This is a genomic window from Ruegeria sp. HKCCD6119 (assembly GCF_013110585.1).
GTDB lineage: Bacteria > Pseudomonadota > Alphaproteobacteria > Rhodobacterales > Rhodobacteraceae > Ruegeria.
Map to the genome: position 1 here is coordinate 1 of NZ_WVQV01000014.1, position 55049 is coordinate 55049.

Annotated in this window: 60 protein-coding genes and 1 tRNA gene; 22 read left to right on the plus strand and 39 right to left on the minus strand. The window is 56.8% G+C overall.

Annotated features, from left to right (window positions below):
• Positions 1 to 325 precede the first annotated feature (325 nt).
• Positions 326 to 700: a hypothetical protein gene (locus GS611_RS19170; protein WP_171638109.1), complete on the minus strand. Its 375-nt coding sequence runs from the start codon at positions 698 to 700 to the stop codon at positions 326 to 328.
• A 91-nt stretch (positions 701 to 791) separates the two neighbouring features.
• Between GS611_RS19170 and GS611_RS19175 the strand changes: the two genes are divergently transcribed.
• Complete coding sequence (locus tag GS611_RS19175; RefSeq protein WP_171638111.1) at positions 792 to 1550, plus strand: alpha/beta fold hydrolase; 759 nt, start codon at positions 792 to 794, stop codon at positions 1548 to 1550.
• Here GS611_RS19175 and GS611_RS19180 read toward each other — a convergent pair whose 3' ends face one another.
• From GS611_RS19180 to GS611_RS19205, 6 genes are all read right to left on the minus strand, one after another.
• Complete coding sequence (locus tag GS611_RS19180) at positions 1551 to 1736, minus strand: hypothetical protein (RefSeq protein WP_170345109.1); 186 nt, start codon at positions 1734 to 1736, stop codon at positions 1551 to 1553.
• 93 nt (positions 1737 to 1829) lie between these two features.
• Complete coding sequence (locus tag GS611_RS19185) at positions 1830 to 2207, minus strand: rhodanese-like domain-containing protein (RefSeq protein ID WP_171638113.1); 378 nt, start codon at positions 2205 to 2207, stop codon at positions 1830 to 1832.
• Between the two features lie 79 nt (positions 2208 to 2286).
• Entirely contained in the window at positions 2287 to 3639 is a 1353-nt protein-coding gene (locus tag GS611_RS19190; RefSeq protein ID WP_171638115.1) for an HlyD family type I secretion periplasmic adaptor subunit, read from the minus strand.
• Positions 3640 to 3641: 2 nt separating this feature from the next.
• Positions 3642 to 5858 (minus strand): type I secretion system permease/ATPase, encoded by a 2217-nt coding sequence (locus GS611_RS19195; protein WP_171638117.1) that lies wholly within the window; start codon positions 5856 to 5858, stop codon positions 3642 to 3644.
• A gap of 38 nt (positions 5859 to 5896) precedes the next feature.
• Entirely contained in the window at positions 5897 to 7837 is a 1941-nt protein-coding gene (locus GS611_RS19200) for a type I secretion protein (protein WP_171638119.1), read from the minus strand.
• A 131-nt stretch (positions 7838 to 7968) separates the two neighbouring features.
• On the minus strand, positions 7969 to 10251 hold the full coding sequence (locus tag GS611_RS19205; protein WP_171638121.1) for a hypothetical protein: 2283 nt from the start codon (positions 10249 to 10251) through the stop codon (positions 7969 to 7971).
• Between the two features lie 763 nt (positions 10252 to 11014).
• Here GS611_RS19205 and GS611_RS19210 point away from each other — a divergent pair.
• Both GS611_RS19210 and GS611_RS19215 read left to right on the plus strand, forming a co-directional pair.
• Positions 11015 to 11605: a response regulator transcription factor gene (locus GS611_RS19210; RefSeq protein WP_171638123.1), complete on the plus strand. Its 591-nt coding sequence runs from the start codon at positions 11015 to 11017 to the stop codon at positions 11603 to 11605.
• Positions 11598 to 12095, plus strand: coding sequence for a hypothetical protein (locus tag GS611_RS19215; protein WP_245218139.1), 498 nt, complete (start codon positions 11598 to 11600; stop codon positions 12093 to 12095). Before GS611_RS19210 ends, GS611_RS19215 begins: the two co-directional genes overlap by 8 nt.
• Before the next feature lie 96 nt (positions 12096 to 12191).
• Here GS611_RS19215 and GS611_RS19220 read toward each other — a convergent pair.
• A tRNA-Leu gene (locus GS611_RS19220) sits at positions 12192 to 12277 on the minus strand.
• A gap of 386 nt (positions 12278 to 12663) precedes the next feature.
• On the opposite strand from GS611_RS19220, the gene GS611_RS19225 reads away from it, so the two are divergent.
• Together GS611_RS19225 and GS611_RS19230 are read left to right on the plus strand one after the other, a co-directional pair.
• Positions 12664 to 13590, plus strand: coding sequence for an MBL fold metallo-hydrolase (locus GS611_RS19225; RefSeq protein ID WP_171638125.1), 927 nt, complete (start codon positions 12664 to 12666; stop codon positions 13588 to 13590).
• Positions 13587 to 14531, plus strand: a complete 945-nt coding sequence (locus tag GS611_RS19230; RefSeq protein ID WP_171638127.1) for an MBL fold metallo-hydrolase — start codon at positions 13587 to 13589, stop codon at positions 14529 to 14531. Before GS611_RS19225 ends, GS611_RS19230 begins: the two co-directional genes overlap by 4 nt.
• Before the next feature lies 1 nt (position 14532).
• Here GS611_RS19230 and GS611_RS19235 read toward each other — a convergent pair whose 3' ends face one another.
• The 14 genes from GS611_RS19235 to GS611_RS19300 all read right to left on the minus strand — a co-directional run bounded on the left by GS611_RS19235 (position 14533) and on the right by GS611_RS19300 (position 27456).
• Entirely contained in the window at positions 14533 to 15591 is a 1059-nt protein-coding gene (locus GS611_RS19235) for a YeeE/YedE family protein (RefSeq protein WP_171638129.1), read from the minus strand.
• 58 nt (positions 15592 to 15649) lie between these two features.
• Complete coding sequence (gene hemA, locus GS611_RS19240) at positions 15650 to 16873, minus strand: 5-aminolevulinate synthase (RefSeq protein WP_171638131.1); 1224 nt, start codon at positions 16871 to 16873, stop codon at positions 15650 to 15652.
• Between the two features lies 1 nt (position 16874).
• Positions 16875 to 17309, minus strand: coding sequence for a DUF302 domain-containing protein (locus GS611_RS19245; protein WP_171638133.1), 435 nt, complete (start codon positions 17307 to 17309; stop codon positions 16875 to 16877).
• Positions 17310 to 17390: 81 nt separating this feature from the next.
• Positions 17391 to 18653: an NAD(P)/FAD-dependent oxidoreductase gene (locus tag GS611_RS19250; RefSeq protein WP_171638135.1), complete on the minus strand. Its 1263-nt coding sequence runs from the start codon at positions 18651 to 18653 to the stop codon at positions 17391 to 17393.
• A 24-nt stretch (positions 18654 to 18677) separates the two neighbouring features.
• Positions 18678 to 19385 (minus strand): c-type cytochrome, encoded by a 708-nt coding sequence (locus GS611_RS19255; RefSeq protein WP_171638137.1) that lies wholly within the window; start codon positions 19383 to 19385, stop codon positions 18678 to 18680.
• Between the two features lie 2 nt (positions 19386 to 19387).
• Complete coding sequence (locus GS611_RS19260; RefSeq protein ID WP_171638139.1) at positions 19388 to 20713, minus strand: c-type cytochrome; 1326 nt, start codon at positions 20711 to 20713, stop codon at positions 19388 to 19390.
• Positions 20697 to 21959, minus strand: a complete 1263-nt coding sequence (gene soxC, locus GS611_RS19265; protein WP_171638141.1) for a sulfite dehydrogenase — start codon at positions 21957 to 21959, stop codon at positions 20697 to 20699. Before soxC ends, GS611_RS19260 begins: the two co-directional genes overlap by 17 nt.
• 24 nt (positions 21960 to 21983) lie before the next feature.
• The gene (soxB, locus tag GS611_RS19270) at positions 21984 to 23681 is read right to left on the minus strand and encodes a thiosulfohydrolase SoxB (RefSeq protein ID WP_171638143.1); all 1698 of its coding nucleotides are present in this window, start codon (positions 23679 to 23681) and stop codon (positions 21984 to 21986) included.
• 88 nt (positions 23682 to 23769) lie between these two features.
• Positions 23770 to 24615, minus strand: coding sequence for a sulfur oxidation c-type cytochrome SoxA (gene soxA, locus GS611_RS19275; protein ID WP_171638145.1), 846 nt, complete (start codon positions 24613 to 24615; stop codon positions 23770 to 23772).
• A gap of 70 nt (positions 24616 to 24685) precedes the next feature.
• Positions 24686 to 25015 (minus strand): thiosulfate oxidation carrier complex protein SoxZ, encoded by a 330-nt coding sequence (soxZ, locus tag GS611_RS19280; RefSeq protein WP_117869618.1) that lies wholly within the window; start codon positions 25013 to 25015, stop codon positions 24686 to 24688.
• Positions 25016 to 25051: 36 nt separating this feature from the next.
• The gene (gene soxY / locus GS611_RS19285; RefSeq protein ID WP_171638147.1) at positions 25052 to 25468 is read right to left on the minus strand and encodes a thiosulfate oxidation carrier protein SoxY; all 417 of its coding nucleotides are present in this window, start codon (positions 25466 to 25468) and stop codon (positions 25052 to 25054) included.
• A gap of 46 nt (positions 25469 to 25514) precedes the next feature.
• A complete protein-coding gene (gene soxX / locus GS611_RS19290; RefSeq protein ID WP_171638149.1) occupies positions 25515 to 25991 on the minus strand; it encodes a sulfur oxidation c-type cytochrome SoxX in 477 nt (158 codons plus the stop codon).
• Positions 25992 to 26122: 131 nt separating this feature from the next.
• Entirely contained in the window at positions 26123 to 26701 is a 579-nt protein-coding gene (locus GS611_RS19295) for a thioredoxin family protein (protein WP_171638151.1), read from the minus strand.
• A gap of 14 nt (positions 26702 to 26715) precedes the next feature.
• Positions 26716 to 27456 carry a cytochrome c biogenesis CcdA family protein gene (locus GS611_RS19300; RefSeq protein WP_171638153.1) on the minus strand — a complete coding sequence of 247 codons (741 nt, stop codon included), beginning with the start codon at positions 27454 to 27456 and terminating at the stop codon, positions 26716 to 26718.
• 80 nt (positions 27457 to 27536) lie between these two features.
• On the opposite strand from GS611_RS19300, the gene GS611_RS19305 reads away from it, so the two are divergent.
• The 3 genes from GS611_RS19305 (at position 27537) to GS611_RS19315 (ending at position 29423) form a co-directional block, all read left to right on the plus strand.
• A complete protein-coding gene (locus GS611_RS19305; protein ID WP_171638155.1) occupies positions 27537 to 27911 on the plus strand; it encodes a hypothetical protein in 375 nt (124 codons plus the stop codon).
• A gap of 100 nt (positions 27912 to 28011) precedes the next feature.
• Positions 28012 to 28320: a metalloregulator ArsR/SmtB family transcription factor gene (locus GS611_RS19310; RefSeq protein WP_152459831.1), complete on the plus strand. Its 309-nt coding sequence runs from the start codon at positions 28012 to 28014 to the stop codon at positions 28318 to 28320.
• Between the two features lie 41 nt (positions 28321 to 28361).
• Positions 28362 to 29423 carry a YeeE/YedE family protein gene (locus tag GS611_RS19315; RefSeq protein ID WP_171638157.1) on the plus strand — a complete coding sequence of 354 codons (1062 nt, stop codon included), beginning with the start codon at positions 28362 to 28364 and terminating at the stop codon, positions 29421 to 29423.
• 578 nt (positions 29424 to 30001) lie between these two features.
• Here the strand turns inward: GS611_RS19315 and GS611_RS19320 are convergent.
• Both GS611_RS19320 and GS611_RS19325 read right to left on the minus strand, forming a co-directional pair.
• Positions 30002 to 30265, minus strand: a complete 264-nt coding sequence (locus GS611_RS19320; protein WP_152457363.1) for a DUF2312 domain-containing protein — start codon at positions 30263 to 30265, stop codon at positions 30002 to 30004.
• Between the two features lie 79 nt (positions 30266 to 30344).
• Complete coding sequence (locus tag GS611_RS19325) at positions 30345 to 30533, minus strand: hypothetical protein (protein WP_171638158.1); 189 nt, start codon at positions 30531 to 30533, stop codon at positions 30345 to 30347.
• Positions 30534 to 30693: 160 nt separating this feature from the next.
• Between GS611_RS19325 and GS611_RS19330 the strand changes: the two genes are divergently transcribed.
• Positions 30694 to 30912: a hypothetical protein gene (locus GS611_RS19330; protein ID WP_171117671.1), complete on the plus strand. Its 219-nt coding sequence runs from the start codon at positions 30694 to 30696 to the stop codon at positions 30910 to 30912.
• Between the two features lie 9 nt (positions 30913 to 30921).
• Here the strand turns inward: GS611_RS19330 and GS611_RS19335 are convergent, their stop codons facing one another.
• Positions 30922 to 31137 carry a hypothetical protein gene (locus tag GS611_RS19335; RefSeq protein ID WP_171638160.1) on the minus strand — a complete coding sequence of 72 codons (216 nt, stop codon included), beginning with the start codon at positions 31135 to 31137 and terminating at the stop codon, positions 30922 to 30924.
• 243 nt (positions 31138 to 31380) lie between these two features.
• Between GS611_RS19335 and GS611_RS19340 the strand changes: the two genes are divergently transcribed.
• The 4 genes from GS611_RS19340 to GS611_RS19355 are packed head-to-tail and all read left to right on the plus strand — an operon-like array spanning position 31381 to position 33580.
• Entirely contained in the window at positions 31381 to 32244 is an 864-nt protein-coding gene (locus GS611_RS19340) for an MBL fold metallo-hydrolase (RefSeq protein ID WP_171638162.1), read from the plus strand.
• A 35-nt stretch (positions 32245 to 32279) separates the two neighbouring features.
• Positions 32280 to 32708 (plus strand): YeeE/YedE family protein, encoded by a 429-nt coding sequence (locus GS611_RS19345; protein WP_171638164.1) that lies wholly within the window; start codon positions 32280 to 32282, stop codon positions 32706 to 32708.
• Positions 32708 to 33139: a DUF6691 family protein gene (locus tag GS611_RS19350; protein ID WP_152457358.1), complete on the plus strand. Its 432-nt coding sequence runs from the start codon at positions 32708 to 32710 to the stop codon at positions 33137 to 33139. The genes GS611_RS19345 and GS611_RS19350 overlap by 1 nt, the downstream gene beginning before the upstream one ends.
• Positions 33140 to 33148: 9 nt before the next feature.
• Positions 33149 to 33580 (plus strand): TIGR01244 family sulfur transferase, encoded by a 432-nt coding sequence (locus GS611_RS19355; RefSeq protein ID WP_171638166.1) that lies wholly within the window; start codon positions 33149 to 33151, stop codon positions 33578 to 33580.
• A gap of 3 nt (positions 33581 to 33583) precedes the next feature.
• Here GS611_RS19355 and GS611_RS19360 read toward each other — a convergent pair whose 3' ends face one another.
• The 5 genes from GS611_RS19360 to GS611_RS19380 all read right to left on the minus strand — a co-directional run bounded on the left by GS611_RS19360 (position 33584) and on the right by GS611_RS19380 (position 39499).
• Positions 33584 to 34687 (minus strand): FliM/FliN family flagellar motor C-terminal domain-containing protein, encoded by a 1104-nt coding sequence (locus GS611_RS19360; protein ID WP_171638168.1) that lies wholly within the window; start codon positions 34685 to 34687, stop codon positions 33584 to 33586.
• A 77-nt stretch (positions 34688 to 34764) separates the two neighbouring features.
• Positions 34765 to 37443, minus strand: a complete 2679-nt coding sequence (locus GS611_RS19365; protein WP_171638170.1) for a sensor histidine kinase — start codon at positions 37441 to 37443, stop codon at positions 34765 to 34767.
• Positions 37443 to 37751, minus strand: a complete 309-nt coding sequence (locus GS611_RS19370) for a hypothetical protein (RefSeq protein ID WP_245218138.1) — start codon at positions 37749 to 37751, stop codon at positions 37443 to 37445. The genes GS611_RS19365 and GS611_RS19370 overlap by 1 nt, the downstream gene beginning before the upstream one ends.
• The gene (locus GS611_RS19375) at positions 37748 to 38128 is read right to left on the minus strand and encodes a response regulator transcription factor (RefSeq protein WP_152457354.1); all 381 of its coding nucleotides are present in this window, start codon (positions 38126 to 38128) and stop codon (positions 37748 to 37750) included. The genes GS611_RS19370 and GS611_RS19375 overlap by 4 nt, the downstream gene beginning before the upstream one ends.
• 78 nt (positions 38129 to 38206) lie before the next feature.
• Positions 38207 to 39499 (minus strand): helix-turn-helix domain-containing protein, encoded by a 1293-nt coding sequence (locus GS611_RS19380; RefSeq protein ID WP_171638172.1) that lies wholly within the window; start codon positions 39497 to 39499, stop codon positions 38207 to 38209.
• Positions 39500 to 39688: 189 nt separating this feature from the next.
• Between GS611_RS19380 and GS611_RS19385 the strand changes: the two genes are divergently transcribed.
• From GS611_RS19385 to aat, 4 genes are all read left to right on the plus strand, one after another.
• Positions 39689 to 40225 (plus strand): LuxR C-terminal-related transcriptional regulator, encoded by a 537-nt coding sequence (locus GS611_RS19385; protein ID WP_152457352.1) that lies wholly within the window; start codon positions 39689 to 39691, stop codon positions 40223 to 40225.
• Between the two features lie 151 nt (positions 40226 to 40376).
• Complete coding sequence (gene accB / locus GS611_RS19390) at positions 40377 to 40871, plus strand: acetyl-CoA carboxylase biotin carboxyl carrier protein (protein WP_171638174.1); 495 nt, start codon at positions 40377 to 40379, stop codon at positions 40869 to 40871.
• A 9-nt stretch (positions 40872 to 40880) separates the two neighbouring features.
• Positions 40881 to 42230: an acetyl-CoA carboxylase biotin carboxylase subunit gene (gene accC / locus GS611_RS19395; protein ID WP_171638176.1), complete on the plus strand. Its 1350-nt coding sequence runs from the start codon at positions 40881 to 40883 to the stop codon at positions 42228 to 42230.
• 48 nt (positions 42231 to 42278) lie between these two features.
• Positions 42279 to 42911, plus strand: coding sequence for a leucyl/phenylalanyl-tRNA--protein transferase (gene aat / locus GS611_RS19400; RefSeq protein ID WP_216598347.1), 633 nt, complete (start codon positions 42279 to 42281; stop codon positions 42909 to 42911).
• On the opposite strand, the gene GS611_RS19405 is transcribed toward aat, so the two are convergent.
• The 6 genes from GS611_RS19405 to GS611_RS19430 all read right to left on the minus strand — a co-directional run bounded on the left by GS611_RS19405 (position 42866) and on the right by GS611_RS19430 (position 46746).
• Positions 42866 to 43234, minus strand: coding sequence for a DUF2155 domain-containing protein (locus GS611_RS19405; protein ID WP_171638178.1), 369 nt, complete (start codon positions 43232 to 43234; stop codon positions 42866 to 42868). The genes aat and GS611_RS19405 overlap by 46 nt on opposite strands.
• A complete protein-coding gene (gene mlaD / locus GS611_RS19410) occupies positions 43231 to 43683 on the minus strand; it encodes an outer membrane lipid asymmetry maintenance protein MlaD (RefSeq protein ID WP_171638180.1) in 453 nt (150 codons plus the stop codon). The genes GS611_RS19405 and mlaD overlap by 4 nt, the downstream gene beginning before the upstream one ends.
• Positions 43684 to 43694: 11 nt before the next feature.
• A complete protein-coding gene (locus tag GS611_RS19415; RefSeq protein WP_152457346.1) occupies positions 43695 to 44078 on the minus strand; it encodes an NADH:ubiquinone oxidoreductase subunit NDUFA12 in 384 nt (127 codons plus the stop codon).
• Between the two features lie 79 nt (positions 44079 to 44157).
• Positions 44158 to 44520 carry a RidA family protein gene (locus GS611_RS19420; RefSeq protein WP_171638182.1) on the minus strand — a complete coding sequence of 121 codons (363 nt, stop codon included), beginning with the start codon at positions 44518 to 44520 and terminating at the stop codon, positions 44158 to 44160.
• 193 nt (positions 44521 to 44713) lie between these two features.
• Positions 44714 to 45982, minus strand: coding sequence for an ATP-dependent Clp protease ATP-binding subunit ClpX (gene clpX, locus GS611_RS19425; protein WP_152457344.1), 1269 nt, complete (start codon positions 45980 to 45982; stop codon positions 44714 to 44716).
• 131 nt (positions 45983 to 46113) lie between these two features.
• Positions 46114 to 46746 (minus strand): ATP-dependent Clp protease proteolytic subunit, encoded by a 633-nt coding sequence (locus tag GS611_RS19430; RefSeq protein ID WP_117869644.1) that lies wholly within the window; start codon positions 46744 to 46746, stop codon positions 46114 to 46116.
• 368 nt (positions 46747 to 47114) lie between these two features.
• Between GS611_RS19430 and GS611_RS19435 the strand changes: the two genes are divergently transcribed.
• The 3 genes from GS611_RS19435 to GS611_RS19445 all read left to right on the plus strand — a co-directional run bounded on the left by GS611_RS19435 (position 47115) and on the right by GS611_RS19445 (position 48900).
• On the plus strand, positions 47115 to 47456 hold the full coding sequence (locus GS611_RS19435; protein WP_171638184.1) for a helix-turn-helix transcriptional regulator: 342 nt from the start codon (positions 47115 to 47117) through the stop codon (positions 47454 to 47456).
• A gap of 61 nt (positions 47457 to 47517) precedes the next feature.
• On the plus strand, positions 47518 to 47655 hold the full coding sequence (locus tag GS611_RS19440) for an entericidin A/B family lipoprotein (protein ID WP_152457342.1): 138 nt from the start codon (positions 47518 to 47520) through the stop codon (positions 47653 to 47655).
• Between the two features lie 828 nt (positions 47656 to 48483).
• Positions 48484 to 48900, plus strand: coding sequence for a type II toxin-antitoxin system Phd/YefM family antitoxin (locus GS611_RS19445; RefSeq protein ID WP_171638186.1), 417 nt, complete (start codon positions 48484 to 48486; stop codon positions 48898 to 48900).
• A 100-nt stretch (positions 48901 to 49000) separates the two neighbouring features.
• On the opposite strand, the gene GS611_RS19450 is transcribed toward GS611_RS19445, so the two are convergent.
• Positions 49001 to 49450 carry a hypothetical protein gene (locus tag GS611_RS19450; RefSeq protein WP_171638188.1) on the minus strand — a complete coding sequence of 150 codons (450 nt, stop codon included), beginning with the start codon at positions 49448 to 49450 and terminating at the stop codon, positions 49001 to 49003.
• Between the two features lie 106 nt (positions 49451 to 49556).
• The gene (locus GS611_RS19455; RefSeq protein WP_170345061.1) at positions 49557 to 49877 is read right to left on the minus strand and encodes a hypothetical protein; all 321 of its coding nucleotides are present in this window, start codon (positions 49875 to 49877) and stop codon (positions 49557 to 49559) included.
• Between the two features lie 422 nt (positions 49878 to 50299).
• Between GS611_RS19455 and GS611_RS19460 the strand changes: the two genes are divergently transcribed.
• Positions 50300 to 51958: a patatin-like phospholipase family protein gene (locus tag GS611_RS19460; protein ID WP_171616206.1), complete on the plus strand. Its 1659-nt coding sequence runs from the start codon at positions 50300 to 50302 to the stop codon at positions 51956 to 51958.
• Here the strand turns inward: GS611_RS19460 and lepA are convergent.
• Positions 51955 to 53754 carry a translation elongation factor 4 gene (gene lepA, locus GS611_RS19465; RefSeq protein WP_171638190.1) on the minus strand — a complete coding sequence of 600 codons (1800 nt, stop codon included), beginning with the start codon at positions 53752 to 53754 and terminating at the stop codon, positions 51955 to 51957. The two genes, GS611_RS19460 and lepA, sit on opposite strands and share 4 nt — an antisense overlap.
• A 118-nt stretch (positions 53755 to 53872) precedes the next feature.
• Here lepA and GS611_RS19470 point away from each other — a divergent pair, with 118 nt between their 5' ends.
• A complete protein-coding gene (locus GS611_RS19470) occupies positions 53873 to 55015 on the plus strand; it encodes a hypothetical protein (protein WP_171638192.1) in 1143 nt (380 codons plus the stop codon).
• The last annotated feature ends 34 nt before the right edge of the window (positions 55016 to 55049 follow it).

A 55049-nucleotide genomic window follows, 5' to 3' on the forward strand; every position in this document is an offset into this window, starting at 1 on the left:
CAAGGCCGAGGTCGCAGACCTCTGCGCCAAATTCCCGATCTATCCGAACCTGTAACTGGTCCACCCTCAAACACGGAACGGCGCCTTGAGGCGCCGTTTTTTTGCGTCAGATCCCTGAAAACGGTCTGGATCTCGCCCAGCGCAAATCCGATGTTTTGGGCAAGGTCCCGGGCCCCACGGTCGCCCAAGCCATTCTGGTCAAAACGTGCTTTTTCCGCCCCGATCAGCCTTTCGCGCTGGTCACACCGACTCCGTGCATTCGATGTTACCGCACACAGGGGTTTGCGCCATGTTCAGACCTTGGCGCGTTGTCCGGAATCCAAGCTCAGATCAAGCCGCGCCACCACAGAAAAACCAGCAACAGTGTCGTCAGTGCCAGCATGTTGAAGGCCAGCCCCCCCAACAGGCCAAGGAACCACCCCCATCTGCGATCCGCAAGATTGATGGACCCCAGATGTTCCTGCACCACGTCAGACGCCTTGATCAACCTGGGGTTATCCAGAACCAGCCTCAGTTTGGGATGAGACGCCATCGCCTCGGCCCGGGCCAGAATCAAAGCCTGTTTGTAGACGCGCCGCGGCAGTCGGCGCTTGGCCTTGCGGATCGATGCCTCGAGCGTCTTGTCGCGCACCCCGAGCTTTGCGCGCAGCAACACAACCGTTTCGGCGATCCGGGTCTGAATGTCTGGGTCCTGCGGCATTGGTGGCCTCCTGCGGAGGCAATCTAGCGGCAGCGTCTATGACCTACAATGGGGCTGGTCGTTTCCGGCGGTGGCTTGTATCACGCGGTACATGCTGAACACCATCATACATGGCGAACCGACCGCCCGACCGCCCCTTGTCATTGCCCACGGCCTGTATGGATCGGCCCGAAACTGGGGCGTGATTGCCAGACGGCTATCAGACGAGCGGCAAGTTGTGGCCGTCGACATGCGTAACCACGCCTACAGTGCGTGGGATTCTTGCCATGATTATCCTCACCTGGCGCAGGATATCGCCGAGGTCATCGAACGGATTGGCCGGACGGCGGACGTACTTGGGCATTCAATGGGCGGCAAGGCCGCGATGACACTTGCGCTGCAACACGGCGCGCTGGTGAACAAACTGGTGGTCGCAGATATTGCGCCGGTGAAATACACGCACAGCCAAATTCAGTTCATCGAGGCCATGCGTGCCGTGGATTTCTCGCGCATAGCGCGCCGCTCGGATGCTGAGCAGCAATTGGCCGAGCAAGGCGTTGAAAAAGCATTGCAAAGCTTCTTCACCCAATCGCTGGACATCAAGGGAAAGCGTTGGTTGCTGAACCTGGACGTGTTGGCGGACCAGATGCCAAATATCATGGGCTTTCCCGAGTTGGACGCCCAGTGGCAAGGCCCCGCGCTGTTCCTGTCAGGGGGCGAGTCAGATTATGTCTTGCCGGAACATCGAGCCAAAATCCGCGCACTGTTCCCCGGCGCGCGATTTGCCAAGATCCCCGGTGCCGGTCACTGGCTGCACGCCGAAAAACCGCGCGAGTTCGAAGCTGCCGTCAGGACCTTCCTGAACGCCTGATCAAGCGCCTTGATACAGCCGCTTGGCCACCATCCAAGATGCCGGGGCGGCGATTACGGCCCCCGCGGCCGCAGCGCCCACAATTGCGCTGACGGACACCATTCCAGCCGAAAGCACGGCGATTACGGCCGAACCGGACAGAGCAGTTGCAATCAGTGAATACAGCATAGCAGCAAGGCGAAACATGGCCGGGCTTTCCTTTTGATGGCTTCCGGCCAAATATTTCACAATTCGAATATGTTGCGCTTTGATTTGTGTCAGATGCAGACGGTTCCGAAGCTAGGATTTGGCGATTTCACCGCCCCCATTCACCCAGTCCGTCAATCCCCCAAGATTGTACACCCTCTGGTATCCCATATCCTTCAGAAGTTTTCCGGCCAAAGCCGCGCGCCCGCCTGATGCGCAGTACAACACGATGGGGCGATCCTTGCGCAGTGCAGGGTCATGTGATTGCAATGCATCGTCTGCTCGAAACTCCAGCATGCTCCGGGGTATATGATGCGCCCCAACGGCGCGGCCCGTGTGTTCCAGCTCATTCGCATCGCGTATGTCCAACAGCAGCGCCCCCTGTTCGGTCATCGCCTTTGCCTTGGCCGCATCGACACGCTCGACCACCGCGTTGGCCGCCTCCATCATCTCTTTCACCGTCACCGGCATGTGAGTTCTCCTTTACGTCACCGCGCAGAGGTTAACATGCGAATTTTGGAAGGTGTAGACATGGAAGGAAACGCGCGTGTTACTGCTCGCGAAACGCGCGCGACATGCTGTCTGATACCGGTTTGGCGATATACGCCGCAAAGGTGCGCTCCTCGGTCTGGATCATGATTTCAGCGGGCATCCCCGGTGTCGGAACAAAGCCGCGCACGCGCTGCAACTCATCCGGGGTCAGTGAGACTCGTGCCAGATAGACTTCCTGCGGAACACCGGTCGAATCCTCAAGCAGCGCATCGGCCGAGATATAGAAGACCTCGCCATACAAAACAGGCGTTGTGCGTTGGTTCAACGCGATCAGGCGGACTGTGGCGGTCTGCCCCGTGACGACACTGTCAATCTCGGTACGCGGAATCTGTGCCTCGATGATCAGGGGCGCATCTGCGGGCAGGATCTCGGCTATCGGTTCCCCGGTCTCAATCACACCGCCCGGCGTGTGATAGTGCAATCGCACCACCGTTCCAGTTACCGGCGCACGCACCACGGCCCGGTCAAGAACGCTGCGCGCCTGTCGGGATTTTTCACGCACGCTTTCCAGATCAGCTTCGATCACGCCCAGTTCATCCAGTGCGGCCTCACGATAGGCGGACCGCGTACGCGCGATCTGTTCGTCATATTTCAGCAGCATCTGGTTGATTTCAGCGGCTTCCGCCTGCAACCGGGCCTGCTGACCTTCGGCTTCGGCCTGCACACGACGGATGGTGTTCAGCTCTCCTTTGCGGACAAGGCCCTTTTCGAACAGTTGGCTCTTGGCCTCGAACTCCTCCTGCAAGATCTCGGCGCGCCGTGCCATGCTGTCCAGCTGCGCCTCAAATCCGCTTGATCGGATTTTCAGTGCTTCCATGTTGCGCTCCAGCAGGGCCAAGTCATTCAGCAGCGTCTTGCGCGACACATCGAAGCTGAGCTTTTGCCCATCCAGAATGGCCATTACTTCAGGATCGTCGGATGCTTTGACAAGCGCCTGCGAAAACACGAGGCGGTCGCGCTCCCCGTACTCGGCCAGCAACCGCTCGGTCATGGCCTGAAGGCGCAGCTTGCGAATATGCAATTCACGTTCATTGGCCTGGGCCGAGGTCTGGTCCAGGGTCATCAGAACCTGACCTGCCTGAACCGCCTGACCTTCCACAACCTTGATGTCTTCGATGATGCCGCCTTCAAGATGTTGGACAATCTTGTTGCGGCCCGTGGCCACAAAGCTGCCTTGCGCGATGACCGCTGCGGCCAGCGGGGCACTGAAGGACCATACCCCGAAACCGCCGAAGCACACGACAAGCAAGACCACCCCGATCACTATCAACCTGTTGATCGAGCGCGGAACCTCGGCATACCAAACTTCTGGTTCATTGTCTGAGTTGTTCACAGGTACGAGGTCATTCATGGTCAGCCCCCCTGCTGGCCTTCAATTCCAGTCTGCTTGCGCGGCCCGTTGATCTGCTGAAGAACCTGATCACGTTGACCAAACAGGGCCACACGCCCGTCCGTCAGCAGCATGATCTTGTCGACAACATTCAACAACGTTGGCTTCTGCGTAATGACGACAACGGTGATCTTGCTTTGACGCGCCTGTTCGATCGCACATGCCAGCGCCTTGTCGCCCGCGACGTCGAGATTTGAATTCGGTTCATCCAGCACAACCATTCTGGGGTTGCCGAAGAACGCCCGCGCCAGTGCGATACGCTGCTTCTGACCACCGGACAAAGGCGAGCCATCAGCGGCCACCACGGTCTCATATCCCTGCGGCAGCGTTGCAATCATGTTGTGAACATCGGCCAGAACGGCGGCATCGTGGATCTGTTCGTCAGTGGCATCCGCCCGCATCCGGCCGATATTGTCCTTGATCGTGCCCGGGAACAGCTGAACATCCTGCGGCAGGTAGCCGATGCTTTCGCCAAACTGGCGCGGGTCCCAGTTTCGGATGTCCATCAGGTCAAGCCTTACGCTGCCCGATGTGGGCAGAATGGATCCCACCAGAGTTTTCCCAAGCGTGGTTTTCCCGGCACCGGAATTACCAATGATGGCCAAAGTTTCACCGGGAACCAGCGAGAACGTGATGCCGTTCAGAACCACGCGTTTGGTTCCGCCCGGTACATAGAGCAGGCGTTCGACATCCAGCCGACCTTCGGGGCGTGGCAGACGCAGTTTTTCGTATTGCAGGGCCGAGGTCGACAACAGCGCCTTGATCCGGCCGTAAGCTCCGCGCGTCAGCAGATAGCTGTTCCACCCTTCAATCGAACCTTCGATTGGCGCAAAGGCACGTCCGGCAATGATCGAGGCCGCAATCACCATACCGCCTGTGATTTCTCCTTGCAGCGCCAGAAACGCGCCCCAACCCAGAATTCCGATCTGCGTCAAAAGGCGAACGGCGCGCGAGATTGAAGCGAAGATCACGTTGCGGTCCTGCGCCCGCACCTGCCAGGTCAGCGATTGGGCAGTGTCCCGCCCCCAGATCCGCACGGCTTCGGGGATCATTGCCAAGGCGTTGATGATCTGGCTGTTGCGAGACATCGAATCCAGATGCAGGTTCGCCATGGACTGTGCCTTGTTGGCCTCGGCAAACGGCTTGGCAGTCATTTTCTGGTTGATCAGCGCAATCGTCATCAAGATCAGCGCAGTAACCACCACGATCATGCCCAGTTGCGGATGAACCAGGAAAATCATCAGGATGAACAGCGGCGCAAACGGCACGTCCAGAAATGAAAGCAGCGTGCCCGAGACCAGAAAACCGCGAAGCTGTTGCAGATCGCCCAATGTCTGATACTCGCGCCCGTTTCCGTGCAGCGACGCATGGGCCGCCGCGCTCAGAACCGGTGCACCCAGCCGGGCCGCCACTTCGACCCCGGTCCGCATGAGCATGAACCGCCGCACCGCATCAAAAGCAGACTGGAAGATCACCGCCCCTGCCACGATGGCCGTCAGCATGATCAGCGTATCCAGCGACCGGCTGGTCAGAACACGGTCACTGATCTGGAACAGATAGATCGGGATCGCCAGGATCAGGATGTTCGTGGCGCAGGTCAGGACCAGAACAAACGCAAGATTGCGCCGGATCGCCCGCATCGAAACGCGCAACGTGCGCTGGAAATCTTCGGGCGGGGTGCGTTTGTGGAAGGTTTGGGGTGGCCCGTTCCCATCACCGCCGCCGGAATTCGTTTGCAACAGTGGCTGGTTTGCCTTGGCCTCGATCGTGGTGCCTATGCCGTTCTCACCGGATGAGCGTGCAGAGGGGGTCTTGCGCGCAGTCGAGTCCCCGGCGGATGCCGGATCCGGGCCGTCGGCGTCGGCCACCCCATTGCCGCCACCCGCCGTTTCTTCATCTTGCGCGGGTTGCGGCTGCGCACGCTGATGGGGAGGATCAGCGCGCCGTCGTTCACGTGAGTGTTTTTGGTCTTCGGATTGCTGTGGCGCTTCGGTTTTAACCGTCGAATCTGGATCTGACTCAGACACGCGCATCTCCTGCGTCAGGTGCAACCGGGCTTTGACACGTTGTTTCGCTGGATCTGCCCCACCGTCTGCGCGCTGGCGCTTCGGGCCCAAACCGCCCTGCCTGTCCAAGGGACTGGATAAGAGTGGACGGCGCGACGAAAAAACAATCGACATATACAAACCTTCTGGTCACTCGATAAAAACTTGGGGGGTCAGGCCAGCATGGATTGCAGGCCGTCATCTGGTGTCGTTGTGTCAGTGGATTGTGCGTCCAGTGCCAGGGCGGCATCCGGTTGCGGCACAGACATGTCCGCCATGATTGCGGCGATCGCCTCGTTGGTCATATCTGTGATTTCTTGGTTGTCTGGCACGTCAATCAGGCTGGCCTGATGAAGCAGCAGGTCAGAATAAGATCCGTCAGCGGCCATAACCGTCGAATCCACACCCATTTTGGTCAGATTGACAGAGTTCAACAGGGCGTTGCTGCCTGCGACGACATCGGTATCGGCGGCACTTGGACCGGACAGGTCAATTTGATCCTGATCCAGCATCATGGTGACCTGTTCAACAATGTTCACCTGCAACAAGTCTCCGTCGATCTTGAGCACGCGCAACTGTTCCATTCCTGCGAACAAGGGATCGTTGAGCAGCGCGTTCTCCAAGGCATCGATGTCCGTTTGATCAAGCGCCATGGCGTCGGACAGGTTCTGCTGCAGATCCTGATGTGTATCTGCGCCTATCGTTTTGACCGACGCGTCATTCATGATCACGTTTTCATCATCTCCGGCCATTGCGCCGGGCATACCGCCGTTGATGATATCGTCATCCATCAGGGCGTTGGTCTGGTACAACATGTCCACGGAAATCATATTCCCGTCGATCATGATCAGGTCGTAAAAGCTGCCCAGCTGCACGATGTCGGTGACATTGAACATTTCGTTGTCGCCCAGCGCGTACAGGGTCGATGCGGCCGAAATCTCGGTCTGTATGTTGTCTATATCCGTGGCGTCGATAGCTTGCTTGACGAAGTTGGCCACAACCAGATCACCTGGGACCCAATCCACAACGATGAACTCGGGCTGTCCGGTTGTTCCGGTGCCATTGTCCAGCCAGGGGGCCTCTCGGCCTTCGACTTCGATCTTCGAGGACTGAATCACATTGGTGCCGCTGCCCGTTCCCGGCGCCCCCACATCCCAATCTGACACAAGCGCGACCTGGCTGATGGCGGTCAGGCTGATCGCCTGCCCTCCGACGGCGATATAGGGGGCATCAACCCAACCTATAGATGCCGAGACAGCATTGATCGCAAGGTTCCCTCCGGTCACGACCAGGTGTCCGTCGTCAAAGTCTGGATCTTTCGACTGATCCCACTCGGCCGGAAGCATGGCCTCTGTCTCATCCTCTCCGGCTTCATCCGGCTGATGGAACGCAGGCAGGATGTCTGTCCATACCGGAGATTCGTCAACGTACTTGCCGTTTACGATCACCCCCAACGCATCATCGCCATGAAACTGATGTACCGTGACCCCGTCTATATTCGCGTTTGCCGGGGCCAACATCTGTTCGGCCAGCGCCTCGAGCATTTCGGTCGACTTGTAATCCGCGAGCGAAAGCGTAGGGGCCGCCATGGCATGAAGCGACAGCGCCATGTCCATCATCTCTTCGCCCTGGGCGATCAGCGCTTCGGTATCGCGAAAGTCCCGTTCTCCCACCGTGTCGTTGTCGCGCATGACCACCTTTTGCACGGTGAATGTCAGTGCCGAACCCAATGGCACCGTATCCGGTCGCAGAATAATCAGTTCCGGTGCAGAAGACGGGCCGGATATGCTGTCTGGAACAAATCGCGTGGATTCCGCGCTGTCACCGTTAAGGACGATGACCGACTCATGCACCGGCCCGACAGGAGCTTTTGGCAACGGAAGTTCTGGTTGAGAGGGAAGAAAATTGAATGGCAGGGCTTTGTATTCGCCCGCTGGGATATCCAGATCAGCTTTGATGTTGATCGAGGTAGGCTCGTCAAGCCCGTCTATTTCGGCTTTACGCCTCAGGGCGCTGAATTCCTCGTACTGATCCCTCAGGCGGGCTTGTTCTATCGTAAGCTCAAAAGTTCCAACAAAATGCGCTATCGTTTCCGTAATACCGTCAAGTGCCATGTCGGTTTTCCTTTTTGCCCGCGGCGGCTCGTAATTTCCGCTTTGGGTTCAGTTGGGCCGGGGCCGCGTTTTGCGGCCCCGGCATTTTCGAAGGGTAGCAAGGCCCGAAAATGCGAGCCCCGCCTTTTGACTTAAACGTCCGTGTCGTCGCTGGCGTGGGACATGGTCATCGAACCACCCACCATGGTCGTATCGACCGTGTTGCCCAGGACGTTGGCGCCCATGATGATCGACTGGTTGAACGCAGACGTATCAACGACAGCTGCCGCCGATGCATAGGACTCGCCGGTCACGATGCCATCGCCACCATTGTTCGCGCCCCAGGCACCACCATTGCCGCCGGCACCACCGTCACCTGAATAGGCGCCGCCACCGTTACCACCGGTGATCATGCCACCCATGGTATCGCCTGACGTTGCAGTGCCCATCGAAGCTCCGCTGGTTCCGCCGTTCGCGGCGGATGCGCCACCGGCACCACCGTTGCCCGAGTCGGCCGCACCAGCTGCGTCGCCCGACCCAGTCGATGTGGCATCATTGTCGGAACTGCCTTCGCCACCGTATCCGGCAATTGCTTCGGCCAAGCTGTCAGCCGCACCGTTTGTGTCGGCGTCTCCGAAGATGTCGGCAGCTCCGCCGTTGCCTGCGGTATTGGCCGCGTCGGCAGACCCGGCTCCGTTGCCGGTAGACGTCGATGTTGGCGTTGTGCTACCGCCCGCGCCGCCGTCGCCGTCGGCAGCCGATGTTCCGGTACCGGCCGCATCCGCTGCGCCATCTGCTGCGTTCGACCCGCCGTTACCGCCGCTGCCGTCGGTGTCCTGCGAGTTGCTGGCCGCGCCGTTCACGTCGCCTGGGCTCTGGTCGATATCCGGCCCGCTTGCCGACTGATCGCCAACACCCTGCGCATCGGAATCCGCATCAGCGGTCCCACCGGAGCCGTCGCCGCCCGAGCCGTCGCCACCTGAACCGTCGCCGGCCGTGCCGTCGCCACCGGTGCCGTCACCGCCGGTACCGTCGCCGCCTTCGCCTGCTTCGGCGTCAATCATGCCCAGCTCTTCCTGCAAAGCCATGATTGCAGCTTCGACCATCGCGCCGAATCCACCTTCGCCGTCGCCGCCGGTACCGTCGCCACCGGTGCCGTCACCGCCAGTGCCGTCACCGCCGGATCCGTCACCACCGGTTCCGGTTCCGCCAGAGCCGTCAGCCGAGCTGTCCGCGCCGCTGTCAGCAGAACCATCCGCAGTGTTGTCACCCGCAGTGGCATCATTTGCATCGGTGTTGCTGTCGCTGGTGTTCGAAGCCGAACCATCTGCCGCAGCATTACCGTCGCCACCATCCGCGCCGGACGCATCCGCAGCGTTGTCCGCCGTTCCGGTCCCGGTTCCTGTCGAGTCGGAATCGCTGTCGCCGCCGTTTGCGTTACCGGCTGCGTTCGAACCAGACAGACCCAGGCCCAGACCCAGACCAAACGAATCCGCGCTGCCGCCGGCTCCGCCGGTTCCGCTGCCATCGGCACTTGTGCTGCCATCATTGTCGGACGAAGCCGAACTATCCGCGGCACCGCCATCTCCACCGGCGCTGTCACCGTCGGATCCTGCGCCCGCCATACCAACACCATTGCTGGCATTGCTTGCGTCACCGGTCGATCCGCCCCGGCCGGCGCTGGAATCAGCATCTGCACTGCCGGTATCACCACCGTCAGCCCACGCGTGGCTGCCCAAGGTTGATGAATCGGCCGCTCCACCGTAACTGGTTCCACCGTCGCCCGATTTTCCACCGTTAGCATCCGAGCTAATACCTTCAGCCGCAGTTGCCGTGCCGCCATTGGCATCGCCGTTCTGGGTGAAGCCGGCGTTGTTGGATACGGTCGGTGAATCAAGCGTGTCGTCGTCGCTCAGGCTGGCGACCTGGCTGTTCACGGATGACATTGCCGTTCCGGCGTCGTCCATCGAGATATCCAGATTCATGTCATCGCCTGGATCATAGGTCAGATCGCGGCCAGCAGTGATCACGTCACCCACTGTCGCCGAGTCACCAAGATCCAGATCAACCTGATCATCGTCGCGCGGAATCCACTCACCGCCGCCGAAATCGATGTTGATTGAGTTGCTGTTGGAGTTGTCGTTGGTGTTGTCGCCGGCATTAAGCGTCTGGTCTTGATCCTGACCCTGGTCCTGATCCTGACCCTGGTCCTGATCCTGACCCTGGTCCTGACCTTGGTCTTGGCCCTGGCCCTGATCCTGGCCCTGCTCGTTGGCGTTTTCTACATTTTGGTCCTGCTGCTGTTGCTGCGCAGTCACATCGGCTTCGACAAGAGCCTCATCAACCTGAATTTCAACATCAACCGGAGCTTCCAGGTTTTCGACAACAATTTCGTCAACGGTCGTTACGTTTGTATTGTTTACATTACGTCTCATAACAAATTCCCATTTCTGGAACGCCTGACCGCCATTCATCTACAAAGCGGCAACGGGCGTGATTGAAACTAAAATACCCGCACAGCGTTCAAACACGCTGAATGCGGTCCACCGTCGTTTTCTTTAGGCCACCTCCTTTCCCGGCTAAGCCGAATACGCGACCGTTCACAATCGATGCTGAAATACGCAAGGAACGGGCGCGGCAGGGACAGACGCTTTCACAATTAAAGCCTGACCATGTTCGCAGTGACGCACGCTTGCGACTAGCTAACTGAAAGTTTTGGTGAGACTAACATATTGTTTTTATTGTTTATTTTGAGAATGCAGTGGAACTTTGGCCGAACTGGATCAAAAAGTTCTAATTTAAGAAAGCAATAAAAAATAATGCAATTGTTTCCGCTGGTTACACAATGCCACACCGAAAAACCTAAACAATAGTTCTATATCTAAGGCACTTGAACTATACCGTCTGGTTGTAGAAAATCACGTTTTCAGTTACAATAAACCTCACGTAATTCTTTGATTAGTTAACTACTTTTTCACCGGCAATTCCATTTCGATAAAGCCATTTCCGGTTAACCCCGTTTTGTGAGGGAATATAATGAGTGAGTCTTTGAACAATGAAACTGGCAATCAGAGTTTTTATTCAGAAGATTTTTCGATTGTCTTCCTCGGGAAAGAACTATTCTATTCAAATCAAACTCTAAGAAGCGTTCAAACTGAATTTGGCGTCCGCGCTTTTCGCTTCGAAACACTCGAGGCAATGCACACACATGTTCCGGACAGCGGCAAGATCGTCGTTGTGGATCAGATGTTGATCGAGGACCTTTTGACGCGCGCCGATGCATACACCAAAAGTGCAGGTTCCGGCTGTCTTGCTTTCGCCTATCGCAAAGAGGAATCCGCCCGACACCTGTTCGAAGGCTGGAACCGCGCGCAGTTTGGAGATGTCGGCTTTTTACCGATGAACGTGGCACCGGACGCGTGGCGCGCCATCCTCAGACTGCTGATGCACGAGGAACTTTATCTTCCCAGCTTTCTGGCTGACTGTGTTTCACCCCCCTGTCAGCGCGCGCCCGAGAGACCACGGCAACGGGAGGCCATTACATCCAACGGCGCAGATCGGCACGTACAGTATTCCAAGCTGACACGCCGCGAAAAACAGGTTTTGCAACTGGTTTCAGAAGGCAAAAGCAACAAACTGATTGCGGCCAAGCTGGGCATCACGGAACACACGGTCAAGCTGCACATGCATAACGTTGTCGGAAAGATTGGCGTCAGCAACCGGACGGCGGCTGCTCATTTCTATTTCGAGGTTGCGCCTCATGAGGCGCAGCAGACCGCCCTTGACTGATCCGTTCGAAGCCCGGTTCGACCGCCTGATCCTTTTGGTCGGCAGGCTGAACTATATGTGGACAAACACCGAGAGCCTGCTGATCCATCTGATCGCCGGCCTAACCGGAACGTCCAAGGACGTGGCCGTAATCATCTTTCTGACTTTGAACACCACCCGCGCGCGAATAGATCTGGTTGAAAGACTTGCAAAAATGGAAGGGCGTCCTGCCCAGGTCCGAGATCCGATCCTTGAACATACGCAAAGGCTGGCCAAGCTTTCAGGCATCCGCAACAAGTACAACCATTGCATCTATTCCTTCGACCCTGAAAGCGGAAACCCGAAAACGATCCTTATGCGGATCGCTGACCGCAAAACCGACATAAAACTAGGCCGCGAAGATACCGTCGACGACAATGCCCTGCTCCAAATCGAAGCAGTCGTTGATCAGCTGTCAGCCGCGAACAGGGACATTTGGAAACTGATCCGACAATTGGGGTTTCCGGTTTAGGCTCGGTCGCACAGCAGAGTTGAGTGGGCCCCTCGCAGCACCCGCGCGTCCCCCACGGCGCCACCTGCCACGCACGCATAAGTCACCGAGATTTTTTGGTGCGGGCGGTGGGACTCGAACCCACACGGGCATACGCCCTTCAGATTTTAAGTCTGATATGTCTACCATTCCATCACGCCCGCACGGCGCAGCCCCTGGGGCCGTGCAATTTCCTTACAAGCACAGCGGGATGAGAACAATGCGCTTTGACGCAGATGGACCGGGATTTTTCGGTGGAAAGCTGTGTCTGCCATCGCCGTCGTTCTTCGGCTGGGTCCCTTCCCTGTTTCGAGGTCACGTGACAATCGCCTTTCCGACATCATCCCTTCCTCGGCAATCCATCTTCGCGCGGATTGCGCTGTGCGTTCACTTTGCGCATGACCTTGGTGTCGCGTCCATTTGCCACCGCTGAGAACCGTTCTTCGCCCAATCGCAAAGAAGACCTGGCCGGTTTTTCAGCGTCTTGGAATGATCCTTTGTTGGTGCTTCCATCGTTTACAAATAAAAATATTCATTTTAATGATTGCGTATGAGTGAAATTCCTTTGTCCCGACGCAGCTTCCTGTTCAATGCCACGTGTCTTGCGGCACTTGGAGCTCAAGCCAGGATCGTTCAGGCAGAGCTGCGGCTCGGTCCTTCAGCCCGAATTACGACCGTGTCAGACGGATACCTGTCATTGCCACCTGATGTTGTTTTCGGAGCCATGCCCAAAGAGGCGGTCGAGCAATTCCTGACCCGCAATCAAGCGGACGCGACCAAGTACGAGCCAGAGTGCAACGTCACGCTTTATCGGGATGACGAAAACACCGTGCTGTTCGATGCTGGAGCGGGGCCGGACTTCATGCCCACATCGGGCAAACTTATGGAAACTTTTGAAGCAATTGGCTTGTCGCCCGAAAGTGTCACGCATGTGGTTTTCACCCACGCGCACCCGGATCATATCTGGGGTGTTCTGGATGATTTCGACGACCTGCTTTTCCCTAATGCGACGCACCTCATTGGACGCAAAGAATGGGATTACTGGTGGAACCCCTCAACGGTGGACACGATAGGTGACGATCGCACCGCGTTCGCGGCCGGTGCCAAGCGGCGTTTGGAAGCAATTGAGGATCAGGTCGCGTACTTCGAGGATGGGCAAGAGATACTCCCGTGCATTGCGGCACGGGCAAGCTTTGGGCACACGCCCGGTCACATGGCTTTTGAGCTTCGAAATGGGAATGAGGCCGTGATGGTCGTCGGCGACGCGCTGGGAAATCCGCACGTGGCCTTTGAACATCCCGATTGGCACAGTGGAACGGATCAGGATCCCCAGGTCGCCGCAGCTGCGCGTTACTCACTTCTGGATCAGGTTTCCGAAGAGGAAATGAGAATAATCGGCTTCCACCTGCCGAACGGTGGAATTGGCCGCGTCGAAAAGACCGGCTCGGCCTACAGGTTCATTGGAGAGGCGTCATGATACGATCATTCGTGATTGCGGTTGCTTTCGTCACACCGGCCTGGGCAAGCGAGGATATTGCAGACCAGTATCCGCAAAGCGTTCTGTATTCCAAGCCGGTCGAATTCATCCCTGGCGTCTATTCCGCCATTGGCGCAACCGCTCCGCCGACCTACGAAAACTCTGGTCACAACAACAACCTGAGCTTCATCGTAACAGGTGAGGGTGTGGTCGTTGTCAACGGCGGTGCCGCCTATGTCCTTGCCCAAGCGCTTCACAAGGAAATTCAGGCGATTACGGATCAGCCGGTCACGCTTGTCTTCAACGAGAACGGTCAGGGGCACGCGATGCTTGGCAATGCCTACTGGTCGGAAATCGGGGTTCCAATCGTCGCCCATTCGGATGCAGCAGCTGAGTTCGAGGAATATGGCCCTCAGATTCTGGAGGGAATGAAACGATACAATCAGGACAAGGCAGAGGGCACGTTTCTGGCAGGCCCAACCGAGACATTCGATGATGAATACGTGATCGAGATGGGCGACTTCCGGATCGAGGCCAAATACCTCGGACCGGCCCACAGCCCCGGCGATATCTCGATCTGGTTGCCGAACCAAAGCCTTGTCATCGCGGGTGACATGGCATTCCACGAGCGCATGCTGCCGATCTTTCAAGAGACCTATACCGCGGATTGGCTGGCAACCTGGGACAACGAGTTCGAGGCTTTGAATGCCACATATGTCATACCCGGGCACGGTCATCCCACGAATATGGATCAGGTGCGCCGTTATACGCGCGATTACCTGGTGTATCTGCGAACCAGGATTCAAGAACATATGGATGCGGGCGGCGATCTGACTGAAGCCTATTATGTCGATCAGTCCCCCTATGCCCATCTGGACGCGTTCGAGGAACTGGCAACCAAGAACGCCGGGCGCGTTTTCGAACAGATGGAGTTCGAGTAAGTCAGGAATGCTGCAATACCGGCAGCCGCATCAAAAACCTGTGCGTTCCTATCGCCCCAACCCACATGAAGAAAACTGCAAGCCAGGCTGTCAATGACAGGGCGGACCCGCCTGAAAGTCCCGCGCCCACGGCGCAACCTCCGGCCAGCATCGCCCCGAATCCCATGAGGACAGCTCCGACGAGGTACCGTTCCATCGGAGTGTCCGAGCCAAAACGCTCGATCCTCCACTCGCTGGAAATGATGGCAGATCCTGCTGCCCCAATGGCCACGCCCGGCACAAGACCGATACCGAAAGACAGCTCCACATTTCGCTCTGCAACCAACGCCATCAGCGTGTCTGTGGCCGGGCCGGTAAACGTCACCGAAGACACGGGGACGACCTCAAAAGATGCCTGCGCGATGGAAAACGTCATGAACCAGCCAAGCGCCACTGCCCCGCCAACTCCGGCGGCTGTCACGATCTTTGCAGGCGCGACTTTCCTGTGAAGGGCAAACACGATCGACAAGACAAATCCAATTGCGGCGACGGCCGAATAGACCGATGGGGGGAACCCCATTATTTCTGCAAGATCGCGCTCTGCACCTCCTGAGATGGTCCACAGACCGGAAATCGCTTCACGGGCCGGGCTGAGAACGCCTGTGTAGGCGGCCTGAGCCACCAAGGTCAAAATCAACCCTGTCACAAGTGCTCGTAGATTGCCGCACGAGGCCAACACCAGCAGGCGAGATGCGCATCCGCGCGCAAGAACCATGCCGATGCCAAACATCGCCCCACCAATAACCGCACCGCTAAGGCTGCCCGTGGACGCGATGGCGCGTGCCTCGGAAAGGTCCAGCAATTCAAGCGAGACAAGCGCCTGTACCAGCGTCAGTGCCGCGGTAAAGGCGATCAGCCAAACCGCCAAGCGGGGGCCAAACTTACCTTCGGCGACTTCCACCGTCGATGCACGCAAACAAAAATGGGACTTCTGAGCCGTCACGCCGAACAGGATACCGACCAGCACTCCGGCAAACGCCAGGGTGCCCGGGTCTCCCAGCAAATCGATGAGCCTCTCCATGGACAGAAACTCTCACTTCGTTGCGTGTGTGTCTTTGTCTTTGGTCAATTCGTCAGCGTCATTGCGCAGCCATTGGCCTGCGCGCCAATTGGCATTGCGTCCATAACTCACCCAATGCAGATACCAGTCGGTCCACGTCTTCACAGGTGTGCACCGGCGACGGCGTAATCCGCAGACGTTCCGTTCCTTTGGGGACAGTTGGATAGTTGATGGGCTGGATGTAGATCCCATAATCACGCATCAGCACATCCGAAATGAATCGACACTTGACCGGATCGCCGACCATGACCGGAATGATATGGCTTGGGTTCGGTGTATGGGGAATACCCAGATCGTCCAGCCTGTCCCGGACTTCGCGCACGCGCTTTTTGTGCTGTTGCCGCTCTGCATTGCTTTGCTTCAGGTGCTTCACCGAAGCCGCAGCTCCTGCCGCCACGGCCGGAGGCAACGCAGTGGTGAAAATAAACCCGCTGGCAAAGGACCTGACAAAGTCGACAAGCTCCTTCGACGCCGCGATGTACCCGCCGACCACGCCGAACGCCTTGCCCAAAGTCCCTTCAATCACGGTCAGGCGGTCCATCAGGCCCTCGCGCTCGGCGATGCCCCCGCCGCGCGGACCGTACAGCCCGACCGCGTGAACCTCATCCAGATAGGTCATCGCGCCATACCGGTCCGCCAGATCACAGATCCCGGCAATCGGTGCAATATCGCCGTCCATGGAATAGACGCTTTCAAACGCGATCAGCTTGGGCGCATTTGCAGGCAGGTCCGCAAGTTGCCTTTCAAGGTCTTCAAGATCGTTGTGCTTCCAGATCCGCTTTTGACAACGGCTGTGACGAATCCCCTCGATCATCGAGGCATGGTTCAATTCGTCAGACAGTACCGTGATTCCGGGGATGCGGGACGCCAAGGTTCCCAAGGCCGCCCAATTGGATACGTAGCCGGACGTGAACAGCAATGCTGCGTCCTTGCCGTGAAGGTCCGCAAGCTCCTGCTCCAACAGCACATGTTCGTGCGTGGTCCCCGAGATATTCCGCGTCCCACCGGCACCTGCACCGCATCTGTCGATCGCCTCGTGCATGGCCGCAAGAACCTTGGGATGCTGTCCCATTCCAAGATAGTCGTTCGAGCACCAGACAGTGACTTGTTCGGGACCACCCCCTGCGTAACTGCGCGCCGTTGGAAACGCTCCGCATTGACGTTCGAGGTCTGCAAAAACCCGGTAGTTTCCTTCCTGTTTCAGTAGATCAAGTTGATCTCGAAAATACTGCCGGTAGTTCATATCAATCCCCAACAGCCTCTTCAACGATTCCAGACAACAGGGTCTGGACCTTTTGCATTGGGCCGTCCGGATAGCTTCGGTATCCGACCTTCACCCCGTCATCGTCCTCGGCCACGAAAATCCCGTATGGGCAATAGCCGATATTCATCGGATCAGCTTCCATCACCTCACGCGAAATCTTTGCCGAGCAAAAAATAAAGATGTCCGCCGCCGCGAATATCTGTTTGTCGCTGCCGACATCAGCGCCCGTTCGGTTCAACATTTCGCCAACGTGGCTCACATAGTCGATGACCAGCCCCTGCCCGACAATTGCGGACTCGACCGCAAAGGTGGCATCATCAAAACTTCCGTCAAAGGGGGTCGTGATGATATCCTCGGCAAGCCCTTGACTGGCAGAGACTGCAAAGAACGCGGCCGTGATGATTGAGTGTTTCATGATCTTGATCCTCCTCCTGAGCCGCAGTTTCTCAGATTGAGCTTCGGGGGCTTTGACCCGTGTCAAAACCCCCGAAAACTTCTATCCAAACATGTCCGAGGTGATACCGGCGTACCAACCCAGCGACTCTTCATACGTTGCTTTTCTCAGATCGGCATCTTCGCCGGTCTGGCTGATGAACCCGTCCACCTTGGCGATTTTTTCCGGCGTCGCCTCGTAGGTTGCGCCAACCTTCACGCCATCATCCGTGTCGATCAGCGACCAGCATGTGTTGGAGAACTTGGCCGGGAACACCTTGGATCCGGTCAACGCGCCCCGCACGGCATTCGCGCACACTTTCGCCTGACTATTGGCCGAGAAACCCGATTTCGGCATGTCACCCTGCTGGCTGGCATCGCCCAGGACATAGATGTCCGGATCCGCCTTGGAGGACATGTCCGCGGCGTTCACCGGCGCCCAGTTGCCTTCGGTCACTCCGGCCATTTCGGCAATGCGTCCGGCTTTCATCGCCGGGATCACGTTGCAGACGTCGACTGTGGTCTCTTCTCCGTCGATGGTCACCGTCATCGCGTCCGGGTTTACCGAGACATTGCCGCCACCGAAGTCTTCACCAATCCAGTCGACCATGCCTTCGTAATGGTTTGCCCAGCCTTCCTGGAACAATGCCATCTTCGAAAACTTCGGCTTCGGATCCGCCACGATGATTTTCGCAGTGGGATTGTTTGCTTTCAGAACATGCGCAACCATCGAGACCCGTTCATAGGGTCCGGGCGGGCAGCGGTACGGGTTTGGTGGTGCAACCATCGCAAAAGTACCGCCTTCGGGCATCGCCATGATCTGAGCTTTCAGAAGCTCTGTCTGCGAGCCGGCCTTGTACGCATGCGGCATCTTGTTTTGCGCCGAGACGTCCCAGCCTTCAACAGCCCCGTCGACAAAATCGATACCCGGGCTGAGGATCAGCTTGTCATACGGAACCGAGCCACCCCCGGCCAATGATACAGTCTTGGCATCGCGGTCAACACCGATGGCCCAATCGTGGACCACGTTTATCCCATAGTCGGCGGCAAGCGTGCCATAGCTGTGCGCGATATCCGACAGTTCCTGGAACCCTCCAAGATACAGGTTCGAAAAGAAGCAGGTGTAGTAGGTCCGCGACGGCTCGATCAGCGTCACGTCGATCTCACCTTTGCTGTCCTTTGCAATATAGCGGGCAGCCGTAGCGCCGCCTGCACCGCCGCCGACAACAACGACCCGAGGCCTGCCCTGAGCCAGAACCATCGGTGCAGATAATCCGGCTGCCGCCACCCCGGCGGCTCCTAGAAATGTACGTCTATTGAGTGTCATCGCGTTTCCTCCCCTTGGGCACAATCACTCTGGGTTATTGAAATATGCGGCCAAGGCCGCGATCTCGTCATTGCTCAGCCTTCCGGCGATCATTTGCATAACCGGGTGTGGCCGCTTTTTGTCCTTGTATGCGTGCATGGCGACGACAAAATCCTCGTCGGGCCAATACACGATCGACGGGATACCCTCGTCACTTCCCTCGATCTGATGGCACGTCGTGCATTCGCTGCTGAGATATGCGCCGTATTCGGGGTCTCCCTGAATCGCCAGGATCGCTGGATCGACGGAATGGTCCGTGCCTTTCGCGGTTGGGTCCGCTTCGGGAATATCCCGAGGGTTGTCTGAAAACCCCCGCAAATAGGCAATCACATTGGCCCGGTCTTCCGGGTCTTTCAGACCGCGAAAGCTCATCCTTGTGCCCGACGCAAATGCACGTGGATTTTCGATATAGGCTGACAGAGTGTCAGCGTGCCATTCCAAACCCGAATTTCCCGCGCGCAGCAGGCTTTTGGAATAATTGAAACCGTCAAGACCCGCGGCCTTGCGCCCAAAGACACCATTCAGATGCGGGCCGATTTTGTTTTCCGCTCCTTCGCCAACCTGATGGCAGCCCTTGCATTTGGCGAACACTGTTTTCCCGGCCTCGGCATCACCAAGGTCTTCGGTTGCGTAGGTCGATGTGGCGAAAGCCGCCAAGACCGCCGTGCACGCCAGTATGTCCGGCCACCGCATGATCAGCTTCCGAACGATTTGAGGTAGACAATCACGGCCTCAACGTCGTCTGGCTTCCTGAGCCCCGCAAAAGACATTCGCGTGCCCTTCATGTAATCCTTGGGTTTCGTCAGGAAGGCCGCCATTTCCTCATCCGTCCAAACAAGGCCGGCCTCGGATGCGGCTTTCATCGCCTTGGAGTATTTGAACCCCTCGACCGATCCTGCATTGGCCCCGACAATTCCGTTCAACGCCGGCCCGGTGCCGTGCTTTGCACCTTCACCCACCTGATGGCAGGCTTTGCACTTCTTGAAGACTTTCGCTCCGGCGGCAACCAGTTCCGTTGCTTCGTCGGTCTTTTCGGCCTCTTGAACGGCTGGCTCCGCGGCGGCTTTTTCCTCGGGCTTGGGTGCCGCTGCCGGAATGAACGACGGGCCGTCCGCAGTGAATGTCGGCAACCCGTCCACGGTGGCATCATTCATCACCGAGTTCGACCCACCTTCGGGCGGCGTCTCGACCAGAAAAACGGAACGCATTGTGACAGCGGCCTCTGCCTTGCAGTTTTCCATGCAAGGCTCTTTGCGCGATTCGGCGTACTCGGTCTCGGGTCGCGTATCGACGACAAAACCGTCTTTGTTGTACATCTCGAATTCGGCGAAGTTTTCGTTGCTCAGTTCGAAATCGTCATCCACCAAATCATTTGAATACAGGATGTAGGCAACAATCGCATAGGTCTCATCCGCGGTCAAAGTGCCCGCCTCGCCAAATGGCATGGAACGGGAAATGTAATCCCAGGCAGTAGACAAATGCGGCCAGTAGGACCCGACGGTCTTCACGGGATCTTCGTTTGCAAGCGTATCGAACCCACCGGCAAGAACGGGCCAATTGTCCACACCTTCCGCGAACTCTCCGTGACAGGAGGCGCAGCGGTCGGCAAACACTTCTTCCCCGGTCCAAACGTCGCCCGATCCGACAGGCAAGCCCCGCCCGTCCGGCAAAACGTCAACGTCCCAGGCCGCGATCTCTTCCTCCAGCGCAGGCCGTCCAAGCCCATAGGTGCCCTCGCGGCTGGGCGCAGGTGCGGTCAGGTTCGCGCCATTCGTAACCCGTTCCGCTGCGGCGGCCTGAATTTCCTGGACTTTGAGCTCAAGCTGGGCTGCTCGTTCGGCTTCTGACTTCGCTTTTTCCTGTGCGGCTGCTGCGTGGGCCTCAACCTGACCAATCCGGGTTTCCAAAGTTTCGATCTTCAGTTGGCCGAAGTTTCGGTTGGCGAACACCAACGCCCCCGCAAGCAGTAACGCTGTGCCGCCGAATACGGGCAGGAAAACATGGCTAAGAGACTTCGACATTCTCGGCGATCCCTTCTGCGCTTACGTACCACGTCTGGATACAGTTGTTGTGATAGACCGAGTTCTCGCCGCGCTTTTCGCGCAGCAGGTCTTTGGTTGGCTGTACATAGCCGGTCTCATCCATTGCTCGGGCCTGTAGGAGCATGGGCGCCCCGTCCCAATTCGTGTCGAGATAGAAACGTGTCAAAGCCTTGGTGTCGCCCTGCTTGCCAAGGCGTGCCGTCTCCCACGTGATGCCGCCGTCCTTGGATACATCGACTCGGGTAATCTGTCCGTGGCCTGACCATGCAAGCCCTGAAATCACCAGCGGCCCGGGCCCATGTTTGATCGGCATTTGCGGGCTGGGCGAGGTTATGACGGATTTCGCATCCATCACCCAAGTCCATTTCTGGGCCGTGCCATCGGCATAGACATCGGTGTATTTCGAAGTTTCTTCGCGGCTTTCGACCGCCCTGTCGACGACCTCGATCCGGCGCAGCCATTTGACCCACATGTTGCCTTCCCAGCCTGGCACGACCAGGCGCACGGGATAGCCATGTTCCATCCGCAGGGCCTCGCCATTTGCCTTGAATGCCACCAACACATCATCCAGCGCTTTTTCCATCGGAATGGAGCGACCATTGGACGACGCGTCCGCGCCCTCGACATAGACCCATTTGTCGGGCGAGATATCGGCGCCGGCCTCTTGCAACAGCGTGCGCAGCGGAACACCGGTGTATTCCATGTTGTGGATCATACCATGGGTGAATTGCACGCCGTTGAGCTGCGCACCCGCCCACTCCATCCCGGTATTCGCTGCGCATTCGCAGAAATACACGTGGTTTTCGCGCGGGAAACGTTCGATGTCGTCATACGTAAAGACAAGCGGGCGATCGACCAGACCGTTTATCATCAGCCGATAGTCTTCCTTGCGCAGCTCGATTGCGCCCGAGTGGTGCCGTTCAAAGGCGCAGCCCTGGGGTGTGATTGTACCATCAAGCGCGTGGATCGGCGTGAAGTTGATCGACGAAATCGGAGAGGCGGTCAGCCACTCCACATTGCGGCGCACGACATGGGATTCATAGCTGATCGGCATGCCATAGGGTGTCTCGTCAACGCCTGCACCCGTGTACGATGCCCAATCCTGAAGCTCTGTTATCAGGGGGTCGGGCGTTTCTGCCACTGCCGCACCTGCAACTGACCCCGCGGCGACCGCAGCACTGCCTTTCAGGAAGGCCCGGCGGGACGGTTTGAACGCGTCATCCATATCTCTTAGGTCTCCATCTGTTTCTTAGACGCCGACGACATCGACGCTGGTGTTCTCTTGCACCGTTACGGTTCCAAGGTTGCGAATGTGGTTTTCGACGACATCCCAGATCGGCGGACCCTCGGTGCCTTCGTTGACGCTGGCCCAGCCGGCCACGACATAGGTTTTCGACGGATCAATCGCTTCACCCGTCTTCAGCAGGGTCATCTCGCTGATCCGCTGCCCTTGCGGCTTGGTCACATCGATGCGGTAGCCCAGCCCACCGACACGGACCATATCCCCGCCCTGCTGGTAGTAGGGATCAGGATTGAACAGGTTGTCACCAACATCCTCGAGGATCACATGGATGAACTCACCCGTCATTTCCGTGCGATAGGCATTCGGATATGACATCGAAGTGACGTTCCAGATGTCCTCGCGCGTGATCTCCTGCCCCGGCAGGATCGACGGCCCCCAACGAACACCGGGGGACATGGCAATGTCTGCCTCCCGCTCCTTAAGCAGGGCATCACAGATCAGGTCATCCCAGGTTCCGTTGAAATTGCCGCGACGATAGAGCAACGAGTCCGTTTTGCCGATCACTTCACTGAGCGTCGCCTCATAGGGCGCGCGCTGCTCATCTATCAGGGCGGTGATCGCAGGATCCGGAGCGATAACATCAGAGAAGATCGGGATCAGCTTGTGCTTCAACCCCATCAACTGCCCATCCCGCACATCCAGATCCACGCGGCTGACGAACTTGCCGTTCGAGCCGGACGCGATGATATGCGTTTTGCCCACCAGAACCGGCTCGGGCAGCGCATCATGGGTGTGGCCACTGAGGATCACGTCGACCCCCTCCACCCGGCCTGCCATTTTCTTGTCCACGTCAAAGCCGTTATGGCTGAGGACGACGACGACATCGGCACCGGCATCGCGAACCTCGTCCACCACGGCCTGCATGTTTTCGTCCCGAATGCCGAAAGAGTATTCAGGGAACATCCAACCCGGGTTCGCGATTGGCATGTAAGGGAACGCCTGTCCGATCACGGCAACCTTTGCACCTCCCCGGTCAAAGAACTTGTAGGGCTTGAACAGTTCCGCAGGTTCATCCCATTCGGCATCAAAGATGTTCTGACCCAAGGCGGCAAAGGGCAGCCCTTCGACGATTTCGTTGACTCTGTCGCTGCCCAGCGTGAACTCCCAATGGAAGGTCATTGCATCAGGTTTCAGCGCGTTCATGACATTGACCATGTCCTGACCAGCCGTCTGGTAACAGGTGTAAGACCCGTGCCAGGTATCGCCGCCATCCAAAAGCAGGGCATCGGGCCGGTCCGCACGGATGGCATTGATCACCGTCGAAACCCGGTCCAAACCACCAACCCGACCGTAGGTCTTTGCCAAGGCTGAAAAGTCGTCGTAGGTCAGCGCATAGGCCGACGAGCTGCCATCTTCGATCCCGTAGGCCTTGCGGAACGCGGCCCCCGTGACATGCGGCATCTGCCCCTTTGCCTCACCGATACCCAGGTTTATCTCGGGTTCACGGAAGTATATCGGTTTGAGTTGTGCGTGAATGTCGGTGACATGGATCAGGCTGATATTGCCAAAGGTCTCAAACTCCAGCAGCTGATCCTGCGTCAGACTTTGCTGTGCGGAAAGCCTGGCCCAATTGCCAAACCCGGATGCCCCGTACAGAGCCGATGCCGCCATTGAAACCTGCAAGAAGTCACGTCGAGAAATCATCTTTCGGCTTTCCTGTTTCACATATAAATGTGTGAATGTTAAACTAACGGAAAAACCCGCGCTGGACACTTCCTACGCGGGCCTGTTGTTACTGGCGTACGGCCGGAGTTTCGACTGAAAGCCCGTTGCCACGCGAGGCAACATAAAGCTCCAGCGCACGAAATTCGTCTGAACCTTCGGCAAAGGTTTCCGCCCGCGTATCACGAATACAACCGCGGAAACGATTGTGTCGCGAAATCAGCTTGGCCTGTTTCAAACGATACGTCGGGAACCCATTGATCATTCCCTGGCTCAGGTGATCTGCCCGGATCATATTGCCCCAATTGTCTTCATGACAGTTGGCACAGCTCAGCTCTAACTGGCCATAGCGCGTATAGTACATTTCCTTGCCCTGTTCCCAATACGGGGCGGCGTCACCGTCAATGGCAACGTTCATGGGCATCCCGCGTGACTGTAGGCCGATCAAAGCGACCATGCCCTGCATATCGCCGCCGGACCATTTCCAGGCATCGGCCTCCATGTGCTCGGTCCGGCACGCGTTGATCAGATCTTCCATGACCACCAGCTTGCCGGTTTCGGCATCAACCTTCGGCATGGAAGCCTGCAATCCCTTGAAGCTTTCCACCCCGTCGTGGCAAGAGGCACAGCTTTTGCCGGCAGCCCCATCGACTGTCTCAAAAAGGTCGGCAGCCTGGTCGACGAAGATCATCGCCGGATTATCGAAATCATCAATCTGAAGGGCCTGGGTTTCATCCGTACGGAAATGCCAACCGGAATAGATCGTGTCCAGGTTTTCCAGATGCGCCGGCGCTTCGGTGACCGAGGTCATGTCCAGCTCGTCATTGATCACAAGATTGTCTTCGTCAGGTCCGGCCAATGCTGCCACTGGGAAAACCAGAACTGCCGCGATCGCCGTTAATGCCTTTGTATTCATTACGTTCCTCCCTTGGTGGACCAGCGCCAAACGTCATGTCCGGCGCTGATCTGCCTTATTGGTCGAGCCGTCAGGCGATCTCGATCGATTTCTTCTCGTCGTAGACAGAGCCGTCGTCATCGTACCAGGTGAACACGAACTCACCTGCCTCGGGCACGGTTGCCTCAAACTGGAAATACGGGTTGGTTGAGATTGCCGGCTCCATCGTCACATCGACCACCATTTCGCCGTTAAACTCACAAGTGAAACGGTTGATGATCGACCGAGGTATGACGTTGCCTTCTTTGTCCTTGCGCTGTCCGCTTTCCATCTTGTGGCTGATCAATGTCTTGATCGTGACGGTTTCGCCAGCTGCGGCTTTCTTCGGAACCTTGACGCGGGGTTTCACACCGGATGCCATTGGTTAGTCTCCTGTTCTTCGAGGCGCGCGTGGCTATCAGCCGCCGCAGCCGCCGATTGTCACTTTCACGGTCGCGGATGCCTTGGCAAAGCTGCCATCTGCCATCTTCGCCACGGCAATGACATCCTGCGTTCCGGCAAGGCGGATACGAGTTGAGGCAGCCTGTTCAGCAGCCAGCGGGCCAAAGTTGAACGTTGCGACGCCCGGTTCGGGGTTGCCTGCTGCAACGATCAGAATCGACGCCGCACCCGGGGCGCTTACTTCGATCGGTACGGTGTTTCCGTTTTCGGCGATTTCAGGTGCCGTCAGTGTAACACCGCCGTCAGCCACATCCGCCCCACCGGTAAACGCGGCAATCGCATCCTCAGCGGCCGCATTTGCACGAAACGGCATCATTGTCAGGAACGCGGCGCCCAGCCCAAGGGCCAGAGTTTCGCGGCGAGAGAATTCCATTTTCAATCTCCTTTGAATCTTCGACAATCACGCTATCGAAGCGCGACTATTCCTCTTTCAGGGTTGCAAGAAACGCGACCACGTCTTCGATTTCCTGCGCTGTCAGGATCGACGTCAGGGGCTCGGTCGGGGCTTTGCCGGTATAGGCGTCGCCCGGACGGATATAGCCGTCATCCTTGTAGAATGCCGGCATCACCGTGCCTTCGAACGTCATTTTCGCGTTTGCAACCAATCCGCGAAGCTCGGCCTCGGACCAACGATCACCGGCGCCATCCAACGCCGGGCCAACCTCGCCATGGAACGGGATATCGGCCAAAGCCGAGACCGAGTGGCACGCCACGCAATTGCCTTTTGACTTGTCGCCAACGATCAGCGCGCCATTTGCCGCGTCACCGGCCGCGCCGGTCAACGAGACCTCTACGGCACCATATTCACCATAGGTTACGTTTTTCGGGTCGGTATCCGCGGCAAACGCGGCACCCCCTGTCATTGCGCAGACCAATGTTAAGAGTCTCAGCTTCATGATCCCTCCCATTTGCTAACACGCCGACGGCGCTTTGCGACCCAAAGCATTTGTGTACCGTAGTCGACGAGGGCGGTCTGTCGCAACATTAAATTCATTACAATGAATTTTTTTATTTATATCCCTGAACCTCAGTCTTGTGAAATATTGTTTCGCTCCTGAATGCGCCGTGCGTGGTAGCGCTGAAAATCTTCACCATTTTCAAGTTCGTACCGCTTTTCAAAGACCCAGGTGAACAGATCCAAAGTTGTTCCCTTCGAAAACGCCCCCGGCATGACTGCAACCGCTGCATCAATGGCGGTGGCGTCCTCGGGAACCTCTTCCGACAGAAATACAAGGGTCGGCGTAAACAGAATCCCCCATTTGCGCATCAACGCTCTTTGCTCGCTCTCTTCCCCGTCAAAGTCGGTGGCCGTGGTGCTTCCGTGCAGATCCAGTTGGACGACAAAGAAATTCTCTTCGATGTACGCCGCAAGGTCGGGCTGGGGGAAAACCTCTTCGTGCATTTTCTTGCAATAGATGCAGCCCTGTTGCTCGATAAACAAAACCAGGCGCTTGCCTTCATCTGACGCTTCTTCAAGATCCTCGCGAAGGTCTTTGAACGTGTCGCGCATCCACGGTGTTTTATGCAACCCGTCGTCGCCAAGCTCGGCGGCGGAAACCGCCACGCCCACTATGCATGCCATCAAAACTGACAATGTTCGCTTCATGTTTTCCTCCCGTATTATCCGATGGCCGCAAGCCAGGGCATATGGTCCAGCATCCATTGGGCCACGCGATTGATCGAGTTGGTTGCGATCAGAGCGCCGAACAGAAACAACAGACAGCCCATGGCCTTCTCGATCAGGGGTAAATGCTTTCTGAACCGCGCCATCCACTGCATGAAGGGGCACACCAAAAAGGCCGCCAGAACAAAGGGGGCAGTCATTCCCGCCCCGTAAACGAACAGAAGCATCGCACCGCGCCAAGCCGTCTCGGTTCCGGCCGCCGTAAACAGGATTGCAGCAAGCACGGGCCCGACACAGGGCGTCCAGCCAAAAGCAAATGCCAGTCCCAGAACATACGCACCAATCAGGCTCAGGTTAGATGTTTCACCGACATCCGCCTGAAACTGGCGATACAGGAATCCGATGCGAATCAGCCCCAGGAAATGCAAGCCCATCGCCATGATGATGGCCGCGGCAATCCATCGAAGGATATCGAAGTATTCGCGGATCATTTGACCGAATATCGAAGCCGTGGCTCCAAGCGCCATGAAAATCGTTATGATCCCTGCTGCAAAAGCGATTGCAGAAAGCGTTGCCCTGCGGCGAACGTTGCCGGAAATGACTGAACTTGCAGAAATCTGCTCCATCCCGACACCCGCCAGGTAACTGAGGTAAAACGGCACAATCGGCAGGATGCACGGGGACAGAAATGACAACACCCCTGCGACCAAAGCCCCTGCAAAAGTGATGTCGAGCATGGTCAAACCCGTCTTGGCACGCTATCATTCATACATTCAAAGTAATAAAGATATAACGCTGCGGTCAATCGGAGCTTGAGATGCGCCACCTTTTCCTGCTTGTGCTTGCGGTCACGTTGCTTGTTTCGCCTTTGGCTTTACGGGCTGAAATGACGCTTCTGATGGCCGAAGAAGATGGGTGCATGTGGTGTGCCCGATGGGATTCCGAAATCTCGGGGATCTACCCGAAAACACAGGAAGGAAATGCCGCCCCGCTTCGGCGTGTCGACATCCATGAAACCCTGCCGGATGGGATCACCCTAAAACGACCTCTCCACTACACTCCGACCTTTGTTTTGTTGGACAACGGCCACGAAGTTGGCCGGATCGAAGGCTACCCCGGCGAAGACTTTTTCTGGGGGTTGTTGGGCGTGATGCTACGTGACGCAGGGGTACAGGTTGAGACCTCTGGCTAATCGGCGGCAAATTACATAAACTGTTTTGAATGCGTGAAGCTGAGAAAGCGAGGCGATCCTTTTGGACAAACCATCGAAACTGCCGGTGTTCACAAAGGACATGTGTGCAGAAGATCTGGACCGAATGATGGAGAATGCCCAGACGGCATCAAACTTCCTGAAGGCCATCAGCCACGAAGGGCGTCTGATGATCTTGTGCTATCTGTCATCGGGTGAAAAGTCCGTCACCCAGATGGAAGAGATGCTGTCGGCGAGACAGGCCGCCGTATCCCAACAATTATCCCGACTGCGCTTTGAAGGCTTGGTCAAAACACGGCGCGAGGGTAAGACAATTTATTACAGATTGGCTGATGATCGTTCGACGCAAATACTGGAAGTCGTTTACGATCTTTTCTGCCGGGAGACGTAGAAGCCGGTCAAGACGCCGCCAGCTTTGGGAGGAGACTGGCAATGTTCGAAGCATTGGGAGACGCAAATGCCGTTGCTCTGATCGGTTTGATTGGGGGCATCGCTTTGGGGCTGGCTGCACGCATCGGTCGCTTTTGCACGTTGGGTGCCATCGAAGACTTCCTTTACGCAGGCGATGATCGGCGACTTCGCATGTGGGCGGTTGCGATTGGCGTCGCCATTGTTGGAAGCCATGCCGCCATGGCGTTCGGGTGGCTTGACCCTGTAGGAACACGCTACCTTGCCCAGACCTGGAACCCGATCGGTTCGATCGTGGGCGGCCTCATGTTCGGTTATGGAATGGCCATCAGCGGGAACTGCGGTTATGGGGCGCTGGCAAGGCTGGGAGGTGGCGACCTTCGATCCTTCGTCATCGTTCTGATCATGGGACTTTCGGCGTATGTCGTAATGTCCGGCCCCCTGGCATATCTGCGGGTTTGGCTGTTTCCAGTAGAAATGGATATCAGTGCCCCCCAAAGCGTCAGCTTTCTTGCCGAACGATTGACCTCAGTTCCGGCGTGGCTCGTCGGTTCTGCCGTCGGTGTTATTTTGGTGGTCTTCGCTTTGGCGAACCAGCAGTTCCGCCGTAAGCCAGCGCAGGTGTTCTGGGGATCTGTGGTTGGACTGGCGATCGTCTCGGGCTGGCTTGGCACGAACTGGGTAGCGACCCACGGCTTTGACGGTGAGCCGGTGCAAACCCATACCTTCGCTGCACCCTTGGGTGACACGATATTCTACTTGATGACAGCGTCCGGCAACACTTTGTCTTTTGCCGTCGGATCAGTCTCGGGCGTTCTGATCGGCGCGTTTTTGGGGTCTTGGTCAAAGGGTCATTTTCGCTGGGAAGCCTGCGAAGATCCACGCGAATTGAAACGGCAGATGCTGGGCGCGGCGATCATGGGCCCCGGAGCGATCATCGCAGTCGGTTGCAGCGTTGGACAAGGCATATCTGCCTTTTCACTTCTGGCATACAGCGCGCCCGTGACATTCGCCGCGATCTTTGCGGGCGCGGCGCTTGGACTGAGACAGCTCGTGTCCGGACTGTCCTTCATTACCGAGCGCTGAGTTCTTAACACCACCATGCCTTATGCCAAAAAGGTGTTGGTCGCGCTGATTAGCCCCACTTGAGTGGTCTGGCTTTGTAAGTTGGTGGATGACCGGCCTTTGGTTGACCGACAGGATGGTTTGCAGCGCTCTCACCCGCAATGCCGCAGGGTCGGTCGAGAAACCTCCACAGCCCAATCGCATGTGTCACTCCGCAAAAGGCGGAACAGGAATCTTCAACGATCTTCAATGCTAAAAGAACCCAGCCTTTGAGCCGCAAGCCTTCAGGCTATCACGAGGCAGGTCTTGCCTCGGATAAACTATCAAAAAAGGCAACAAGGTCTTCAGCAACCGCAGCTTCGGCTTTCTGACACATTGAAGATCTTCCAGCGAAAACGAGAATTCGTCGTCAGCAAAGACCCTGCAAACCCACAAGGCCACTGAGGCAGCAGACGTCACCGCACAGCCAGCCAGGTCTGCGATATTTGAAATCTCCGCCCTGTCCGGCTGCACATGTTGCAGTCTCGGCAAGTGACACGCATTTCTTCGTAAAGCTTTTGTCAGCCTGAATGAATTAGCGCTTTTGCCAAGAACCGGCCTTAGTTCATGCCCAAGGCTTCTTTGTACATCTCGATGACAGCCTCTTGCTCGGCAATATCATCCTTGTCTCTTTTTCTGAGAGAAATGATGCTGCGAAGAGCCTTCACATCGTAGCCGCGCGATTTACTCTCTGCGTACACTTCCTTTATTTGATCCGCGATGTCTTTCTTTTCCAACTCCAGGCGCTCGATACGCTCAACAAATTGGCGCAGCTCCCCAGAGGTGACCTTGTAACTTGCTTCTGCTTCTTCCGACATGCTCATCCAATTCTTCCCAATTCTGGATCATCACCGCTAAGAGAATACAGTTCATACCACCTGTATTCGCCTCAAGCTGTGGTTGCTACACACAAAACAGTTTTCTGGAGGCAAAAGCAACGACGTGCCCGGGCCTCGGCCATGGCTTCTTTCCGCTGTTCCACCAGGTTGTTTTCACCGCATCCAGACCCTCAAACCGTTCGATGAACTGGCACGGCTCATCGGCAGTCACGCGACAGTTGGCGGCAGTCTGATCTTTGATGATGCCTTCCATACGCGTCGGTCCCAAGGGCTGAAATCTGATGCAGGAAGCCGGATACAATGCCGCCGCCCGGGTCGCAAGCACCCAATCCCACCCAATCCCCAAGCGCACTTGTACGGCGTGATCCGTTCCGGTAAGCGCTGGGGTAGTTCACGAAGAGATGTAGGGCACCATGTTCGAATTCATCACTTGGGGCGGCGCAGCCCTTTCTCTGACCGGCCTCGCCGGCCTGATCTGGTGCATTCTTCGCGTGATGAAAGCGCGCAAGGCGGGTCTGTCAGACGACGAACTGCGCGCGACCGTTCAGGGCGTTTTGCCCTGGAACCTGGCGTCTTTGTTCCTATCCGTCCTTGGATTGATGCTGGTCATCCTCGGGATATCCTTTGGATGACCACTTGTTTCAAATCGGTAGGTTATCGAACTGCGCTTCCATGGCGTCTTCGCACAGGGCTGCATCCAGACGCCGCAGGCGGGACGGCACCTGCATCCCCTGCTGTCGCATACGGTCGACAACCTTGCTCACACTCGGTTGAAGCGCCAAACGCGTATCAAGGCTCGCATTTCTGAGCTCTTGTTCAAGCCGTTCTGCTTCGGAATAAAGACTTGTTGATGTCATAGTACCCTCCCAAGTGTCGCCAGTATCCCAGATATAGGTAACGGGAATAAGACCCGCTGATATTAACCTGAAATTGTGCAGGATATTGCCCAACACATTCGCGTTTTCGGCAATCCGGCGCGGATGGGCTAAAGTTTAAGCTGATTTAATCGTGAATGCCTTGACGCGCATCAAACACAGGTTCGATGTTGCGTCACATTCCATTTTACATATATGATAATGACAACCGATACGGAGGAAATCATGACACCCGCAGTGAAAGCGTTTTTTGACGATCAAACCTTCACGGTGTCCTATGTTGTTCATGAACCGCAAGGGCGTGCCTGCGCCATCATCGACAGTGTTCTGGATTTCGATCATGCTTCGGGGCGCACAGAGACAAAATCGGCTGACGCAATCATCGACTTTGTGCGCGCGCGCGATCTAAAGGTCGAATGGATTCTGGAAAGCCACGTTCACGCCGATCACCTGTCTGCGGCCCCCTACCTGCAACAGGAACTGGGCGGCAAAATTGGAATTGGCGCTCAGATCGTCACCGTGCAGGACACGTTCGGCAAAGTCTTCAATGAAGGAACCGAGTTCCAGCGCGATGGCAGCCAGTTCGACGCCTTGTTCTCGGAGGGGGACAGTTTTCACATTGGGCAGATGCGCGGCGATGTTCTCCATACCCCGGGCCATACCCCGGCCTGCCTGACCTATGTGATAGGCGACGCCGCCTTTGTGGGCGACACGCTGTTCATGCCGGATTTCGGCACGGCCCGCTGCGATTTTCCCGGAGGCTCCTCAGCCACATTGTTTGAATCGATCCAAAAAATCCTGTCGCTGCCGGACGAAACGCGCATCTTTGTCGGGCACGACTACAAAGCGCCGGGCCGCGATGAATACGCCTGGGAAACGACGGTAGGCGAACAGAAAGCGCTGAACGTCCATATCGGACAAGGACGCAGCATCGAAGAATTCGTGGAAATGCGCGACGCAAGGGACGCCACCCTTGCCATGCCGCGCCTGATCCTGCCCTCTTTGCAGGTCAACATGCGGGCGGGGCAAATGCCGCCTGCTGATGAGCAAGGCGATGTATTCCTGAAGCTGCCGGTGAACAAAATCTGACGCAAGTCAAATCAATCAAAAAAGGATAAACCCACATGAACATCGAGTGGATCTGGGGGCTGTACGGTGGCCTGCTGATTGGCCTGGGCGGAGCAGTGTACCTGCTTGGAAATGGCAGGATCATGGGTGCAAGCGGCATTTTGGGTGGCCTTGTCGATGGTGAGGCCGGCGACACCAAAGCTGAACGTCTGGCCTTCATCGCCGGGTTGATCGGAATGCCGCTTCTGCTGCGGCCACTGATCGCCCCCGAGGCCCAAACGCATCTCACCAGCAATCTGGGCCTTGTTGTTGTGGCCGGGCTTCTGGTCGGTGTGGGAACGCGTATCGCCAATGGCTGCACGTCGGGTCACGGGGTGTGTGGCATCTCGCGATTTTCTCTGCGCGGCATCGTGGCCACCGTATTCTATATTCTTGCCGGCGGAATGACCCTCGTTCTGCTGCGCCATGTTTGGGGATTGATCTGATGCGCCTTTTGATTGCTTTGCTCGCAGGATCGCTGTTCGGTGCTGGATTGTTGATTTCGGGCATGACGGACACGACCAAGGTTCAGGGATGGTTGGATGTTTTCGGAAACTGGGACCCGACCCTGGCCTTTGTGATGGGCGGCGCCATCCTGCCGATGCTTGTAGCCTGGAGGCTGACCTCTGGGCGCAAGGCCTTGACCGGAGGCGATTTTCCACCTCCTCCGAGGTCCGAGGTTGATCGCAGGCTCATCATTGGTTCCGTCCTGTTCGGAATGGGCTGGGGCTTGGCCGGGCTTTGCCCGGGACCGGCGATGGCCTCGCTGACCTATGGTGGTTTGGGTGGCCTGGTCTTCCTGATCGCGATGGTTGCAGGCATGTTCATCGCGCCAACGCTGGGGGCGCAACTGGACAGAGCCGCAAACGCGGCCTAAGGATTTGGCATGGAGATTCGACCGATCACGCCCCGCTATGCTGTCTCACCGCAGATCACGGTAGAAGACGTCCCGGAAATTGCCGAGGCAGGCTTCGTCAAGGTGATCTGCAACCGGCCCGATGTTGAGGTTCCAGCGATCATGCAATCCGACGCGATCGGTGAAGCCGTCCGTGCGGCAGGCATGGACTACGAGGTGTTGGAGCTGACCCACCAGACCATGACGCCCGAGATTGCAAAGCAGCAGCGTGACCTGGCAGAAAGCTGCGATGGCCCGGTTCTGGCTTATTGCGCCTCGGGCACTCGGTGTTCGGTGGTCTGGGCCCTTGGTCAATGCGACCGCATGAGCACGGACGACATTCTGGCCGCCACGACAAATGCCGGATATCAACTGGAAAACCTGCGCCCTGCACTAGAGCATTTTCGCAGCCAGGCAGACTAAACCCTATTCTGCGTCGGAATTTCTGTCGGCTGCGTCAAGGCCAGCCAGTTGCGAAATCTCTGCGACCATCCGCTCGGAATCGTTCAGTGACAGATCGTTGTCCGTCAGATCCAAACCCGCGCCCTCAATTTCCGGAGGCATGACATCCACCGCGCCGGAAACCGGTTCGACCAGGTCATCGTGCGGCTGCATTCTCCCTCGGCTTTCGATAAACTCCTGCGCTTCGTCCCCCGACAAGGCGGGCAGGGTCGAATGTTCGTTCAACCGAACGGCGCGCAACCCGCCACATTGACCAAGGCGACCAATACCCGTTGGCCTTCGGTCGATGGTCAATATCTCAGTTCTGTCCAGACGCGCCCCGCGCAATGGCAAAACACATCCAGGTTGAATCTCTGACAGATCGGACAGTGGCAGCGACATCCGGCACAAGACGGCGTTCAGTTCCGCCCGAACAACACCCGATGCCTGCTCAAGCCGGGGACCGGCCGGATCCGTGACCTCCTCTGCCTTTTCCGGCGTGGCAAGATGCTCTGGAAGAAAGATCGAGATCTGTCCCTGCTGCGCCCCGCCGGCCAGATCAACCGTCAGATCGAAGACGCGGTATTCATCTTCTGTCATGGCCAACGACAAGCCGCGCGAATCTTTCGTACGTGCCGCGAACTCGTATCCCGTCAGGCAGACCTGCTCGGCCGCAGCGTCTATTGAGCCGGCAGTCAAGGTCAGAGCGGTTTCGATGAATGGCACCACCATGGCGGCGTCCGTATCCGTAAAGGCCCTTGGGGCCGGATCACCGGGCAGTATTTCACCGATGGTTTGGGTTTGCACAATGGCGGACACCACATGCGGGCTCAGGCAAATCCCTGCGCGCCCCTCCGGCCCGTCAAACACCAACATAAGCCAATCCTGAGCGACTGATTCCGCCATGTCATCCTGCCTGCGACTGGCCTGTTTTGCCCCGATGACAGCCAGGGGAAGGTTCAATCGATCACTTGCTGCCTGCGCAAACCCCAAGCGCAGCGCCCGCAAAACCGAACGCGGGCGATCGCCCAGATCTTTTCGTCCAACAGACAGTTTGCGCGCCAAAGCAGCGCTGACGGTTTGTGACATGGCGCCCGATCACCAGTTGCTTCAATAACTGGTATTGATTTACCCTGCCGAGCGTTACGAAGTTCTTTATGGCCGTGTCATTGCGCGGCCTGCTGGAAAGCCAAAGGCAAGCTGACCCGGAACGCCGCACCGCCCTGCCCGGGCAAATATGTGATCTCACCGCCCAACCGTTGCATGATCTCACGGCAAATGGCCAAACCCAGACCTGCGCCCCCTGCCTTGTCGACCCCGACACGAGCAAATTTCTCGAACACCATCGAACGCGCGCCGGGTGGAATGCCGCTGCCGTTGTCGATGAAATCTATGATGACCCTGCCGCCGACGTCGTGGGCTGAAATGACCAATACCGGTTCTTCCGCGTCACAGTATTTCTGCGCGTTCGAGATCAGGTTGATGAACACCTGCCCCAACCGGTCCAGATCCGTATGCAGGGACATTCGCTCGGCCGTAAGAGTCCGGCGAACCGTGATTTTCCGCTCTGCTCCGGCCAGCGCGCTGGACACCGCCCGGTCCAGAACCGAACGCAAACTGTCATCGCTGAGGTTCAGATTGACCTGCCCGTTTTCCAGCACGCTCAGGTCCAGCAGATCGTCGAGAAGCCGGGTCAGGCGCAAGGCCTCATCGTGAATGATTGCGGCATAACGGGTCTGTTCCTCACGGCTCAGCCCCTCTGTATCCCGCATGATCTCGGAAAACGCCCGGATCGAGGTCATCGGCGTGCGCAACTCGTGACTGACCTGGCTCAGGAAGCTGTCTTTTTGTTCGGAAATCTGCGTAAGCTTGGTGTTTGCTTCGCGCAATTGGCGCGCCGTACGGGACAATTCCGACGACTTCTCTTCCAACTTCCCCGAATACTCCAGAAGCTGCGCCGATTCATCCGCCACCGCCAGCAGATCTTCTACGGAAACTGAAGACCCTCCGACGATTTGGGCAATCATCGCATGCGCCGTGGCGGTGCCAACCGACCCGCTCAACTCTCGCTCCAGCCGGTTCAGGAAACCCGGGGTCGGTTCCGGCATATGCGACCGGCCGCCCTGTTTTTCAGCCTCTGCCTGAAAGAACTCCTGCGCTGGCGCGGTGCCCAGAATACGCTGTGTCATGATCATCAGGTCTTCGCTTTGCGCAACCGAGCCGGACCAGCCACCAGGTGAAACCGAGTGGTCGAAAACATTGACGAATTGCGCACCCTGCAAACGCTCCAAAGGGCTGGGAAAGCTCAGAAGGGACGCTATGCAAAAGGCAATGGTGTTCAGGGACAGGGACCACATCACGGTATGGACCATCGGATCGATCCCTTCGATCCCGAACAGGGCATGAGGACGCAACCAAGCAAGGCCGAACAGCCCATTCTGCATGACGGCCTCCGGCATCCACGGCGCGCCCATACCTGGCAACAAAAGCGTATAAATCCAAAGTGCGAAACCGACGCTCAACCCGACCAGCGCCCCTGTCCGGGTTGCTCCGCGCCAGAACAATCCCCCGACCAAAGCAGGCAGAATCTGTGAAATTCCGGCAAAGGCAATCAATCCGATCGAGGCCAGTGCCGCACCCCCACCGGACAACCGATAGTAAAAGTAACCCAACGCCATGATCACGGCGATGGACACGCGGCGCGCAACCAGAACGATGCTGCGCACATCGCCCGAGACCGAGCCCGTACCCTCATGCGTGTTCAACCAAATGGGCATGACCACATGGTTCGAGACCATCGTAGACAAGGCCATTGCGCTGACGATGACCATCGACGTTGCGGACGAAAACCCGCCGATAAAGGACAGCATGGCCAACCAGTCATTGCCCTGCGACAGCGGCACCGTCAGCACGAACAGATCGGGATTGGCCCCTTCTGGCAACAGGTCCAGACCAACGACGGCAATTGGCACGACAAAAAGGCTCATCAAAAGCAGATAGAGCGGAAACGCCCAGGCGGCGGTTCGCAGATGGCTTTCGTCATCATTTTCGACCACCATAACCTGAAACATGCGCGGCAGGCAGATAAAGGCCGCGGCGGACAGGAATATGAAAGTCGTCCAGCGCCCGGCATCGACGTTCCACTCTCCGATTTCCGAGGCATCTATCCTATCCATCATCGGGCCAACGCCACCGGCAATGCCCCACACCACGAAAACGCCCACGGCGATAAGAGCAAACAATTTGACAACGGCCTCCACTGCAATGGCGGTGACCACACCGTGGTGGCGCTCGTTCACGTCCAGATTGCGCGTGCCGAAAAGAATTGCGAACACCGCAAGCCCCGCTGCCATCCAGAATACACTGGACCCTTCGCGGTACAGACCCGATGAATCGGCTTCGGCAAAAATCGAAAAGGACAAGGTGATTGATTGCAACTGGAGCGCGATGTAGGGTGTTCCGCCAAGCACGGCAAGAATGGTAACACACACGGCAAGCGTGTTCGACTTGCCATAGCGCGATGACAACAGGTCCGCGATAGAGGTCACCCGCTGACTGCGCCCGACCCTCACCAGTTTGCGCAGTCCCCACCACCAACTGACCATCACCAGGGTTGGGCCAAGGTAAATCGTTACAAACTCCAACCCGGACCGCGCGGCATTGCCCACCGCACCATAGAACGTCCATGCCGTGCAATAGATCGACAGCGACAAGGTATAGATCAGGGGCGAGCGCAGCCACTTGCCCCGCCCTGCCGCAGCCATCCGATCGGCGGCGAAAGCCACGGCGAACAAGAAGATGACATAGCCAAGGCAGACCAGGATCAGCGTGTTAATGGTTGCCATCACTCAGCGTCCGCGTCTTGATCCTCGCGCACGCCCAAACGGCGAGCGGCAATTCCAAAAACCAACCCAACCACGATCAGAGCGCCCCAGCAGACAAAGATGTAATACATTGCTGAAGACAAGGGGACAGCCTCGCCCTTGCCGGGCTGATCGGGCCACAATAGCGGAAGCGCCAGCAGAGCCGCCCCCAAGAACGGCAGCAGCCGCGCCGCATCCGCCAGCCTACGTCGGCGATAGCTTTGACGTTCGAGAAAAAGCGAGGGGCGTGCGCCCTGTGGTGCGCCCTTTTTGCCCTCGCCAGACATCATATTCGCGTCGCCTGCGCGTGAAGATCGCGCACAGCCGTCAGAACTTCGGCATTGGAAAACGGTTTGGTCATGAAACGGCTGACACCAGCGTTTTCCGCCATTTCCCTGTCGCGCGATTGACCGCGCGCCGTCAGCATCAAAACCGGCAAACCTGCCAGCTCTTCCATCTCTCGGATGTCCCGCAGGATATCCATGCCACTCTTGCCCGGCAGCATGACGTCCAGAATGACCAGATCGGGCTGTGCCCTCTGAATCACCTGAACCGCATCCGTGCCATCGCCATGCGTGTCTACCTGCCATCCCTCGCGGGTCAGCAGAAACCGGATTGCTTCGGCAATGTTCGGCTCGTCCTCGATTAACAGAACCTTACGGCTCATATTTTCAGTTCCTCCCCAAGACCGTTCCTCCATCCTCAGATCGGTCCCCGCCAGATTAAGCCTTCTGTCGGGAAAGTGTCAAAAGCCTTCGCTCAAAATCGACGGTTCGCGGCGGGCCTTGCAAGCATTGCTGGGACAGACGCGGCAGTTTGGCCCGACTTGCGTGACCGGAGCGGCACCTGCCGCCTCGTTGCCCGAACGGACCAGCATAACCGAGCGATAAACGGGATCCTGATCATACCCCAATACCGCATAAGGCCAAGCATAGGCGAAGCATTCGAATTCAGCCGGGGTCCGCCCCATCTGGACAACCTGCTTGCGCACCGGAACAAGTGGGCGGCTCAAAGCCGTGAACAACGGCCACAGCGGGCAAACCTCACCGTGCCGCGCCAAAGCAAAGCCCGGGATCGGCTTGATGAACAATATGCTGCCGGATGCATCGCACAGCACCATGCCAACCGGCTGCGGTAACACGTCATCAGGTATGAACGCCAATCGACGCAGAACGGTGGCGACGTCCACGGAAAAGCGATAAGCCAACGCAATGGGATCCGTGTCGCCTTTTTGCAGGCTCGATCGAAGCGCATCCAGGGGCAAAGCGATTGCATCATCGCGATACATCTTCAGAACTTCACGCGCCACAGTTCGGGCAGCCGACGTGTTGAGACTGCTCAGATCAACGGCATCCACGTCCTCGCCCTGTTCCAATTCCGGAAAACTGTACCTGCGGGATTCGAAGAACGCTTCGACCTCTTCAAGCGGAACACCGCGCGGATCAATTGACGAGTCGCTTTCGTCCAAAAAGGTTACAAGTGCCTTTGAACTCCCGGCCAGCCGCTCTGCATCCTGGTGCAGGTTTTTGTGAAACCGTTCCCGCCACTCTGCTTCGATGTCCTCTGTGTCTGCAAGAATTGCCGCTGTTGAACGAATCGCCGCCGCCGTTGACAGCACTTCGTGCATTGATGCCGCAAGATGCGGGTCATGAGTCAGCCGGTCCGACAAGATCTCGACATTCCGCTCAAGCGAAACAACCCGGCGGTGCATCTGAGCAAGAACCCCGGCCCATCCGGGAAAGCGCCCGGCAAATTCCTCCAGCCCGTCCACTTCGGCCTGCTGCCCGACGGCGTCATCCGCCGCTTCCCGCAAGGCCGACACGAGGGTTGCCTCGATCCCCTGTGTCAGGACAGAGGGTTCGACGGAAAGCGCTGACGCTATATCCACCAGCAATTTGCCACCGATCCGGCGGCGGTTATGTTCGATCAGGTTCAGGTAGGACGCGGATATCCCGGCAAGGCGGGCAAGTTCCGCCTGCCGAAGCCCGGCAATCTGCCGTCTTTCCCGAATACGGCTTCCCGTCAACATATCACGCATGATCGTATTCTCCTGACCAGGCTTCAGCCACTTTTTTCAGAACATATCATGTGTTTCGCTGGTTTACCGAGGTATTTTCAAACCATATTTACAACCTTAACAAAAGCGGCAGCCGCCAATGCGCATCAATGGCCACAAGAAACCGCATCTCCCCTTCAATTCCGCGTGGTTTCCCGGCACGATAAGCGGATGAGTGACCCCGCCTTTGAATATGCACCGATCGGGCTTGTTGAACTGGAAAACCGGATCATCAGACGCTGCAATCTGCAATTTGCCCGCACTTTCGGCGGGGAAGAGGCCGATTACCGCAATATGCCGCTGTTGCATCTCTATCCCTCGGTCGCGGATTGGGAGAGGATCGGGGAACGCAGCCTGCAAGTGATGCGAGACACCGGGTACTACACGGATGAACGCGTCATGCGGCGCCGCAATGGTGATCTGTTCTGGTGCCGCGCCCGTGGCCGCTCTTTGACGCCCGATGACCCGTTCCGCCATGGAATCTGGAGCTTTTCCGACATCTCGGAAGAACGTCCCCTTGTCGAATTGACCGTTCGAGAACGCGAAGTGGCGATCCTGTCCTGCCGTGGCCTGTCCGCCAAGGAAATCGGTGCTGAACTGGGCCTGAGTTACCGCACAATCGAAGCCTATCGCGCCCGTCTGCTTGAGAAATTCGGCGCCCGCAAACTGTCCGAGCTTGTCGCCAAATTGTCAGGGATGCCTCTGTAACCTGTCCGCCCCTTTAAATTATGCGGGATTCCCGCCTGTGATGGTGCGAGTCGGCGCTTTTCATGCACCGCCGCTTAGCCTATAACCCTGCGTAATTTGATCAGAGCCCGCAAGAAACAGACGGGCCAAAGGGGAACCGTCGAGGACACTCATGACAGACACCAAACACGAAGCGGATGTGGCATTCATCAAGGCTCTGGCCGAGTTGCTGCGTGACAATGACCTGACCGAATTGCAGGTCAAGCGCGAATATGGCGAGGAAGACAGCCTGAACGTGCGCGTAAGCCGCATGACACAGGCCGCAGCTGCACCAGTTCAGGTTGCCGTGCCTGCGGCAGCACCAGCTCCTGCCGCTGCGGCTGCGCCTGCCGTGGCCGAAGCCCCTGCCGCTCAGGAAGATCCGGCCAGCCACCCTGGTGCTGTGACCTCTCCCATGGTTGGAACCGTCTACATGCAGCCCGAGCCCGGCGCGCCCGCATTTATCTCGGTCGGCGCTTCCGTTTCCGAAGGCGACACGCTGCTGATCGTCGAAGCGATGAAGACCATGAACCACATCCACGCGCCCAAGTCGGGCACGATCAAGCGTGTTCTGGTCGGCGATGGCGACGCTGTGGAGTTTGGCACACCTCTGGTCATCATCGAGTAAGGCGGGCCCATGTTCGACAAGATCCTGATTGCCAACCGAGGCGAGATCGCCCTGCGCGTCATCCGCGCTGCCCGCGAGATGGGGATTAAGACGGTTGCCGTCCACTCCACCGCGGATAGCGACGCAATGCATGTGCGCATGGCGGACGAATCGGTCTGCATCGGCCCCCCGCCCAGCCCCCAGAGTTACCTGTCCGTGCCCGCGATCATATCGGCCTGTGAAATCACCGGTGCGCAGGCGATCCACCCTGGCTATGGCTTCCTGTCCGAGAATGCCGAGTTCGTGCAGATCGTCGAAGATCACGACATCACGTTCATCGGCCCCACCGCAGAACACATCCGCGTCATGGGCGACAAGATCACTGCCAAGGACACGATGAAGGCGCTGGGAGTGCCTTGCGTGCCGGGATCAGACGGCGGCGTGCCTGATCTTGCGACGGCCAAGAAGATCGGTGAGGAATTCGGCTATCCGGTCATCATCAAGGCTACCGCAGGCGGCGGCGGTCGCGGTATGAAAGTTGCGATGAACGCTGACGAAATGGAAAGCGCCTTCATGACTGCGCGGGCCGAGGGCAAGGCCGCCTTTGGCAATGACGAAGTCTATATCGAGAAATACCTGACCACGCCGCGCCACATCGAAATTCAGGTGTTTGGCGACGGGAAAGGCAAGGCTGTTCATCTGGGCGAACGGGATTGTTCGCTTCAGCGGCGCCACCAGAAGGTGTTCGAAGAGGCCCCGGGCCCCTGCATCACACCCGAAGAACGCGCCAGGATCGGCAAGATCTGCGCGGATGCGGTCGCGAAAATCAATTATATCGGCGCCGGCACCATCGAGTTCCTCTACGAAAATGGCGAGTTCTATTTCATCGAAATGAACACCCGCCTTCAGGTGGAACATCCGGTCACCGAAGGTATCTTTGGCGTCGATCTGGTGCGCGAACAAATCCTTGTCGCAGCGGGTGAACCGATGTCGTTCGGTCAGGACGATCTGGAAATCAACGGCCACGCCATCGAGGTTCGGATCAACGCTGAAAAGCTTCCGAAATTTTCACCCTGCCCCGGCAAGATCACGGCCTATCACGCGCCGGGGGGCCTTGGTGTTCGAATGGACTCGGCTCTCTATGACGGGTATTCGATTCCACCCTATTATGACTCTCTGATCGCCAAGCTGATCGTGCAGGGTCGTGACCGGGCCGAAGCGCTGGCCCGACTGGAACGCGCACTGGGGGAATTGATTGTCGACGGTATCGATACCACGGTCCCTCTGTTCCACGCACTGCTGCAGGAACCCGATCTGCACAGCGGCGACTACAACATCCACTGGCTGGAGCGCTGGCTTGCGGAGAACATGGAACAATAGTCACCAAGGACCGGAGGGCGCCTGCCCTCCGGTTGCCTCATACCTGACATGAGCCTGTCCCCCGAACTTTTGTTGCATGGCTATTCCATCGGTATCTTTCCGATGGCCGAGCATCGCGATGACCCCGACCTGTTTTGGGTGGATCCCAAGTTTCGCGGCGTCTTTCCATTGGACAGTTTCCACATTTCTCGAAGCCTGGCGCGCCGTATCCGAAACTGCGGGTTCGATATCTCGATCGACCAGGACTTTTCCGGCGTCGTCGACGGGTGCGCCGACAGAGCAGATACCTGGATCAACGCCGAACTTCATGACCTGTACCGCCAGCTGCACCAAACAGGGTATGCGCATTCACTGGAAGTCTGGGAAAACAACACGCTGGTGGGCGGCGTCTATGGTGTGACCCTGGGCACAGCATTCTTCGGCGAAAGCATGTTTTCAAGACGCAAAGACGCCTCGAAGATCGCCCTCGCCTATCTTGTGGACCGCCTGAGGCAAACCGGGTTCCGTCTGTTTGACACGCAGTTTCTGACAGCGCACCTGGCCTCTTTGGGCGCAATCGAAATTCCGCGCGGCGCCTACAAGAAAGAGCTGGAAAAGGCCTTGAACCACAGCGCCGATTTCTCGGCACCGCTGAATCAGTCGGCGGCGGGTGTGATACACCGTATGACCCAAACGTCATAACGCGCGTGATCCAGCGCATTCAATGCAGGGGAGGTTGCGATCATCCAACCGTCAAACAGCTGATCGGCCTTCCCACTCTCCCAGATGGTCAGATATGCGAATGCGTCACCCGTTGGATTGTCAACGGGAAAACGGCAATCTCCCAAGGCAACATCCAGCCCAAAAATCGCTGCCGTCGCGCCGGTCTGCAATTCAACATCGACAGTCTGGCCGTTCACCTTGTCCAGGCCCCGCAGCATTGCCCCGGGCCCAGATTGAACTTTCTGCTGCGCGGCCGCACCTGTGGCGGCCAGCAACAAGGCAAGAATCGTGGCGCGTATCATTCGCTGCCGTCTCCGGCTACGAACTTGACCAGCAGCGAAATCAGGCTGACCGCGCCCTGCGTATCCTCGATCTCGTCGCCGGGATCAAAGTAGAATGGCGACCCACCTGGCATCACCTCGACAAAATTGCCCCCCAGCAAACCTTCTGAGGAAATGACAATGGCACTGTCGTCAGGCACCAGAATGCCGTCTGCAATCGTGAAAGTCGTGTCAGCGCGGTAGGTATCCGGGTTCAGGGTGACGCCCGTCACGGTCCCGATCTTGACGCCCGCAAGGCGCACATCCGTACCGACACCCACCCCCTCCAGAGATCTGAAAGACGCGCCCAGTTCATATCCAGCGGCACCTTGCGACAAGCCCGTCGATTGGCTGGCATAGACACCAAATGCAACGGCACCGGCCAATACGACGCCGCCGACAAGAACTTCGGTCCAGTTATGGGTCGACATTATCGCCTCGTTTATTCCGGGCTCCAGGCCTCATAGTCCTTACGTTCAACCGGTTCCGCGCGACGCAGAGATCCGGCAGGAGCATAGGCCAGCGCGGTGCCGGTCAGGTTTTCCTGATGTGGTTTTTCCCAGGATTTATGCGGCAGCGGTTTATCTGTCGGAGGCTCGTCCCAAGTGCGATGCAACCAACCATGCCATTCAGGATCAACCCGGCTGGCTTCGGCCTCGCCATTGAAGATAACCCAACGCTTGCTGTCATCAGCATTGCGGTAAAACACGTTGCCTTCATTGTCTTCGCCCACTTTCACGCCCTTGCGTGCAGTGTAGATCTGAGTGTTCAAAGTTGACCCATTCCACCAGGTCACGGCTCGCAAAAGACTGTTCAGGATTCCCATCGGGTGCCTCCGGCATTTCGTCGAAGAAAGGTATGGACCAAAGGCCCGCCAAGGTCCAGTGCCCCTGATACCACCTGCGTCACTCCGGCAAAAAGGCGGTCACTTCGATCTCAATCCTGTATTTCGGATCAATCAAACCGCATTCGATCATCGTCGCAGCCGGTGGATTGGCGCCAAAAGTCTCGGCCAGGATCGGCCAGCACGGCTCAAACTCGTTGCGGTCCGGCAACATGTAGGTGACCCGAACCACATCGTCAAAGCCTGCGCCTGCCTCAGCCAGCGCCTTGCCGATGATGTCCAGCGCAGACCGGCATTGCGCCACCACGTCCTCGCCCTGCCCGACGGTCCCGGCGACATGAACCCAGCCGCCCGCAACCACTGCGCGGCAGTACCCGACCATGGCTTCGAACTCACCACCCGAAGAAATGCGCTGCACTGCCATAATCCGTCACCTTTGATGTTCGAAAACTTGCTTAAGCTTCCGCCGCCTGACCACGCATGACTTCGCGTGCGAGCGACGGATCCACAGCTTCATCTGGCTAAAAATATCCCGGGGGGATGCCCGAAGGGCAGCGGGGGCAGAGCCCCCTGAACCGGTTCAAGTGAAGTCCCACCGTCGCGGTAAAAGCCCGGCCTCAGCCCGCCGAGGCCGATTCCTTGGCCGCATCGGCATAGATGAACAGCGGCTGCGCGTCGGACATCACCGCCTCTTCGTTCACCACAACCTCGCTGACATTTTTCATGCCCGGCAGTTCGAACATGGTGTCCAGCAGAATATCCTCGAGAATAGACCGCAGGCCGCGCGCGCCGGTTTTGCGCTCGATGGCCTTTTTGGCAATTGCCTTCAAGGCATCATCCGTAAAGGCCAGTTCAACATCTTCCAGTTCGAACAAACGCTGGTATTGCTTGACCAATGCGTTCTTGGGTTTGGTCAGGATGGTCACCAGCGCGTCTTCATCCAGATCCTCAAGCGTCGCCAGAACCGGCAGCCGACCGACGAATTCCGGGATCAGTCCGAATTTCAGCAGATCCTCGGGTTCCAGATCCTTGAATATCTCACCCACACCGCGGTCGTCATTGTCGCGCACATCGGCACCAAAGCCCATGGCCGAGCCTTTGCCACGTTGCGCAATGATCTTGTCCAGACCCGCAAATGCGCCGCCACAGATGAACAGAATGTTCGTCGTGTCCACTTGCAGGAATTCCTGCTGAGGATGCTTGCGGCCACCCTGTGGGGGGACGCTGGCCACTGTCCCTTCCATCAGTTTCAGCAATGCCTGCTGCACGCCCTCACCCGACACGTCACGCGTGATCGAGGGGTTTTCGGATTTGCGGGTAATCTTGTCGACCTCATCGATATAGACGATGCCGCGCTGCGCGCGTTCGACATTGTACTCACTCGCCTGCAACAACTTGAGAATGATGTTTTCGACATCCTCACCCACATAGCCGGCTTCGGTCAGGGTCGTCGCGTCAGCCATGGTAAACGGCACGTCCAGAATACGCGCCAGCGTTTGCGCCAGCAGCGTCTTACCGCAACCGGTCGGGCCGATCAGCAGGATATTCGACTTTGCCAGCTCGATATCACTGCCCGCTTTCTGAGCGTGGTTCAAACGCTTGTAATGGTTGTGAACGGCCACCGACAGAACCCGCTTTGCCGTGGCCTGACCAATTACATAATCGTCCAGTACTTCGCAGATATCCTTGGGCGTCGGAACACCGTCAGATGACTTCAGCCCGCTGGCCTTGGTCTCTTCGCGGATGATGTCCATGCACAGCTCAACACATTCATCACAGATGAAAACCGTGGGGCCTGCGATCAGCTTACGGACCTCATGCTGGCTTTTGCCGCAGAAGCTGCAGTAGAGCGTGTTTTTCCCATCGCCGCCTGAATTCGTCGCCATGATCTACCTTTCGGGCTTCGTCCCTGCGCCCCTTTTCGGGGGCGCTTACACCTGTGTGTGCAGCTTAGGCCAGCACTCTGGCGGCTACAATCTCAAAATGACCCCCGCGCCGGTGACGCGGGGTATCGGCCTCAGGCCTCTTCCGTGTCCATTTTCGCTCGATTTTCAACGATCTCATCGATGTGACCCCATTCCTTGGCCTCTTCCGGGCTCATGAAATTGTCACGATCCAGCGCTTTTTCGACCGCCTTTTTCGTCTGCCCCGTATGACGTACGTAGATGTCATACAGGCGATCCTTCAGCTTTTGGGTTTCGGCCGCGTGAATCATGATGTCACTGGCCTGGCCCTGGTACCCGCCACTGGGCTGGTGCACCATGATGCGGCTGTTGGGCAGTGAAAAGCGCATTCCCTTCTCGCCCCCGGCGAGCAGGACCGAGCCCATCGAGGCCGCCTGACCGATCACCAATGTGGAACATTTCGGCTTGATATATTGCATTGTGTCGTAAATCGACAAACCGCTGGTTACCACTCCGCCGGGCGAGTTTATGTAGATCGAGATTTCCTTGTTGGGGTTTTCAGCTTCGAGGTGCAGCAATTGCGCCACAACAAGATGGCTCATCCCATCATGAATCGGTCCGTTGATGAATATGATCCGCTCTTTCAGCAGGCGGGAGAAAATATCATAGGCGCGCTCGCCCCGGCTGGTCTGCTCAACGACCATGGGAACAAGTGTATTCATGTAGGTTTCTACGGGATCGAACATTCGTAACCTGCCTGTTTAGCTATGGATCGGGACAATATCCCAACAAGTGTTACCTGAGTCTTAGTGTCGGCTAAGGGGGGCTGCAAGGGGGGCAAGTGAGAACGCTGACCGAATGTGGATCATCATCAATCGTCAAGGCGAACCATCTGTTGTTTCCGGCAACGATCAGCAGATCGCCTTAAAGTGAATCATCTGCCCCCTCGCGTTGCGGGAACGTTCAATCCGAATTCCCCTTTCATACATCACGCTATTTTGATTCATACATATAGAAATGAATGTACGAAACATGTACTGAAGGGTCTCACACTCACGTCTCTTTACGTAACGGAAACAACGCCCGGCCAACGGGTTTGCAAGGAACTCAATCGATGGCACTTCCTCAGCTGTCCCAGGACATGTCAAAAGAAGATTTTGACCGCATGGTCACCAACGCGACACGCGCCTCTAATTTTCTCAAAGCGATAAGCCACGAAGGCAGATTGATGATCCTCTGCCATCTGGTGTCCGGTGAAAAATCCGTCACCGAACTGGAAGAATTGCTGTCCGCCAGGCAAGCCGCTGTATCACAGCAACTTTCCCGTCTGCGACTTGAAGGGTTGGTGATACCTCGCAGGGAAGGTAAAGCCATCTACTATCGTCTGGCGGATGATCGTCCCCGCCGCATGCTCGAAGTCGTTTACGAGCTCTTCTGCAGCGACGGCCCGGCCTAGGAACTGGCTCCGGTTGAAAAAAGGTGCTACCGAAAAACAATCGAGCACCAAGGAGACGAACATGATCCGCGTAATTCTGATGGGCCTGAGCCTGTTTGCACTGACTGCCTGCGAAACCGCCAAAGGCGCCGGCAAGGATATCGAAAAAGCCGGAGATGCCATCCAAGGCGCAGCAACCGACGTGCAGGAAAGCCTGTAATACACTTTATTTTGCGCCGCGCGCGGGCCTTCTCTCAATATGTAGTTGAAAGACATGGCATGCCGCGGTAGCTTTCCCTTACAGGTGCATAGACGCGGCATTGCATCATCTGACGCTAAATCGGGGCTCTTTCGCACACGCAGAAGAGCCCCGGTCCCTTTCGGCAGGGGTGAGTGGTAGCCTGTATGAAACCGAAATCCGGCAAAGGAAAAGGCGCCAGGTGCGCAGACGCGGTCTTTGCATGCGTCCTTTCGGACACTCCTGACGCCTTACCGGGTCGATGCGCTCCGAAGAGCACCCGATCCAGTTGCTACAGCCCCCTGGGAGACTGCAGCGGCTGCATTGTCCCCGAAGAGACATCACAGCGTGCATCGGCCCTCTGAGAAGGTAACCATCCGACTTGGGCACGAAACCCTCGTTCGGCTGATCACCCACCGGTAAGCCATTGCAGTTCAACGCAAATCCTAAGATCCAGTCTCTCTGCCAAGACCCCCGGGCCTTTGCGTCCCACCTTCGGTTCCGAAGAACCTGTGTGGTGTTCAGACTGTTGCAGCATGCCTTGTATCTGACAAGAAAATAGCACTGCAGCATGAAAATTAGACGGGGATAAATTGTTGGTATCTGCCAGGAAATCTTTGTGGATAATCCGAGAAGTTTCGACTCCACGCATGTTTGTCCCGGGACATTTTCAGGCCTGAACCTGAGCCCGGCTTTTGGCCCAATGCTGCGGGCGCAAAGGCCACCGCACGCGCCATTAGTTGAGAATTGCGGGGTTTGTACAACTCTCGGACCACCAATCTTTCGAATCGTACATACGGAGATTCGCCGATGCGTTGCACCATTTCCCATGCGCGCGCCAATTTGGGCGCTTTGGTCACCCGCGCACAGGACCCGCGCGAAGTGATCATACTGACCCGGCACGGCAAACCGCTGGCCGCTCTGGTCTCGGTCGCAGAAGCGAAGCGGATCTGGCATTTGCAGGATGATGACGAGATCGGGTGGAAACACCCGCTGTCGGGCATTCGCGGAATGTGGTCGCGGGGACGCAACATCCCCGGAATGGAACCGGGACCGGACGGCAGCTATGTCACCGCGCGCGAAGCCGCGCTGAAGGTTCGCGAGATCCAGATGACCCGCGCCGAGGAACGCCACATTCTTGCGCGGGGTGGTCTGGTTCCTATCGCAGGCGGTGAACTGGCCGCCCGGCCCGTCTCCGCGCTGTGGAGACGATTGTTCCGTTTTTGAGAAGCGGTCCGACCCGCACGTGGCAACCTACTAACCTCCGCCGCAGTCAAAATTGCAGCAGCGATACTTACCCCCTACAATCGTCCGGGCCGGACACGCTTCAGTTCACCTGACGTTCCAGAACGGTGCTGTAGGTCGTTCCGTTCCGCAGGCTACGGAAATCGGCAAAGATCTTGCCATCTTCGTACCGCGCATCGATCAACGCATTCGCGCCGATCAGCAGAGGTGAGGTTTCGACGATGCCGATGCTGCCCGTCCCATCGAGGCTGATGGTGCCGGTGGCCTCGTATTCATTCCAGTCGGAATCGCCATCGCGACGCCATTTGCTGTGCCCCCAGAAAACGTTGCCGTCCTGAAGCTGCACATCCAGCATCCATTCGGCCTGATTGAACCGGGGCTGATCGCCTTTGTAGTAATGGCTGGGCTGAACGGTCGTGTAAGACCCCAGCCAGGTGCCGCGCAGGTCGGGCGTGGTATCGGCCAGCGCGGCCGTTCCAAGGGCGAGGGTCGTGGCCAAAGCGGCTGCTCCGACAGTCATGTATCTGGTCATGGGCTCTCTCCTTCTGTCTGGTCAACAGATTGGGACCGCCCGAACCGGTTACAACTTACTTGAGGGAAACTTCATGATTGGTTCAGCGGGGGCTTAGAATGGAGTTTCAGGCCCAGGCCAAAGCTGTCCCGACAATGACCAGCGCGATGCCAATCCCCTCGCGATAGGAAAAGTTCTCGCCAAACAGGAAATACGAGGCGATGGCGATCAGCACGACCTCGGCCCCCAGAATGCCGGTATAGATGATGCCCAACCGTTCGTTGCGAAGCGCGGCAAGTTCCAGCGTCGCGGCGGCCAGCAGCGTGGCAACAATCAGAAGGGTCAGGCCAACACCGGGAATTTTCCACCAGAACTTCATCGAGATCATGGCAACGGAATAAAGACCCGCCGACCCGAGGGCGATGAGAGGGATGAGCGATGTGGACATAGGGGCCTCCTGCAGAGGTTGCCGTCGCGTCAACATTAGCAGGGGGGCGGTGTCGGGGCTGTGAGGTGGGTCACAGTGGCAAATGGTTGGAGTGAAGCCCGACTTAGTTGGGGCGTATGTTCACATCGGCCAATCGGCGTGACCATGCAGGAGCATTGGGTTTTGTGACGACAGAAGTCACGTTGAGGCCCGCCCGATGCTTGCGGGCTTTCCATTTACCTTTCCCGTCAAACTTCTCCCGTCAAACTTCAAACGATTTTAGAGATACCATTCAATTTAGCCGCATTCGTCTGGGATGCGATAATATTCAACAACTTAACAAGCATTTTTTTCTCCATGATTGTCATTGACTTAGCATAGATGGTGCAGCAACGATACTAAGGCAAGGTATATTACAAAAGGTTTATTTTAGCATGATTGAGATGAAAATCGTACTGCAAGGTGGCGGCGCTAAACTGTTGACACTTTTGTCTGCGGTTCACGGAGTTCAAAAACTGACTGACGACGGTCAATTAAGTTTCTCGGAGGTTTCCGGGTCATCGGCAGGCTCAATTGCAGGATTGGTACTCGCTTTGGGGCTTCCTGCAGACAGAGTCAGGGAGCACTTCAAACAAGAAAACATGCGCCGACGGCTCGCGCAACTAAAGCCCCCCTCAAAGGCAGATGTTTTCTGGAAGACAATCTCTGGATCAACCGTCTTGCGGGACAGCGTGATAAAAGAGGTAGTTTATGAAATTTTCAGCCTCGCTGGTATCAAGGATGACAAAGAAACGATTTCACTCAAATATCCACTAAAGGTAACCGTAACTGACATACATAACCAAGAAGTGGATTTCTTCAGCATTGAAGGCAAGTCACTAAAAGAGGGCGTACAAACAGTCGTCGATAGTTGTGCGATTCCGATTATTTTTAGGAACCACAACGATACTGTTAATGCTGACAAAGCTGACGGCGGGTTGTTCGAAAATTTCCCTACTTCCAAACTGGTTGAAAACTACGATCCAAACCGAGTTATGGGTCTTAGCTTTCGAAAAGACTACCCCAACAAGCCCTTTCGCGAGACTTCAGATTGGAAGCTTAGCCAATACGTTGGAAAAGTAATATCCGCCGCAATTAACGCGAATATCTCTGCCTCGCTAAGAGAATTGCCAGAAGAGAACGTCATTCAGTTACCTTCCGACTTTGACATGTTGAGCTTTGACACAGCTATCAATGAAATGCTGCTGTCCGAAAAAAGGCATTTGGAAATTTCCGATCTAACCTACTCGAAAACCACTGAAATCATGGACAAAATCCGTGGCATGGACGAAAAACGGGAATGGAGCGAAAAAACGCTGATCCCTTTCACGTACGAACAGATGACAGCTGCCTGTGCAGACCTTCTAAAATTGAGGAGAAACAATAAGCTAGACCTAGATGCCAAAGTCTACGTTGAGCTCAACAGTCAATGCTCGGAATCCGATCCAGCATATAAGAATGGGTTCGATACATTTTATCAAAAAATGATCTACAAAGTTCCTGAAGAAGGGATTGATTGCCTTGGAGTTGTAATTAGCGAATACGAGAACGAAGCGGAATTTGCGATGTATGCTGACATCATCGCACGCGATGAATTTGACAACAAACTTCCTCTTGTGGTTCTTCCAGCCAAACCGAGTGACTTAAGTAAAGGCTTCAAAGTACTTGTTATTATGTTTAAAAAGTGTCTGCTACCGGGCGACACTAAGACGATTACTCTAATTCAACGCGAACTAATTAAAGATCAGTTTACAAAAATCGCGACCGAAGGTTGGGACTACATGGAGTATTCTCCTGCCACACAAGGCAAAATTGAGAATTTGACAATCGCGTTTGGCGTTCCCGCTGAGAAGGCAAGCCTTTACTATATAGAAGCCGCCACTTCTCCATACTCCAAAGATAGTGAAGAGTACGAATTTACCGATGGATCCGTTACATCGGAAACAAGTTGGTTAGACGAAATAGCGACACCAGGAATCAAGGTTCTGTCAGTTGAGGCCAAAGAAGCTACCGGACCAGACAAAGTATTTACTGCGTTGCTAAAAAAGCTAACGCGCACCTAACTATCCATCTTCAACGCCGAAATAAACGCCTCCTGCGGGATATCGACCTTCCCGAACTGGCGCATCTTTTTCTTACCCGCCTTCTGCTTGTCCAGCAATTTGCGTTTCCGCGTGGCGTCGCCTCCGTAGCATTTGGCGGTCACGTCCTTGCGCAGGGCGGACAGGGTCTCGCGGGCGATGACCTTGCCTCCGATGGCGGCCTGGATCGGGATTTTGAACATGTGGCGCGGGATCAGGTCCTTAAGCTTTTCGCACATCGCCCGGCCCCGCATCTCGGCCCGGTCGCGGTGAACCATAGTTGACAGCGCATCGACCGGCTCGTCATTCACCAGCACCGACATCTTGACCAGATTGTCCTCGGTATAGCCGGTCATCTGGTAGTCGAACGAGGCATAGCCTTTGGTCACCGATTTCAGGCGGTCGTAGAAGTCAAAGACGACCTCATTCAGCGGCAGGTCATAGACGACCATGGCGCGGCTGCCTGCATAGGTCAGGTCCATCTGGATGCCGCGGCGGTCCTGGCAGAGTTTCAGCACGTCGCCCAGGTATTCATCCGGCACAAGGATGGTCGCCTTGATGCGCGGCTCCTCGATATGGTCGACCTTCGAGGGGTCGGGCATGTCGGCGGGGTTGTGCAGCTCGATCATCGCGCCGTCTTTCATGTAGACGTGATAGATCACCGACGGCGCGGTGGTGATGAGCTCGATATCGTATTCGCGTTCGATGCGGTCGCGGATGACCTCAAGATGCAGCAGGCCCAGGAAACCGCAGCGGAAGCCAAAGCCAAGCGCGGCCGAAGTTTCCATTTCAAAGCTGAAGCTGGCATCGTTGAGCGCCAGTTTGTCGATTGCATCCCGCAGGTCTTCGAATTCGGCGCTGTCCACTGGGAACAGACCACAGAACACCACCGGCTGCGCGGGTTTGAAGCCCGGCAGTGCGACTTCGGTCCCGTTGCGGTCATTGGTGATGGTGTCACCTACGCGGGTGTCGCGGACCTGTTTGATGGATGCGGTCAGGAATCCGATCTCGCCGGGGCCAAGCGAGTCGACCATCTGCATCTCGGGGCGGAAGACGCCGACACGGTCGACATGGTGCAGGGTGTTGTTTGACATGAACTTGACGCGCATCCCCTTTTTCAGCGTGCCGTCCATGATGCGGACCAGAACGATGACGCCCAGATAGGCGTCGTACCACGAATCCACCAGCATCGCCTTGAGCGGTGCGTCCAGATTGCCCTTCGGTGCGGGCAGGTGCTGTACGATTGCTTCCAGAGTTTCGTGGATGCCCTGCCCCGTTTTGGCGGAAACCTGAATGGCGTCGGTCGCGTCGATACCGATCACATCTTCGATCTGTTCGGCCACGCGGTCACAGTCGGACGCGGGCAGGTCGATCTTGTTGAGCACCGGCACGATCTCATGATCGGCGTCGATGGCCTGATAGACATTCGCCAGCGTCTGCGCCTCGACCCCTTGGGTCGAGTCGACCACCAGCAGAGAGCCCTCGACCGCGCGCATGGACCGCGAGACTTCGTAGGCGAAATCAACATGACCGGGGGTGTCGATCAGGTTCAGCACGTATTGCTCGCCATTGTCGGCGGTATAGTCGATGCGAACCGTGTTGGCCTTGATGGTGATGCCACGTTCGCGCTCGATATCCATGCTGTCGAGCAACTGTTCCTTCATGTCGCGATCCTTCACCGTTCCGGTCTCTTGGATGAGCCGGTCAGCAAGGGTGGATTTGCCATGGTCGATATGCGCGACGATGGAGAAATTGCGGATATGAGCGAGGTCTGTCATGGGTTGGGGATATGTAGAGGAATCGTGGATTGGTCAATAGAAACGCGACAGAGTTTCGGTGCCTTGTTTGATAAGCATTAGTAGGGCAGTCGGGAACGGTCACTTATTAGAGGTGTGCATGGTCGATCTGACAAATCCGGATAAGGTCCAAGAGTGGGTCAACAGACTTGAGGTTAAAACTGGGATATCATTCGTCGCTCGCATGATGCTTAGAGAACTACCTTGTGTGTTTTCGCTTCGAGACCAAAATGTTGACGGTTGTGATCTGAGACAGCTTTTCTTGATTTGCCTAAGATCAAATATTGTTTGCGGAGTTGAGAGCGTGTTGCAAATACCAAAGACAAGTACCGAGTTCGCAACAGCCTCCTTTGATCATGTCAAACATGCATGGGGTAGTATATCCATCGCCACCAACCTTCCGGGCAATTTACAATCGGCAGCCTTTGACGCAACCAAAGTTACACGGCGCGCGCTTAGGATATCTAGTTACAGCCATGCGGACTCAAAAACAGTCTTGGCCGGGGCACTCGGTGCCATTCACGAATTTTATTTCGACACATCCGCTCTCGCTGCCGATATTGATACCCTCACAGCAACACGTACTGATTCAAAGCAACTATTTGCGACAGAGCTTTGGGATTGCAAAGCGCCAGCACAAGAAGATCAACGAATACAAGAATTTTTAGAAGGAAGCATGGGAACACCATTGGAGTTTTGGGCCGATTGGTATGAGGGGATGTTGAAGGGTGAACCGTTGGACTGGGAGTTACAGCGGCGGGTTGCTTTGATTGGCAATAGTATTTGGAACGCAGGCCCGGAAGCTGTTGCTGAAGAAATTGCGGAAATTCAGGCAAGGTGGGAAGTCGAGAAAGCCTTATCGGACATCAAAGGTAGCCTGACAGTTAGAACCTCAGCACGCCACGGCATCGGAGGGAACAACCCTCCTAAGAGCATCGAAGATGAACGGTTGTCCGACGCGATAACCTTGATCTGGGAAGCGACCGACGACCTCTCGACGGCTTTGGAAGAGGAACGCCCTGCTCGTGAGTGGATTGAAGCAATTCTGGGCAAACTCAAAGCAGGACTGGTTGGCTTACTCAAGTGGTGCGTTGGCAAGGCAAATTTAGGAGTTGGCACTGCGGTCGTTGTAGGCTCAACCAAAGGCACTACAGCGATCGTTGACGCTTACATAGCTAAACACCCGGAGAAAATTGAAGCGTTGATCGAGGCCATTGAAAGGTGGCTCCCGCTCCTGTCCTGACCGGTGCCGAGCTGAAACCCGGCCTACGGGGGTG

Excerpts from the sequence above, each read along its gene's own strand:
- GS611_RS19170 (WP_171638109.1), bottom strand. The coding sequence starts at position 700 with ATGCCGCAGGACCCAGACATTCAGACCCGGATCGCCGAAACGGTTGTG.
- GS611_RS19175 (WP_171638111.1), top strand. The coding sequence starts at position 792 with ATGCTGAACACCATCATACATGGCGAACCGACCGCCCGACCGCCCCTT.
- GS611_RS19180 (WP_170345109.1), bottom strand. The coding sequence starts at position 1,736 with ATGTTTCGCCTTGCTGCTATGCTGTATTCACTGATTGCAACTGCTCTG.
- GS611_RS19185 (WP_171638113.1), bottom strand. The coding sequence starts at position 2,207 with ATGCCGGTGACGGTGAAAGAGATGATGGAGGCGGCCAACGCGGTGGTC.
- GS611_RS19190 (WP_171638115.1), bottom strand. The coding sequence starts at position 3,639 with ATGAATGACCTCGTACCTGTGAACAACTCAGACAATGAACCAGAAGTT.
- GS611_RS19195 (WP_171638117.1), bottom strand. The coding sequence starts at position 5,858 with ATGTCGATTGTTTTTTCGTCGCGCCGTCCACTCTTATCCAGTCCCTTG.
- GS611_RS19200 (WP_171638119.1), bottom strand. The coding sequence starts at position 7,837 with ATGGCACTTGACGGTATTACGGAAACGATAGCGCATTTTGTTGGAACT.
- GS611_RS19205 (WP_171638121.1), bottom strand. The coding sequence starts at position 10,251 with ATGAGACGTAATGTAAACAATACAAACGTAACGACCGTTGACGAAATT.
- GS611_RS19210 (WP_171638123.1), top strand. The coding sequence starts at position 11,015 with ATGCACACACATGTTCCGGACAGCGGCAAGATCGTCGTTGTGGATCAG.
- GS611_RS19225 (WP_171638125.1), top strand. The coding sequence starts at position 12,664 with ATGAGTGAAATTCCTTTGTCCCGACGCAGCTTCCTGTTCAATGCCACG.
- GS611_RS19230 (WP_171638127.1), top strand. The coding sequence starts at position 13,587 with ATGATACGATCATTCGTGATTGCGGTTGCTTTCGTCACACCGGCCTGG.
- GS611_RS19235 (WP_171638129.1), bottom strand. The coding sequence starts at position 15,591 with ATGGAGAGGCTCATCGATTTGCTGGGAGACCCGGGCACCCTGGCGTTT.
- hemA (WP_171638131.1), bottom strand. The coding sequence starts at position 16,873 with ATGAACTACCGGCAGTATTTTCGAGATCAACTTGATCTACTGAAACAG.
- GS611_RS19245 (WP_171638133.1), bottom strand. The coding sequence starts at position 17,309 with ATGAAACACTCAATCATCACGGCCGCGTTCTTTGCAGTCTCTGCCAGT.
- GS611_RS19250 (WP_171638135.1), bottom strand. The coding sequence starts at position 18,653 with ATGACACTCAATAGACGTACATTTCTAGGAGCCGCCGGGGTGGCGGCA.
- GS611_RS19255 (WP_171638137.1), bottom strand. The coding sequence starts at position 19,385 with ATGCGGTGGCCGGACATACTGGCGTGCACGGCGGTCTTGGCGGCTTTC.
- GS611_RS19260 (WP_171638139.1), bottom strand. The coding sequence starts at position 20,713 with ATGTCGAAGTCTCTTAGCCATGTTTTCCTGCCCGTATTCGGCGGCACA.
- soxC (WP_171638141.1), bottom strand. The coding sequence starts at position 21,959 with ATGGATGACGCGTTCAAACCGTCCCGCCGGGCCTTCCTGAAAGGCAGT.
- soxB (WP_171638143.1), bottom strand. The coding sequence starts at position 23,681 with ATGATTTCTCGACGTGACTTCTTGCAGGTTTCAATGGCGGCATCGGCT.
- soxA (WP_171638145.1), bottom strand. The coding sequence starts at position 24,615 with ATGAATACAAAGGCATTAACGGCGATCGCGGCAGTTCTGGTTTTCCCA.
- soxZ (WP_117869618.1), bottom strand. The coding sequence starts at position 25,015 with ATGGCATCCGGTGTGAAACCCCGCGTCAAGGTTCCGAAGAAAGCCGCA.
- soxY (WP_171638147.1), bottom strand. The coding sequence starts at position 25,468 with ATGGAATTCTCTCGCCGCGAAACTCTGGCCCTTGGGCTGGGCGCCGCG.
- soxX (WP_171638149.1), bottom strand. The coding sequence starts at position 25,991 with ATGAAGCTGAGACTCTTAACATTGGTCTGCGCAATGACAGGGGGTGCC.
- GS611_RS19295 (WP_171638151.1), bottom strand. The coding sequence starts at position 26,701 with ATGAAGCGAACATTGTCAGTTTTGATGGCATGCATAGTGGGCGTGGCG.
- GS611_RS19300 (WP_171638153.1), bottom strand. The coding sequence starts at position 27,456 with ATGCTCGACATCACTTTTGCAGGGGCTTTGGTCGCAGGGGTGTTGTCA.
- GS611_RS19305 (WP_171638155.1), top strand. The coding sequence starts at position 27,537 with ATGCGCCACCTTTTCCTGCTTGTGCTTGCGGTCACGTTGCTTGTTTCG.
- GS611_RS19310 (WP_152459831.1), top strand. The coding sequence starts at position 28,012 with ATGTGTGCAGAAGATCTGGACCGAATGATGGAGAATGCCCAGACGGCA.
- GS611_RS19315 (WP_171638157.1), top strand. The coding sequence starts at position 28,362 with ATGTTCGAAGCATTGGGAGACGCAAATGCCGTTGCTCTGATCGGTTTG.
- GS611_RS19320 (WP_152457363.1), bottom strand. The coding sequence starts at position 30,265 with ATGAGCATGTCGGAAGAAGCAGAAGCAAGTTACAAGGTCACCTCTGGG.
- GS611_RS19325 (WP_171638158.1), bottom strand. The coding sequence starts at position 30,533 with ATGGAAGGCATCATCAAAGATCAGACTGCCGCCAACTGTCGCGTGACT.
- GS611_RS19330 (WP_171117671.1), top strand. The coding sequence starts at position 30,694 with ATGTTCGAATTCATCACTTGGGGCGGCGCAGCCCTTTCTCTGACCGGC.
- GS611_RS19335 (WP_171638160.1), bottom strand. The coding sequence starts at position 31,137 with ATGACATCAACAAGTCTTTATTCCGAAGCAGAACGGCTTGAACAAGAG.
- GS611_RS19340 (WP_171638162.1), top strand. The coding sequence starts at position 31,381 with ATGACACCCGCAGTGAAAGCGTTTTTTGACGATCAAACCTTCACGGTG.
- GS611_RS19345 (WP_171638164.1), top strand. The coding sequence starts at position 32,280 with ATGAACATCGAGTGGATCTGGGGGCTGTACGGTGGCCTGCTGATTGGC.
- GS611_RS19350 (WP_152457358.1), top strand. The coding sequence starts at position 32,708 with ATGCGCCTTTTGATTGCTTTGCTCGCAGGATCGCTGTTCGGTGCTGGA.
- GS611_RS19355 (WP_171638166.1), top strand. The coding sequence starts at position 33,149 with ATGGAGATTCGACCGATCACGCCCCGCTATGCTGTCTCACCGCAGATC.
- GS611_RS19360 (WP_171638168.1), bottom strand. The coding sequence starts at position 34,687 with ATGTCACAAACCGTCAGCGCTGCTTTGGCGCGCAAACTGTCTGTTGGA.
- GS611_RS19365 (WP_171638170.1), bottom strand. The coding sequence starts at position 37,443 with ATGGCAACCATTAACACGCTGATCCTGGTCTGCCTTGGCTATGTCATC.
- GS611_RS19370 (WP_245218138.1), bottom strand. The coding sequence starts at position 37,751 with ATGATGTCTGGCGAGGGCAAAAAGGGCGCACCACAGGGCGCACGCCCC.
- GS611_RS19375 (WP_152457354.1), bottom strand. The coding sequence starts at position 38,128 with ATGAGCCGTAAGGTTCTGTTAATCGAGGACGAGCCGAACATTGCCGAA.
- GS611_RS19380 (WP_171638172.1), bottom strand. The coding sequence starts at position 39,499 with ATGCGTGATATGTTGACGGGAAGCCGTATTCGGGAAAGACGGCAGATT.
- GS611_RS19385 (WP_152457352.1), top strand. The coding sequence starts at position 39,689 with ATGAGTGACCCCGCCTTTGAATATGCACCGATCGGGCTTGTTGAACTG.
- accB (WP_171638174.1), top strand. The coding sequence starts at position 40,377 with ATGACAGACACCAAACACGAAGCGGATGTGGCATTCATCAAGGCTCTG.
- accC (WP_171638176.1), top strand. The coding sequence starts at position 40,881 with ATGTTCGACAAGATCCTGATTGCCAACCGAGGCGAGATCGCCCTGCGC.
- aat (WP_216598347.1), top strand. The coding sequence starts at position 42,279 with ATGAGCCTGTCCCCCGAACTTTTGTTGCATGGCTATTCCATCGGTATC.
- GS611_RS19405 (WP_171638178.1), bottom strand. The coding sequence starts at position 43,234 with ATGATACGCGCCACGATTCTTGCCTTGTTGCTGGCCGCCACAGGTGCG.
- mlaD (WP_171638180.1), bottom strand. The coding sequence starts at position 43,683 with ATGTCGACCCATAACTGGACCGAAGTTCTTGTCGGCGGCGTCGTATTG.
- GS611_RS19415 (WP_152457346.1), bottom strand. The coding sequence starts at position 44,078 with ATGGGAATCCTGAACAGTCTTTTGCGAGCCGTGACCTGGTGGAATGGG.
- GS611_RS19420 (WP_171638182.1), bottom strand. The coding sequence starts at position 44,520 with ATGGCAGTGCAGCGCATTTCTTCGGGTGGTGAGTTCGAAGCCATGGTC.
- clpX (WP_152457344.1), bottom strand. The coding sequence starts at position 45,982 with ATGGCGACGAATTCAGGCGGCGATGGGAAAAACACGCTCTACTGCAGC.
- GS611_RS19430 (WP_117869644.1), bottom strand. The coding sequence starts at position 46,746 with ATGTTCGATCCCGTAGAAACCTACATGAATACACTTGTTCCCATGGTC.
- GS611_RS19435 (WP_171638184.1), top strand. The coding sequence starts at position 47,115 with ATGGCACTTCCTCAGCTGTCCCAGGACATGTCAAAAGAAGATTTTGAC.
- GS611_RS19440 (WP_152457342.1), top strand. The coding sequence starts at position 47,518 with ATGATCCGCGTAATTCTGATGGGCCTGAGCCTGTTTGCACTGACTGCC.
- GS611_RS19445 (WP_171638186.1), top strand. The coding sequence starts at position 48,484 with ATGCGTTGCACCATTTCCCATGCGCGCGCCAATTTGGGCGCTTTGGTC.
- GS611_RS19450 (WP_171638188.1), bottom strand. The coding sequence starts at position 49,450 with ATGACCAGATACATGACTGTCGGAGCAGCCGCTTTGGCCACGACCCTC.
- GS611_RS19455 (WP_170345061.1), bottom strand. The coding sequence starts at position 49,877 with ATGTCCACATCGCTCATCCCTCTCATCGCCCTCGGGTCGGCGGGTCTT.
- GS611_RS19460 (WP_171616206.1), top strand. The coding sequence starts at position 50,300 with ATGAAAATCGTACTGCAAGGTGGCGGCGCTAAACTGTTGACACTTTTG.
- lepA (WP_171638190.1), bottom strand. The coding sequence starts at position 53,754 with ATGACAGACCTCGCTCATATCCGCAATTTCTCCATCGTCGCGCATATC.
- GS611_RS19470 (WP_171638192.1), top strand. The coding sequence starts at position 53,873 with ATGGTCGATCTGACAAATCCGGATAAGGTCCAAGAGTGGGTCAACAGA.